The organism is Priestia sp. YIM B13491, from assembly GCF_042787605.1.
GTDB classification, from domain to species: Bacteria; Bacillota; Bacilli; order Bacillales; family Bacillaceae_H; genus Priestia; species Priestia megaterium_E.
In genome coordinates this window covers 806766-864088 of sequence record NZ_JBHZOR010000002.1, presented here as the reverse complement: position 1 = coordinate 864088, position 57323 = coordinate 806766, and the positions used below count along the sequence as shown (strand labels likewise).

The window sequence follows — 57323 nt, the reverse complement described above, 5'->3', positions numbered from 1 at the left end:
TATTCCTTTGTAATAGGTGTAATTATTGCTCTTTGTTTTGGATATAGAGATCCCGTTGCTTTGACCACAATCGGAGGAGGAGCCGTGACCTATATTGTGGGGCCGGTTTCTGGAACTGCGATTGGAGCCTCTTCTGATATTATCGCGTTAAGTATAGCTGTAGGATTAATTAAATCCATTTCAGTTATGATTTTAACACCGGTATTTGCTAAGAAAATCAAATTAAACAACCCTCGTACAGCAATGATCTATGGAGGAGTTATGGGGACGACGAGCGGTGTAGCAGCTGGTTTAGCCGCGACAGATGTAAAACTTGTACCTTACGGAGCCATGACAGCTACATTTTATACAGGTCTTGGTTGCTTACTCGTACCATCTATTCTTTTTTTACTGACAGAGATTATTTTTTAAGTGTACAAAGTGTTTTATGAATAAAAGACTGCTGTGCTCATTAAACTAAAGAAAAGGCCATACTAAATAAAAATGTTTAGTATGGCCTTTTCTTTATCATTTAGTTGAACGAAAGCTATTAACAACCATGCCGCTTATCAGCACGACAGCAATTGTTATAAACGGAATAAATGTTCCTAGAGATGTATGGTCTGCAAAGAATGAATGTAAGTTCTTTTCATGCCCAATCATATTTCCAGCAGTATAAGCTAAAATAGCTGCCCCACCATAAACGAGCAGGGGAAATCGCTCCATCAAATACAAAATGAGCTTGCTTCCCCAAACAATAATGGGGACGGATACGAGTAATCCGGTAACAACCAACATAATATTTCCATGAGCTGCGCCTGCTACAGCTATTACATTATCTAGTCCCATTACAATATCAGCAAATACAATCGTTCTTACAGCGGCGCCTAATGTCACACCTGCACGGATTGAAGATGCATCATCACCTTCTGATACAAGAAGCTTAAAGGCAATAATCACTAATAAAAAACCGCCGATGAGCTGCAAGTAAGGAATAGTTAGTAAATAAACAGCTAAAATAGTAAGTACAATGCGAACGATCACAGCTAAGCCAGTCCCTAAAAAAATAGCTTTATTTCGCTGATATTCAGGTAAGTTGCGGCTTGCTAAGGCAATAACAATAGCGTTGTCTCCACCTAATACAATATCGATACCGATAATAAGAAGAATGGAGGTTATTAATTCTAAATCCAATAGTCTTCCCTCCCAATATGTAAGGATAAGTAGCTCATATTGCTTTATCTGTGTTCATTTTTAACAAAAAGCGTTCATAGGGTAAAGAGATTATGTATATAACAAAGTAAGGTGTAAGGTGGCTATGAGTTGTCAGAGTATTTTTTATTTCCTTTCTTTCGTGTTTTGTCATAAAATAGATATACAAGGTTCACTCAAATAGTGTATGCTTGTATATCCCAAGTTAGAATGCTTTACAAAGTGAGAAAGTACATGTAATATTGCTTTAACACGGGGGTAAAATAGTCCCTTCATCGTTTAGGGGTAATGTTCGAAATGGCCGGATTACCTTCACAGATTTTTCCGAAGGGAGAGATGATAATGGAAATCGAACGCATTAATGAAAACACAGTAAAATTCTTTGTCACTTACGTAGATATTGAAGAACGTGGATTTGATCGCAATGAAATTTGGTTTAGCCGAGAGCGCAGTGAAGAGCTATTCTGGGAGATGATGGACGAAATTCATCAAGAAGAAGAGTTTGTAGCAGAAGGTCCTCTTTGGATTCAAGTACATGCGCTTGAGAAGGGGCTAGAGGTTATTGTAACAAGAGCACAAGTTTCAAAAGACGGTCAAAAGTTCGAAGTACCTGTTGGTGAAAATGATAAAATCGATATCCCTGTAGATGGAAAAATTGAAGCGTTGCTTGATCATCAAGCGAATCAAAATAAAAAAGCTGATTTTGAAGAAGAAATTATAGAAGACGAAGGGCTACAGTTCGTCGCACGCTTTCAAGACTTAGAACATTTAATTTCCTTAAGTCACCATTTAGAGTTAGATGATATCATCAACAGCATGTACGTGTTTGAAGGGAAATATTATTTATACGTTGAGTTTACAGATGATGAAGATTTTGTAGCTGAAATTGATAACATTTTAAGTATCATTTTAGAATATGCAAATGAATCAAATGTAACAGTTCATCGTTTAATGGAATATGGAAAAGAATTAATCAGTGAAAATGCACTTGAACAAGTAAAACAGTATTTTCCTTTACGATAATAGCAGCCGATTTCATGTATATGAAATCGGTCTTTGTTTTGTCTTCATTTTGGGAAAAGCTCTCTGCTTGTATGAAACGAACATAAGTGGAGAAAGAAGGAAACTCGTTTCTGAACGAGAAAAGTGTAGGGTTAAAATCCCTAGTTTGAGGATAATAACGGTACATGGATCCGGTGTTAATGACGAAAGATTGGTTTTAGGATAGGTGAAAACAAGTTGAAAAATAGATTACAGCTTTTAATTTTTGTTATTGGTATTATTTCTTTGCTTTATTTTACAAAAGGGTATTGGGACGGTAAATTTATTGGCGTGCTAAGTATCTTAATTACGATTAGTGTTGTTTTCATCGGTCTTGTTATTTCATTAGAAAACCGTCATCCAACTCAAACGCTAACGTGGCTCGTAGTATTAGGCGGTTTCCCGGTAATAGGGTTCTTTTTTTATTTGTTATTTGGACGCAATACGCGAAAACGGCGTTTATTTGCTAAAAAAGCAAAGCTGGATGAACAGGTGCTTTTAAAGATGGAAAGAGATTCCGATATATTAGAAAATCACTTTGAACAGTTGGACACCAGTAGAAAGCAAATGCTGAAGCTAGCCGTCAGGCTTGGCAAGAGTCCAATTTCTTTTTCATCAGATACACGCGCATTGACGAATGGAAAAGAGACGTTTCACGAAATTATGGAATCATTAAAGCATGCAAGGCATCATATCCACTTAGAGTATTACATCGTACGACATGATCACTTAGGAGAACAAATTAAAGATATTTTAATTCAGAAAGTACAAGAAGGAGTTTATGTACGTTTCTTGTATGATGCCGTGGGCAGTTTTCAGCTTTCACCGCATTATATTCACGAGTTAAGAAACGCTGGCGTAGAAATGATTCCATTCTTGCCGGTGAGACTTCCATTTCTCAATAATAAAATCAACTTCCGTAATCATCGTAAAATTGTAGTCATTGATGGAACAATTGGATTTGTAGGAGGTTTGAACATTGGTGATGAATATCTCGGGAAAAGTCGGCATTTTGGCTTTTGGAGAGATACCCATTTGATGGTGAGGGGTGAGGCAGTCCGTTCATTGCAGCTTATTTTCTTGCAAGATTGGTATTATATGACAGGTCAGACGATGCTTACTCAAACGTATCTATCGCCGGATTTAATTGACATTGATATGGAAAAGTGCGGCGGTGTTCAAATGATTGCCGGCGGACCAGACCGTGAGTGGGAAATTATTAAACACTTATTTTTTTCGATGATTACGTCTGCGAAAGAGTCCATTTGGATTGCTTCTCCTTACTTCATACCTGATGAAGATATTTTTACTTCTCTCAAAGTAGCTGCTCTAAGCGGTATAGATGTAAGGCTTCTTGTACCTCAGAAGCCCGATAAAAAAATTGTTTTTCATGCATCACGCTCTTATTTTCCTGAGCTGCTAGAAGCAGGTGTGAAAATTTACGAGTATAAAAAAGGATTTATGCATAGCAAAATTGTGATTGTTGATAGAGAAATTGCCTCTATTGGAACAGCTAACATGGATATGAGAAGCTTTCATTTGAATTTTGAAGTAAATGCTTTTTTATATCGCACAGCTAGTACCCAAAAACTCGTATATGAATATATGCAAGATTTAGAAGAAACGAGTGAGCTTCACTTTAAAGACTTTGAAAAGCGGCCATTTATACAGCGGCTATTTGAATCAACGGCTCGTTTGCTTTCACCGCTATTATAATCGCTGTAAACCACATTGCGTATGTTGCAATGTGGTTTTTTTCTGAAAGAAAAGGGTTTAGTAGAAAGGTGTCGAATACAAGGATATAGCTCGCTGCTATAGGAAGGAGAAATGTACGATTGTTAGTTGCCCAAACAGAAGAAGGTCTCATTTCACTAGCTCAGCGCTTTTCGCTTGAACAGCTTAAGCTGTGGAAAAAAGAAAAGCAGTTCTACTGTCCCTCTTGTCAATCCCCTGTACAGTTAAAGGTAGGTACAAAAAAAATCCCTCATTTTGCTCACCTGAAAAAAACGTGCGTCGCTCAGCATGAAGGTGAAACAGATTATCATCTCGATGGAAAACGAAAGCTGTTTCACTGGTTTAGTTCTCATGTTGAAGTCGAGTTAGAAAGTTATCTTCCTGACATTATGCAGCGTCCAGATCTTCTTGTAAATACGCCCTCGCAAAAATATGCAATCGAATTTCAATGTGCTTCCTTATCTTCCTCAGTGCTAACCAAACGTTCTATTCATTATGAGAAAGGAAATTATATGCCCCTTTGGATTATGGGAGCAAAAAGAATGAAGCGCTTATCCACTTACATGTATCAACTTTCTTTTCAAGAGTGGCAGTTTCTTACTCTTTCCGATTATACGCCCACACTTCTTTATTTTTCACCTTCTACTAATCAACTGTTGAAACTTGAACATCTTATTCCTTTTTCATCTCAGATTTGTTATGCACAGCTTGTCGTGCTTTCTCCTCACGAGCATACCTTTCATGATCTTTTTTCTACACATACACAACCTCAATTTTTCTCTTCATGGATAAAGAAAAAGAAGGCATGGAGAACGCATTATATCCTCTATCCTAATCAGAAGCTTCAGCCTTTTTTACACGCTCTTTATGAAAAAAATATTCCTCCCTCCCATATTCCAGCAGAAGCAGGCATGCCGCTGCCTTCTTTATACATGGTTGAAACGTCTGCTACTATATGGCAAACGTGGCTGCTTCTTGATTTAATGCAGCAGAAGCAAGTAGGGGATTTAGTTACAGAACAAGAGTTATGCCGGCTATGGCTCTACAGAATTCATAAGAGGCATATTATATTTCGGTCTTTAACCATGGCTCCTGTTGCTATGGAACAGCCCCTGTTTGAGTATATAGAGGTATTATGCCGGCTAGGAATGCTAACGTATATAACTTCTAGAGTATACAAAATCAGAAGGCCCTACACGATTCCAAAGCAAACATCTGATGCTTTTTTAGAAGATGGACAAATGATGAAAAGGTGGTTAAATCAAGCAAAAGAAGTGACATAATCACTGAAAATCAGTACGCTTAAGAAAGAATCCTTTTTTCAAAAGCGTACTGACTTTTGATTAATTCTTTTAAAACAACATACAATAACGAGAGAAATAAAAAGGATTCGCCTTAGAAAAAGCGAACAGTTATAGACAGGTAGAAAAAGATGGAGGGATGACCATGAGTGAACAATCAAAAGTAAAAAAGTTACCAAGTAGAAGCGAGATAAAAGTAGAAGATACGTGGAAACTAGAGGATATTTTTGCTTCAGATGACGCATGGGAAAAAGAATTTGAAGAAGTAAAAGCTATTATTCCGCAAATGGAAAAATTCAAAGGAAAACTTGGAGAGTCCGCTCAAACTTTATATGACGCTCTTCAAGAGCAAGACGAGCTCACAATGCGCGTTAGTAAACTTTATACATATGCTCATATGCGCTACGATCAAGATACCACTAACTCTTTTTATCAAGGGTTAAATGATCGCATCAAAACACTTTATACCCAAATTGCAAGTGCACTATCGTATGTAACACCAGAAATTTTGTCTATTGAAGAATCAAAAATTAAACAATACATGGCGGAACATAAAGAGCTAAAGTTATATGCTCATGCATTAGATGAAATTACTCGCGAGCGTCCGCATATTTTATCAGAAAGCGAAGAAGCGCTTCTTGCTCAGGCTTCTGAAGTGCTAGGATCTTCAAGCAACACGTTTGGAATGCTAAACAACGCAGATTTAGAATTCCCTTCCATTAAAGACGAAAATGGAGAAGAAGTAGAAATTACGCACGGACGCTATATTCGTTTTCTAGAAAGCAGCGATCGCCGCGTACGAGAAGAAGCGTTTAAAGCAGTGTACGAAACGTACGGTAAATTTAAAAATACGTTTGCAAGTACATTAAGCGGCACGGTGAAGAAAGATAATTTTAGCGCCCGCGTTCGTCACTATAATTCAGCTCGTCACTCAGCTCTTAGCACAAATAACATTCCAGAAGAAGTATACGATAACTTAGTTAAAACAGTGAACGATAATTTGCATTTATTGCATCGATATATTGATTTACGTAAGAAAGTATTGGGAATTGAAGAGCTTCATATGTATGATCTCTATACGCCTTTAGTAAAAGACGTAAAAATGGAAGTAACCTATGAAGAAGCAAAAGACTATATTTTAAAAGGTCTGAAACCACTAGGTGAAGACTACCTTAATGTGTTAAAAGAAGGATTTGAAAATCGTTGGGTAGACGTCCATGAGAACAAAGGCAAGCGAAGCGGTGCGTATTCTTCAGGAACGTACGGCACCAATCCTTATATCTTAATGAACTGGCAGGATAATGTAAATAACTTGTTTACACTAGCTCATGAATTTGGCCATTCTGTACACAGTTATTACACAAGAAAGACGCAGCCATATCCTTACGGAGATTATTCAATCTTCGTGGCAGAAGTAGCTTCAACGTGTAATGAAGCGCTTCTAAATGATTATTTACTAAAAACAATTGATGATGAAAAGCAGCGCTTGTACTTGCTTAACCATTATTTAGAAGGGTTCCGCGGTACGGTATTCCGTCAAACGATGTTTGCTGAATTTGAGCACGATGTGCATGTACGTGCTCAAAACGGAGAGCCGCTTACACCTGAATTATTAACAAAATTATATTATGACTTAAATAAAAAGTATTTTGGAGACAACTTAGTAATTGACGAAGAGATTGGATTAGAATGGGCTCGTATTCCGCATTTCTACTACAATTACTACGTTTATCAATATGCTACAGGATTCAGTGCAGCAGCGGCATTAAGCAAACAAATCCTTGAAGAAGGAGATGCAGCTGTTGAGCGCTATGTAGGTTTCTTAAAGTCAGGAAGCTCTGATTATCCAATTGAAGTGTTGAAAAAGGCAGGAGTAGACATGACAACATCTCAGCCTATTGAAGAAGCGCTAGCCGTATTTGAAGAGAAATTAACGGAAATGGAACGTTTATTAAATCAATAAAAGTAAAATGAAGCAGGAGCTGTATCCTGCTTCATTTTTTAAATCCTCGAAATTTGTTGTGATTATTAAGCAGTGTAAAAATAATAAGAATAGCTAAAAATAAGAGAGGGCCTGCTATAAGGAGAGGAACAAGCTGCATAAGAGATAAAATATAGAATAAAAAAGAAAACAAAAGAATAACAACCCCTAGAGTAATTCCAGCAATTTTCATAGTTAACACCTCTATTAAAAGCATAATTGGTTGTACTATATGAGTGAATCTGGCTGTTTATGAAGTTTTTTTATAAAAAAGTGAATAAAATTGAAAAAAGGGGTTGCCAAAAGTCGACATAATTTGCTATAGTATTAATCGTGAAGTTTATCACAAAACAAACATATACCCCTTTGTTTGACCGTGAAAAATTTCTCCCATCCCCTTGTTGTCTTAAGACAAACGAAAAGACTTGGCGAAAGCCAAGTCTTTTTTGTTTAGTTGATGCTTAGGATAAGCATCAACATGTAATGATTAACAGCTCTTTTCAGTACTTCTCCAAAAGGTTCCGTATTTGACAGGAACTCTCTCAACCACTTGCTGAAGCTGAAGTTTTTTCAATTCTTTTTCAGCCTCTTCTAATGATAAACCATACACAACTGCAACTTCTTTTGAAGCAACAAATTGAAAATAGCTTAAAAATGAACGAAGAGGCGGAAGACAAGCTGGATCTGGGTCAATTTCTAACATCTCTTTAATGATGTGTACATATGTTTCGTACGAATAGTATCCTGATATCTTAATGCCTTCTTCTTCAACTTTTTCGTTGAAGAACACAAGAGTTGGAATCTCATCGACATCCATTTCCGACGTGATTTTTAAATCACATTGAAAGGCCTTCGCAGCGTAATCTGAATGCAAATCCTTTACAAATTCATTAACATCTAGCCCCACATGTTTTGCACATTGTATTAAGACAGATTCTTCTGTAACATTTTGTTTTTCTAAAAATACTACTTCTTGAAGTCTTCTCAAAAAGCGAATGCCCTGTTTCTTTCCTTGCAGCCCGGCCGCTTTAATCGCAATTGATGCAGCGTAAGGAGTATCGATTGGGTTTTCAAGCCACAGATTGCCGTCACATGACATACCGGAGCGGCTTCCAGTCTTCTCCCACGATTTTGCAATATGTTCAAATCTCTGCTGTGCTCCAATATTTAATTGCTGTAAGTTTCCGCCAAGCACATGCTTGAGGGATAACAGCTGACCATATTCTATTTGTAACTTCTTTAGAATAGGCTCGAGTGCCCAGCATTCCGGGCAAAGAGGGTCAACAAATACATAGATTTCAAGCGGTTTTTTATTTGAACCTTGACAAAGCTGATGCAAGGATGGGTATTGGCTATTTAGATTACTCAATGTGAAAATCCTTTCTCATCTGTCTGTTCCGGTGAATTAATCATGTGTTGGGCAGTTAAAATAAGACGATGATAAAGTTCATCTCTCTCAGGGCCTTCTAAATTAATTTCGTCCATTGCTTCATGCATACACGTCAGCCAGGCTTTGGCTCTTGACGGTGTAATTTCAAAAGGAAGATGCCTAGCTCTCAGCATAGGGTGACCATGCTCTTCAGTGTATAACGAAGGCCCTCCTAAATATTGTGTCAGAAATTGCTTTTGCTTTCGTGCTGTTTCTGTTAAATCATCAGGAAAAATTGGCGCGAGCTCAGGATGTTGTCCAACGCGTGTATAAAAAGCATCAACAAGTTTTGAAATCGTATGTTCACCGCCTAATAATTCGTAAGGGGAGTGGATTTTTTCTCTCATGTTGATAACTCCTTTGTTATAAGAAATATACGTCTTAACTCTTTGGTGTTTTTTACTTTCCTTAATTTTAGCAGTGTCATTTCGTTAACTCAAACTATCCGCTTACTTCTTCTACTGGAAAAGAGATAAAGTGGAATTTTACATAAGAAAAGTCTATGATGCTGTGGCGAATCACTAATTATGAGAAACAAAGGAATACTTTCACAAACGTTTCCTTCTATTTATATAGTGTAACCTCGACAAACTACAGCCATTCCATGTTCGAGTGGTGAATGATTTAGCTCATTTACACAAGATAAGAAGACATAATTTTATTTGCATATTTTTGCGTTTCTTGAAAAGGGGGTACTCCGCCGTATTTATCAACATTACCTGGTCCAGCATTATAGGCCGCCAATGCTAATTTCACGTTTCCGTTGTATTTATCTAACATTTGTCGAAGATATTTGGCTCCTCCAAATACATTTTGCTTGGAGTCGTACGGATCTTCTACACCAAGAGCTTTAGCGGTTGCTGGCATTAGCTGCATAAGCCCGGCCGCTCCTACAGAACTTTTGGCAGATGGATTAAAGTTTGATTCTTGTTTAATAACAGAACGAATAAGTTTAGGATCCAGCTGGTAGCGTGCAGCTGCTTCTGTAATGATCGTTTGTACATCCTGAGAACTGGCCTTTGCCGTTTCGTTTTTTTGTACAGGTAAGGAAGCATTTGAAGCCGCTGCCTTATCTGAGGAAGAAACAGATGGCTCGGACTGCATTTGAACCGCCGTAGATGGAAACATCTGCGCTGCTTTCAAGTAAAGATTGGTACTCATTTGAGGCTCTTGATTGACGTAGTCTTGAAAAAGCTGAGCAAATACAGAGAGTAAAGTTGTACCAAGCATCACGTTAGCTGTTGGCATCTGGTTGTTAACTGAAAATGGCTGAGTTCCAGGAAATTGAACGGAAGACATGTAATTGTTAATATTCATGCTCATGAATTTATTCTCCATCCATTAACGTATACTTTCGCTTGTAAAACCGTCGAATTTTGTTTTCCGTTGGTTTCTTTTTAATATCAAGCTCCGTAAGCAATTGCTCAAAATATTTTGCTCCTTCATTGGCATCGGTTACTTCGTATTCAAGTTCATAATCCTCAGCACCTAGATAAAAGCTATGATCGAGTACAAGTAACCCGTTTTTATATGGAATTTCTGCTCGACTTGTACGCAAAGTGCCAAAATAAGTTAGCGCATGGCTATCGACTTGTAAATCAGTAATAAGCCGTTGAATTGTTGAAGGAATCTTGGCGCTGCCATCTCGCAATTCTTTAGCTTGTTCATTTGTTAATGCTTCATGTGTTTCTAAAAGACCTTCTTGATGAGGCTGTTTGAGCGTGAGAACGGACTTATCTTTTTTGCTTCGAATTCGCAGGGCAGCCCCGCAGTCTTTTAATGAGAAAGCAGGTGTATCAAAATAGTGGTTTTCTTGAGAAACAAACTGATCTTCAGTTAGTTGAAAGTGTGAGCAGAGACGATCAAACTCTTCTTTCGTTACTATATTTTTAAATTCAATTTCAATTTCTTGTTTCAATGAAATCATCCTTTTAATTTAGGTCTTTTGGTAAGGCACTTTACATCTTAATTTATCACACTTTTTGAGACAGTAAAACTACATTTCCTAACAGGAATATCCAGATGGGGAACTTGGAAAATGAAGAAATACGGATTGTTTAGGTTTTACCTTTATTAAACGTTCCTGGAATGTGTTAAAATAGTAACGAATTGTATAGTTGGAAGGAGTTTATTTATGCACAATCGAATTGACATCACTACCTGTGTGATGAAATCAAATGAATTACATTTAAAAGCAGACCCTATTGAGACGAAAATTGAACAATTGGAAGATACAAAACAAATGCTTGTTGACTCAGATAACATGTCATTTGTATATGTTGTAGATATTAATGATCAATTTATGTATGTTGGCCTTAGTGACAATATTTGGGCGAATTTAAAGCACGTCTTACATAAAGATATGAAAGTATTTTTAGAAATTAACAAGGAAGTAATTGAGCTATCAGCCGTTAAAGAAGAGCTATCTTATCTCATCAGTAACATCGAAGGAAATGTGAATTATGGAGACGAGATGGTAGCAAGAGTAGAGGAAGTTTTTTTAGATAAAGAAAATAAGTAATAGAGAGAAAAGAGGGGGGTGTTATTAATGATCAGGCATTGGGATTTATTTTTAGCACCGTATAAACAAGCCGTTGAAGAACTTAAGGTGAAGTTAAAAGGAATTCGTTCACAGTATGATATGAAGTCTACGCATTCACCTATTGAGTTCGTGACGGGACGAGTAAAGCCTGTCGCCAGTATTTTGGATAAAGCGACTCGAAAAGGAATTTCTCTCGATCGCTTAGAGGAAGAGATGCAGGACATTGCGGGACTCCGTATGATGTGTCAATTTACGGACGATATTAAAGCGGTCGTAGAGCTCCTGCGTCAGCGAACAGACTTTGAATTGATTGAAGAAAGAGATTATATTCTTCATAAAAAAGAAAGCGGCTATCGTTCATATCATGTGGTCGTATGTTATCCTGTTCAAACAATTAAAGGTGAAAAGAAAATTTTAGTGGAAATTCAAATTCGTACACTGGCTATGAATTTTTGGGCTACAATTGAGCATTCTTTAAATTATAAGTACAGCGGGAAATTTCCTGAGAATATCAAAAAGCGACTTCAGCGTGCTTCTGAAGCGGCTACTCAGCTCGATGAAGAAATGTCTCAAATACGAGGTGAGATTCAAGAAGCTCAGGCTATTTTCTCACGAAAAAAAGAATCGGCGGAAGAATCTTAGTTATGACTCAGCAACAGCTTTGTACATTGGATGGATAGGGGGAGAGAATTAGGTGGAGAAAATAAAATTTGCTATTACATCAAAAGGCAACCAAATATCAAATACGCTTATGCAAAAAATGAAAACGTATTTATTAGATTTTCATTTAGAATATGATGAAAACCAGCCTGATATTGTAGTGTCAGTAGGAGGGGATGGAACGCTTCTCTATGCGTTTCACCGCTATCGAAACCGACTTGACAAGACGGCTTTTATTGGGGTTCATACCGGCCATTTAGGTTTTTACGCAGATTGGACACCTGATGAGATTGAGAAGCTGGTGATTGCTATTGCAAAGACACCCTATCAGACTGTAGAGTATCCACTGCTCGAAGTGATTATTCGCTACACAAACGGTGGACGCGAAGCTCGATACTTAGCGCTGAATGAATGTACGGTAAAAAGTGTAGAAGGTTCTTTAGTAATGGATGTGGAAATTAAAGGGCAGAGATTTGAGACATTCCGAGGAGACGGTCTTTGCGTATCCACTCCCTCGGGAAGTACAGCTTACAACAAATCCCTGGGAGGCGCGATTTTACATCCTTCGCTTCAAGCTATTCAAATTGCTGAAATGGCTTCTATTAACAATCGAGTGTTCCGTACGATAGGTTCTCCATTGGTTCTTCCTGGACATCATACAGCGCTGTTAAAGCCTGTCAACGACGCAGACTTCCAAATTACCATTGATCATTTAACTCTTTTACATAAAGATGTAAAGTCGATTCAATTTCGGGTAGCAAGCGAAAAAATTCGATTTGCTCGCTTTCGTGCGTTTCCTTTCTGGCAGCGTGTCAGAGACTCTTTTGTATGTGATGATTAAAGGCAGGGAAGAGAATGAAACAAGTTTTTACGTTGAGTTGGACCGTAGATCATTCTTTCGAGGGTGTAGCGGTTCGTGAATTTTTAAAAGAACATGATATTTCCAAAGCTTCTCTGACGGACATTAAGTTCAGAGGAGGAGCAATTGAAGTAAATGGGAAGCATGCAACGGTTCGATATATTCTGCAAAAAGGTGACGAAATCAAGGTGGCGTTTCCACCAGAAAAAGCAAGTGAAAGTCTTCTTCCTAAAGCTATACCTTTGGATATTGTATACGAAGATGAGTATATATTAGTTTTGAATAAGCAGCAAAACATGCCAAGTATACCTTCTCGGGAACATCTAACGTGGTCACTAAGTAATGCTGTGCTCTATTATTATGAGAAAAATAACATTAACTCGACTGTTCATCTTGTAAATAGGTTGGACCGAGACACATCTGGGCTGCTTATTGTTGCTAAACATAGGCATGTTCATTACTTATTCTCTAAAGCACAAAAAGAACATGAAATTAAACGCGTGTACCGAGCTTTTGTTCATGGTAAGCTTGTTGGCAAAGAAACGATAGAGGCACCGATTGGCCGAAAAGAGTCAAGTATCATCGAACGGGAAGTAAGAGAAGATGGGCAATTTGCTATTACACACTATACGGCGCTTCGTCAGTATTCTTCTTTTACAGAAGTTGCTCTTTCGCTTGAGACGGGGAGAACTCACCAAATTCGTGTTCATATGGCTTATAAAGGATATCCACTGCTTGGAGATACCTTATATGGCGGAACGAATCATCTTATTTCTCGTCAAGCTCTTCACAGCTATGAACTCACTTTTTTTCATCCTTTTTTACAAAAAACTTTGTCTTTTACAGCACCTTTGCCGCCAGATATGCAGAAACTTCAAATCGTAAAAGAAAGTCGCTTTTTTTAATGAAAAGCGACTTTCTTTTTACACGAAGTGATTAAATTTTTCCTCTACATAAGGCATAGATGAAGGCACTGATATAATATTCCTTTCAGGATACTGAAACGCCGTTAAAGCCCCTCCAAAAACTGCGCCTGTATCAATATTAATGGTATTATGAATTTTTCTAGCTTTTACTACGGGTGTATGCCCATACACGATAAACGGTTTTCCGTTATAATGTTGGGCCCAATCCCGTCGGACAGGCATGCCGTTTAGATGCTTTTCACCCGTAATGTCTCCGTATAGCACAAAGGTTTTTACTTTTTTATCCGTTCTGCCGATGTATTCAGCTTTAAGACCGGCGTGAGCAATAATTAATTGGTTTTGATCAAGCTGCACATATAGAGGTGATTGTTCATAAAGCTCAATGAACTTTTTCTTAATGAATTTCTGTTCTCTTGAAGGTAAAGCTTCGTACTCAGCAACGGTCGTTTCTAACCCATGAGTAATTTGCACTTTGTTACCGCAAAAGAAGCGATATAGCTTATTGCAGTGATTGCCTGGACAGTAGTAAGCTTGCTGATGCTTTATTACGAGGGACCATACGAGCTCAATCACTTTTAGTGAATGAGGTCCTCGGTCTGTTAAATCACCTACGAATCCAAGGCGCCGTCCGTCAGAATGGACAGGAATCCCGTCTTGCCACTCATACCCAAGTTTTTCTGTTAACGCTTTTAATTCATCATAGCACCCATGGATATCCCCTATTATATCTACTTTCATCTTTTATCCACATCCTTAAAAGGTTTTTCCTTTGACGATATAAAATTACCCTTATATGGAGCAAACTATGTGTAGAACTTATATATTATTGGGAAAAGAGTAAAGAGCTGTGAGTTGAAAAAAAACAAAATTCATCATAAAGTTAAATGAGTTTTGTACGACAGGGAGGTTGAAGACATGACAGATTCAATTGAAAAAGAAGAAAAGGCATGGTTCGCCGAACATTTATTATCACTTTTAGAAAAAAATGAAATCGATGCATTTCGTGAAGAATTTTTACATATGCATACGTATGACCAAGCTCAATTTTTTGAAGAATTAGATGAGCCTTCTAGATTTGCGCTGTACGAGATGTTATCTCCGGAAGAAATGGCGGATATCTTTGAAAATGTAGAGATACGAGAAGAAGATTATCAAGAAATTCTCTCAGAGATGCATCCCAATTTTGCAGCAGACATGCTGTCAGAAATGTCGGCGGATGATGCTGTTGACGTATTAAATGAATTGGATAAAGAACAAGTGGCGAGCTATTTAACGATTATGGATGAAGAAGCAGCCGATGAAATTAAAGAGTTGCTTCATTACGAGGAATATACCGCTGGAAGTATTATGACGACTGAATTTGTGGCCATTCGTGAAAATCAAACCGTACATTCAGCCATGCACATTCTACGCAGGGAAGCTCCGGAAGCGGAAACGATTTATTATGTATTTGTTATTGATGAACAAAAGCATCTAGCAGGTGTTATTTCTCTTCGTGATTTAATTATAGCAGATGAAGATACGATGATAAGCGAAGTGATGAATGAACGAGTCGTATCCGTGTCAGTAGCAGAAGACCAAGAAGAAGTTGCCCGTATTATGCGCGATTACAACTTTCTTGCGCTTCCAGTTGTTGATTTTCAGCAGCATCTTCTCGGGATTATTACGGTTGATGATGTGATGGATGTTCTGGATGAAGAGGCATCGGATGACTATTCTAAATTAGCCGGTATTAGCGATGTAGATGATACGATCGACCACAATCCTTTAGTAGCGGCCAAAAAGAGACTGCCTTGGCTTATCATTTTGCTGTTTTTAGGAATGATGACAGCGAGTTTAATTGGACGTTTTGAAGATACGTTGAATCAAGTAGCTATTTTAGCTGTATTTATACCTTTGATTGGCGGTATGGCTGGTAATACAGGAACACAGGCACTAGCCGTTGCGGTTCGTGGATTGGCGACGGGAGAAATCGAAGAAGAAAGCAAATTTAAGCTGTTAATCCGAGAAGCAGCTACGGGAATGATTACGGGCGCATCATGTGGACTTTTAGTTGTATTAATTGTTTATATTTGGCAAGGTGATCTTATTTTAGGCGCTTTGGTAGGCGTCTCTGTATTTTCAACATTGATTGTGGCTACACTAGCAGGAGCGTTTATCCCGCTTCTCATGCACAGGTTCAAAATTGACCCTGCAGTCGCATCAGGACCATTTATTACAACGATCAATGATCTTATCAGTATTTTAATTTACTTCGGTCTAGCGACAACATTTATGAGTTATTTAAAATAATGAAGAGACTTTAGAATTCGACATGAGTAATCATGTCGGATTTTCATTATCAGTTCATATAGTTGACAGAGAACCTTCAAGCTTTTATGATTAACCTTTAATTTTGAATACTAACGTCTTCGTTTTATAAATAACGAAGGTAAAAGGAGGGGAATCTAATGGAACAGCACGCGTCCTTTACATCACTTGTTATCGTCATTAGTTTGGCCTTTTTAACGCCTATACTGTTGCATCGGTTTAAACTCAACATTATACCTGTAGTCGTAGCTGAAATTATTATGGGATTAATTATAGGGAAAAGTGGTTTTGACCTTGTGGAGCAGGATATGTGGCTTGAAACACTTTCCACTCTAGGCTTTATCTTTTTGATGTTTTTAAGTGGTTTAGAAATTGATTTTTCTGCTTTTGCTGGAGGAAATTCAAAAGACAAAAAGGCATCAGGAGCTAAGGTGCCAAATGCTTTTTCCATTTCTATACTAGTGTTTGCAGCTATCTTTGCGGTTTCACTATTTTTGTCCTATGTTTTTGTATGGACCGGTTTTATCGATAATGCCTTTTTGATGACGCTTATTATTTCTACCATTTCACTAGGAGTAGTAGTGCCGACCTTAAAAGATGCACAGATTATGAAAAAGCCGATTGGACAGACCATTTTATTGATTGCGGTTATTGCGGACTTAGTCACGATGATTTTACTAGCCGTATTTGCTTCCGTCTATGATAAATCAGGAAATAGCAATACATGGTTGATTTTAATTTTATTTGGAGTAGGAGTGATTTTATACTTCATAGGGAAGCAGTTTAAAAACCGATCGTTTCTTGAGACAATGTCTAAAGGTACAATTCAAATCGACACGCGTGCGGTATTTGCACTCATTATCATTCTAGTGGGCCTTTCGGAGTCAATTGGTGTTGAAAACATTTTAGGCGCTTTTTTAGCGGGATCACTCGTTTCTCTTCTTGCGCCTAACAAAAATTTAGTTCATAAATTAGATTCGTTTGGCTACGGATTTTTAATTCCTATCTTTTTTGTGATGGTAGGAGTGAAGCTTGATGTTTGGTCATTGTTCAGTGATAAAAAAGTGCTGATTTTAATGCCTTTATTATTCATTGCATTGTTGATATCCAAGCTAGTCCCAGCGTTAATCTTAAGAAAATGGTATGATATGAAAACCGTTTTGGCATCGGGTTTTCTTTTAACATCGACTTTATCACTCGTTATTGCAGCAGCAACGGTTGGTGAAAATATTGGTGTTATTGATTCACAAATGTCCGGTGCGCTGATTTTGGTGGCGATTATTACATGTATTATTACACCTATTATCTTTAGAAAGCTGTTTCCAAAGCCAGAAATCAGTGACAGAAAGCTGAAGATTAATATGCTCGGTGCAAATCAATTTACACTCCCGGTTATTCGAGAAATGGATCTTGATTTATATGATGTTACCATTTATCATCCTACGCAGGACAAAATTGAAAACCGTACGTCGGATTCCATTTTTAATATCGTCGACATCGATGGATATAGTAAGGAAACTTTAATGCGTATGGGGATTTTAGATGCGGATGTATTAGTTGTAACAACCGGGGAAGAAGAGAGAAATAGCGACATTGCTCTATTTGCAAAACAATATGGTACAGAACGGGTTATTGCCCGTGTAGAAAGTCCTGTATTAGATGAAAAGATGAAAGAAAATAACATTGAAGTTTTTTCTGTGCTGTTATCTACGACTGCATTGCTAAAAGCTTTAATCGAATCGCCAAATATTTTAAATATCTTAACGAATCAAGAAACAGCACTTTATCAAATTAATATGCGTAACCCTAAATACGAGGGGGTAGAGCTTCGCAAGTTCCCATTTACAGGAGATGTGATCTTTGTTCGAATCTTTAGAGGCAAAGATTCCATTGTACCTCATGGCGATACAGAGCTTGAATTTGATGATCGTTTGATTGTAACGGGGTCTCGTTCGTATGTGAATGAATTGCGTATGCTTCTTGAGTATAAAATTAGATAAAGGTATCTAGGTAGGTTTAGTTTTCTATATTATTGAATGAGAGAAAGAGGCTGGGACAAAATTATTTTAGCTGAAGTGATAAACGAACCATTGATCAAAATGTTTGATTAGTGGTTCGTTTTTTTTGTTGTTTTGAAAATAAGTTTCATCTGTTTAGCTCTTTCTAGCAGTTGATTCGAGGACAAGACGAAGACTCCTGCAGGAAAAACGGAACAGATGAAACCCCGCAGGAGCGCAAGCGACGAGGAGGCTCATCGGCCGCCCGCGAAAAGCGAAGTCTTGCACGGAAATCAACTGCGGTGTCACAAGCGGTTCAGCTCATGTGGCCCATTTGTGCGTCTTTAGATTGAATTAATTTCGTTATGTCTCAACCTCTTTTATTGTGTTTTCTCAAATGCTGGAAATAAAAGTACAGCCCTGCTTTTGGTGTTAAAAAGGCTACCGCAAAAAAATAAACAAGTTTTTCCGTGTTCAAGCATACATTTTTAAAAGAACGATAACAAGCAATTGGAGGTATGCTTCATGACTAACTCAAAATCTAAGTCAGAAGAAAACGAGCCGCTAATGTACATTGTCCAGCCAAACGCTACGCAAAATCAGCGTTCTATGCAATATTATTTTAGTTCAAAACAGCAAGACAATAAAGGAATAGAGAAAGAGCACGTGTTAAAAGAAGAGCCCAGCTTTTCTTCCATTCAAGAAGTCAAAGAGCCTGACGTAGAAAAAGTGGAAGAGATTAAGCAAGAAAAAGAGGAAGAGCGTTCAATTGTTCCCGTGGATATACCGCAATCAGAGACTAAAAAGCCAAATAAAATGTTTCAGTCTATGACGATTAAAGAAAAAGTTGAATTTCTATGCAGCTTCCCGCCTCATATGTCTCAGCCAATTTGTGAAATTACGTGTCAAAACCAAAAATATATAGGAACAATTTTAGAATTAAAAGAAGGAAGTTTATACGTGAGCGTTCCCCCTAATAAAGAGAAAACAGTATTGAAATTTCATGATATTCAGACCATATCTATCATTAAAATTTAAGCAACTCTAAAAGCTAACAGTGAAGAAGCACGTTAGCTTTTATTTTCATAAGTTTGTGAATGCACGGAGGAATGAAGATGACATGGATTTATCTAACATTATTTGTCTTTGCGACGTTTCGACTTACTCGTCTAATTGTTTTTGATAAAATTACAGCGTTTATTCGTAAACCGTTTCATAAAATCGTAGAAGATCAAGATGAACAAGGAAATACGGTAACTTATTTAGAGATAAAAGGGAAGGGACTGCAAAAGTGGATTGGAGAGCTGCTCAGCTGTTATTGGTGTACGGGCATATGGTGTGCGGTAGGGATTTATTTTAGTTATGTAGCGGTCCCGCATATTGCTATACCTGTCATTACAATCTTAGCTATTGCAGGATGTGCAGGAATTATAGAATCGTTTATGAAATAAATGGACGAGTTAAAAGACATATTGAACATCAATATGTCTTTTAATAATTAAGGGAAATTCAGCACTACTTTATTAAAAAAAGGAATGCCTTCTTGCCACTCTTCGCTGTAAAAAAAGCCTTCTAGAATAAATGAAGTCGTATCAGAGGACAGCGGAATGACTACTTGAAAAGAGTCAAATAGTAATTTGTCTTTTGGATTTAATACGGTTTGCTTAATAGGTTTGATCCAATATTCACCGTCATTTTGAATTTTTTCGTTCCATTTTGGATGAGCATAGCGCCATTCTAGAGAAGAAGAGGGGATACTGGAAACTTCAATGTCTTTTTCATCAATGATCTTCCCGCTTAATATAGCCGAAGCAGTGGGTTTCATTTTTAAGCAAAGCACCGGAGAGCGTAAAGTACTGCTCGTTTGATTTTGAATAATTACGTTGCCGAATATCATCAGTTCGCTTTCATCTTGTTCTGGCAGCAGTATAGAATGTTGAAAGAAACAGAGAATATCACTCTTTTCGAACCTTTCCACAGGTTTTTCCACAATTTTTTCGATTACTTTTTCCACAATCTTTTCTTCAATAATGGGCTGTTTTCTCGAGGCTTTTTCCCGAAATGCTTCTGCAATAATTTTTTGTTCAGAAAGCTCGTTTCTTAGTAAATCCAGCTCTTTTTCTAATCCTTCAATTTCTACTTCTTTTTCAGATGTAGAAAGCGTCTCAGCGTGCTTTTTCTTCCAAAACGATGTATTTTCTTTTTCTCGTTCTAAAGCTCGTTCATAGCTTTTTAATTGGTTTTGTACGTGCCGAATTTCCGATTTATAGTGAATGAGCTTTTGTTTTAATTGAGTTAAATCATCTTTAGGGGAAGGGGAGTTACGACTCATCTAGTAGTCTCCTTTCCTGCTGAGCTATGAATTAAGTTTGTAAACCTGAGCTGCCCACAGCAGTTTTATTTATATGTATGCACAAAGCTTGTAAACGATGAAAAAAGAGGAGAAATATTCTCCTCTGATGGTATCTAATTAATCAAAATCTGTTTCAAAAGAACTTTCGTAGCTGCTACTTTCCTCACAATCATCGTGATGGTGACGTCTTCCTGGGAAAATTGCTTCACATTGAGGTGGATATTCAACAGGTGCGCAACCGCTAGCTGCATCTATAATTTCAGGGCGAGGGTAGCAGAAGCTGCCTTCCACTTCGATTTTAACATCTTTTTCAATTTGTACACTGAAACATAACACGAGCTCAAAGCTTAACAGCTGTAAGTCACAGTGTGACAATCTGATAGAACCGCCGGATCCTTCAAAAGAATCAAGGTGAACAACTGGCTCTGTGCCTTCTGGAGCACAAAGGTAAAACGTTTGATGTGTCTTCCATGGAATATTACAAGAAGTAATTTCATGATGTTTGTGATGACCACCTAAATCCATTAACTTAATCTTGTAGAACCCACTGATCGACAATCTAACTTCATGAAGAATAACCACTTCTCCATCTGGTAACACGATTTTTCTAGCGCGGCGACCACTGTGTGGCACAAGTTCAATTACTTTATCCAGTGCATCTTCATCTGAAGGATCCACAGGTTTACCGTCACTATCTGTTAAAATAATTTCCACTTCTACGTCATGCCCTAAATCTTTAAGTGCTTCTTCTTCAAATAATGAAGTGTCATTCGTAAAGATTTGTGGTAAAACAACTTGACGTCTAACCCAGTCGTACACTTTAGGCACGCGGATACATAATGATTCAAAAAGTTCTCCCATTTTTAAACCTCCTAATTGTAATTGTCCTTCCTTTACGCTTTTCGTTACTAGGTATCGGACTACTATAGTGTATGAATGACCTGCTTTTATGTTCCTTAGTAAAAGCGGAATTTATCGGAATAAATTCTAGTTGGAGCGAGCATAAAAAATGAAGGAAATAATAAACTCAATTACAGCATATTCATGTTAATAAAAAGTGTTATTCATCTTTAACTGATTTTTTAGAAGTAGTGGGTTATTTATAATGGAGGAGTGAAGGGCATGAGTGAGGAAAAAACAAAACAATATATTGCTTCATTGAAGTCAGAACTGGCTTTTTATAAAGAAGAATATCAAAAATTCAAGCATCAAGAATTTGAACATGAAGATATTAAGGAAGAGCTAGCGGAATTAAAGCAAAAGCATGAAGAAGAAAAAAGGAAACTAGAGGAAAAAATAGATTGGCTTAAAGCATGTGTTAATGAACAAAAATCAAAAACCGAACAGTCCATTGTACAGTACAATCATGAAGCCCAAGGAACCATTCAAGAGCTGCAAAAACGGCTGCGTGAAGTGACAGAGCAAAAGGGAGGAGAAAGATCAAGAGTAAGAAAGCCAAAAAACAGCACGGATTTATTTTTGTCCATGCAGCGTAAAATGGACAAATAAGATAGAACGTCTTTCTTTAGTCCTGAATATAATGTTATAGATAGGATGCTGTGAAAAGGAGGGAAAACATGATGTATTATCATTATAATTATAATCCTAATCAATACCCTCAGCCCCTGCCTTATCATCCACAACCAATGACAAAACAATCGGTAAAGAAAGGGCAGTCTATTCCTAAGCCAGTCCAGTACCCTTCTCCAAAACAAGGTGGTTGCGGCTGTGGTTCAAAGTTACCAAAGCGATAAGCAATAGAAGCATTGTCACTCGGACAATGCTTTTTTACATAGAGTGTAGAGAGGTGTAAAGATGCCGGATTTTTTCGATGAATTTGAACGTTTTTTTGAACAGCATATGATGGGAGAACATCGAAAGAGAATGAAAGAAGTAGAAAAAGAAGAAAAACAGATGGAACAGCAAGAGAGGAAACTGCAGCAAAATGTAAAAAGACTTGATGAGCAAGATGCGGAAGATCCGTTTGGACAATGAAATTTAATGTACACAGTTGAAAAGCCTATACGAAATCATTTGAGTGAACATACAGTATAGAGAGTAAAACAGAGGGGGTGTAATATTATGGGCTGCGGATTTGGCTACGGTGGTTGTGGTTACGGTGGTGGCTACGGCGGTGGTTTTGCGTTAATCGTTGTATTATTCATTCTATTAATTATTGTTGGTTGTGTTTGTTTTTACAATTAATCCCTTCTATGAATAAGGCACCGAAAAGTGCGGGTGAAGTTTCACTCGCACTTTATTTTTTTATTAAATGTAAAGGGCACCATCTAGGCACATGGTGCATACGATGAAGTATAAATAAAGGAGGTCATGCAAAATGGATAATAATATGTTTAAAAATATAGAAAAGAAAACAGGCGTTAATATGAAGGATATCTTTGAACTTGCGAATTCTGTACAAAATGCTAATTTTAAAGATGAGCAAACGGTGCGTAATATTGTGAAGCGAGTAGCACAAATTGCGAATAAGCCAATTTCAAAACAAAAAGAAGAACAAATTGTTAAGGCAATTGCAAACAATAATCAATCCATTGATTTTGCGACCATCGCTAAAATGCTAAATGAGAAAAAATAATTTAATGTTTTATATAAAGCCCTGACACGTCAGGGCTTTTTTCCATTTATGCAATTTCATTTGTTTGAAATGCGTTAGAATCAAGACCAAACAGTTCCGGATGCTGTGCTAAGTAATTAATTTCTTTAATACGATGGGCGATAGGGGGGTGAGTTGAAGTAGCTTGATTCAACCACATAAAAAAACCTTTTTCCTGTGAGTGCGTATGAACAAATTCCTCCTGATTTACTTTTTTATTTAGACAATGACCAACCGCAAGTATAGTGAGTGCTTGAGTGGCAGCTTTTGCATCACCAATCGCAACGGAAGCTATGCGATCACACGTATATTCACAGGCCCTAGAGTAAGCTTTTCCTAAAAAAGGAACCCAAAGAGCAGGTAGAATAAGTGAGTGGTAGAGTGTATGCTTACGTTTGATATGAACTAATTCGTGGGCAATAATAAAAGAAAGTTCTTTTTCTTGATTATCTTCAATCATTTCAACAATGTCGGAGTATAAAACGACAAAGTGACGTCCAAAAAAACGTGTAGCAAACGCGTTTAACAAGCCGCCTGATTGAACAATATAAATATCGGGCAGCTCTAAATCCAGCTCTAAAGATAACTGTTTTGCCTGATGATAAGTGTGCGGGAACTGCTTCTCTGTCAATCTAACCCCATTATTGCGAATTTGAGCAATGGAGAAACCGTGGAGTATAAATGTAATTAAAAAACCGATTACAAGGTAGATAATACCAATGAGTGAAATAATTAAAAAGAAATAAGTTAATAAGCTGATAACCATACACAAAATGAAAAAAATCTTTTCATTTTCATGAATAAGCTTTGTGTTCAATAATGGAGCCCCCTAAAATATAGTAGTACAGTACATAACGTAGTGTAACGTATCCACGTATGAATATCTACCTCTTAGTGGAATATTTGGTTAATAATAGATGATGAGAATATTAGTTATGGACGCTAGCTTGAAGTAAGATAAAGAGGTTGAAACATAACTACAGGAATCCAATTTAAAGACGAACAATCTGGATACATGATCCGGCTTGCTCGACCGCTGTTGCTTTCTGCGGGGTCTCATCTGTCCCCGCAGGAGTCTTCGCCTTGCCCTTCAACCAACCGCTAGAAGCACCTGCGTTCACCATGATTATAAAAAAACGAACTATTTATCCGTTTTTGATAGATAGTTCGTTTTTTATTTTAATGAAACTACTTTTGTCCCAGCCTGTTTTTCTTTTACACTTTTTTTATAAACGACTTCAGGAATCTTGAAGGATAAGCGGTTTTACCCCTTCTAGTTTGCGGAACAGATAAATAAAGTGAATTCTGTGCACGCGTCATTGCTACATATAAAAGACGGCGTTCTTCTTGAAGCGGCACATCATCTCCGCCTCGATAAGCTTCGAGTGCATAATCATGAGGCAAACCGCCATCTACGCTGCTCAGTACGTATACATGCTTATATTCAAGACCCTTTGCTCGGTGAATTGTGGTTAGCTGAATACTTTCATTAAATTGCTTGCTTAAAGCTTTCATCTCTGTGTTCATGGCAATCATATGATCCACATGCTCTAAGAGTTCAGGTACGGTTTTGAATTTACGTGCTACAACTTTTAAATCCCGCACGTCATCCGAACCTTTTTCCATCATATTTCCTTCATTTCCGCGTTTTTTGACAAAATCATCGAATCCCATATCTTTAGAAATCGTCTCAAGTGCCAAAGAAGGAGACATTGATTTTAGCGACTTGAATAAAGGAATTACTTTCTTGAGTTTTTTTTGCTGAAAAGGTTTTAAATCTTGAAGATATTCAAGTGCATCAATAAATGTACCATCATGAAGAATACTTGCTGCTTTTAAGTCATTGACTGCTGTTTTCTTTAAAAAGAGTGCGTTTACTAAATCTTGTAGCGAACTTGCGTCATTTGGATTCACGCTCAAGCGTAGAAATGAAAGTAAACTTCGAACCATGCGTCTTTTATAAAACGAATCCGCATCTTGTTCGATTGAAAATGGCAGGTTTGACTGTGATAAACGTTCAAAGATGGCGCGTGAAGAAGCGTGAGTTCGGTACAAGACCGCAAATTCAGTTGGAGAAGCCCCTTGCTTAATCTTTTCTTTCATATCCGTTACAATCATCGTTGCTTCTTCTTCTTCGTCGTATGGAAAGAAGAATGTAGGTCGCAACTCATTATCAAACTGGGCAGCCATTTCTTTTTGTCGGCGCGCTGTATTTCGTGCAATGACTTTATTAGCAGAAGAAACGATGGCGTGAGCTGAACGATAATTTTGGTTTAACGTAATAACAGTTGTATTAGCAAAATCTTTTTCAAAGTTTAAAATGAACGAAGGATCGCTTCCGCGGAAAGCGTAAATTGATTGATCATCATCTCCTACGACACACAAGTTTTTAGAGTCTTCACTTAGCATTTTCATAATTTTATATTGAACTTTATTAATATCTTGAAATTCGTCAATTAAAAAATAGCGAAACCTTTTTTGGTAACGAGTGAGTAAATCGGGATTTTGTTTTAGCATTTCATAACATCCATACAGCATGTCATCAAAATCGAATAGCTGTTTTTGCTTTTTGACTTCTTCATAGCGACGATATAAAAAGTGCACGTCTTGTTCCCATTTGTCCTTTGGCCGCACATCTTGCACGCCAACAAGCGTGTTTTTCCAATAGCCGATTTGCTGAAGTGCCTGATCAAACGGAAAATCTTTTTCATCCACGTGGAGCTCTCTTGCTGCTTCTTTCACGATCTGTTCTTTTTGCCAATCCCATTTTAGCAGGCGGTCCATTTGCCACGCTTGAGGATTATGATGAACAATCATACGTAAGAAAATGCTGTGAAAAGTTCCAACTAGCATTTGACGAAGATGTAAGCCGGACATCTTTGGATATGTAGCCAATCGTTCTTTCATTTCTTTAGCTGATTTAGCCGTGAAAGTCACCAGCATAATGGATTTCGGATCAATTTTTTTTTCTTGTATCATATATGCGGTGCGAGCTGTTAATACACGGGTTTTTCCGCTTCCCGCACCAGCTAGAATAAGGAGCGGTCCTTCTGAATGTGTAACAGCTTTCCACTGGTTCGAATCTAATTCAATACCGCTCTCTTTAAATTCATTTAAATAAGGAGAGTCAGAGTGTTTAGGAACAGCTGGTTTTAAGCGAAAAGCAGGAACACTTGAAAAAGGTGCGGAAGACCTCCATGTTGCTTTCTCTTTTACAGTTGAACTTTTCTCGCCAATAGCTCGTCCTTTAGGAATACGAAATCCATTGGTTTCTCTGTATTCAGGCGGATTTTCTTTTATTTGTTGTACCGCTGTTGTTTCTGATAGTGTGTCTAAACACTCTTCTCTTTCATGGGGAACTTGAGCATGATAAAAGTAAGGAGAATGCTCAATCCCCAGATATAATTTAACTGGTTCTCCGCAGTGAGCACACGTTATTTCTCCGCGGAGACTAGCTTCATATAAATATTGAAATCGGTCTCTAGCCGTTATAGCAAGATTAAGTATTTGATTTTGATAAAGTGCACGTTGCAAAAAACATGGCCTCCTTTTTAAAACATGAATAATCAATAGTAAATAAGAGGGAGTTAAAGCAAGAAGCCGCTCTCGTTCTACATCGATATAGATGTGTGTATACGCACAGTCTTTGTTTTATAGTCAAAGTCTATCATATCAAAATCATCTTTTTTTAAAAAGAGCACGGATATTTTTGGAGGGATAGGATGTAAAAGAGGGTATATATTGAATAAGACATCACATATGTTCAAAACAGGCGGTATAGATACAAGGTGTCATCTGTTTTGAACAAGTCTAAAGTAGAGGATTAAAGTGAGCGGTTTCAATGTCGATACTTCTTGAGAAAAATACTGAGTTCTGCGAGTAAAAGGTATCTTGAAAAAGAGGAGGGTTCATATGGGATATATACTGCCCGTCACGCCTTATCAATCTATTCAATATGCAAATCGTCTTCAAAAAAATAATGCTTCTTTTTCAAATCGTATTTGGCCTATTGAGAAAAAAAGCTTTGACGAAGAGTTTGAATCGCGTTCTCACTCACTGGAATTGACGCCAAGTTCAGTACAAAAGCGAAAAAAACTTCAAGCAGCAGAGCGTGTATACAGCAAGCTAACAAATAAGGGCCTAGTGATTAATACACGTGTCTAATAGAAAAAATCGTGAACGCCGCAGAATGAATGCGCTCACGATTTTTTAACAAAGTAATGAACAAGTAAAAAACATCTTAGTAAGATTCAATAAAAAGAGTACTGCCCTGCTGCCATTCAGCATAAAGCACCTGTTTATAATCGGTAAATCCTTGTTTTTTTAACTGTGTCTTTAGCCAGTCTTCATCAAAGCCTGACTGAATCAAGTTTTTCAAAAGCAAACGTCCATCACTGACGAAGGCGATAGATAAAACGGGTTCAGAAGGAGGCAGCTGTAGATCGCTTCTTGTTGGCTTAGCATAATCAGATTTTGGCAATACGCTTAGTGATCCATCTGTTTCTAAAATCGCATATTCAACTTCACGAATGGAAAATATGTCTTTTGAACGAAGCATATGAAGAAGCTGATCGATATCCAATCGATTTTTGCTAAGTTCTTTGTAGGAAATTTTCCCTTTTCGAATAATAATAGATGGCCGTCCTTCTAAAAACAAACGCAGGCGAATATTTTTTTGAGTAATAACTTCGGTGACATAAATAAGCGCTCCCCAAAAGATAACAGCAAATAAAATTTTGCCTATTCCTACTTCTGAGTCATATAGCGCATTTCCTACTAACTCTCCTAATACAAGAGCAGAGATAAAATCAAAAGTGGTAAGCTGAGTGATCGTCGCTCTGCCTAAAAATTTAGTTAAAATAAACAAGCAGATAAATCCGATAAAGAGTTCTAATGCAATTCCGATAAGTTCATCCATATTTTCACCTAATTCACATGATTAGGTATTAGTATAAGCAAAGCAAAGGTTCTTATCCTTTAAAAAAGCAAAAACACCAGGTTCAATTCCTAGTGTTTTTTACTTAGTTTCTTTACCATCTCTACATGTGGAATTCCAGCATCCATAAATTCACCTGAAACCGTTACGTAGCCTAGCTTTTTATAAAATTCTTCCGCATGCGTTTGAGCATGCAGCTTAATTTTTTCAATCTCGTGCTCTGTTGCGAGCTCTTCTAACTTATCCATCAAAAGCTTTCCTACACCGTCTTTTCGATAAGAAGAAAGAACGCAGATTCGTTCGGCTTTTCCATAGTCCTCTACCATACGGAAGCGTCCTGCCCCAATTGGTGCAGTTCCTTTGTATACAACTAAATGCAGGGCTTCGGAATCGTATTCATCGATTTCTTGCTCTACATCAACCTGCTGTTCTTCTACAAATACTTTTTGACGTACGAAGTAAGCATCAGAATGATCTTGTTTGTTCGTTAGTACTTTGATGTTCACGTATCTTATCCCTTTCCAAGACGAAATGTTTCAAACACAGTCCATGTTTCATTTTCAAGCTGGTACATTAAATGAAAGCGATCCACTGTTTCTTCATGAGCGACATCTACAAGCTTCAACTGGCTATACACATCTAAGTGCTCATCATCTGAAAGACGTTGACCAATTGTAATATGTGGAATAAATGAATACTCAGTTGGCTGTTCGAGATTGCCTTCATGAAGTTTATTGTAAAGTGACGTCAGTTCTGGTTTTTGTTCCACTTTTAAGTAAATGACGTTATTGGCTGGTGAAAATGAGCTTACTTTCGTTACATTTAATGTAAATGGATTTGTTTCTTCGGCAATTTTACGCAAGTTAGCCGCAATTTCATCAATTTGGTCTTCTGTAGCTTCAAAGACTTCTTTTAATGTAAGATGAGGCGGAATTAATGAATAGTGAGAATCATAGCGCTTTCGATAAGAATTCGCTACATCTTGCAATTTTTTAGATGGAAAAAGTACAACGCCAAATTTCATAAAAAATCCCTCCAAAGTAAGATCATAAAATATGTATAAAGCGAGATTATTATAACAAATTTTCAAAAAATATGATATCTTTCTACTTCAACATATATTGAAGCGACCGCTTTACGTCTTTTTGCCAGTATTTCCACGTATGATTTCCATTAAATTCTTCGTAGAAAACAGAATATCCACGCTGCTTCATTTGTTCGTGCAACAGGCGGTTAGGCTCAATAAAATTCAATATACCGTCTTGTGTTGTTTTGACATCTGTTTCTTCAGTTCCAATAACATGATACAAATCCAGCAGTGAAGGAGAAGCAAATGAGTTGACCGTTTGTAATACAGCATCGTTCACGAAAGGAGAATGCATAATTACTTTCCCGAACGTGTGAGGATACGCAATGGCCGTCAGCAGTGAAACTGTAGCAGCAAGCGAATCACCAATTAGAACACGTGATTTTCCCATTTGATATGTAGGATATGTTTTATCCAAAAATGGCACAAGTTCATGTGCTAAAAAGCGAATGTAGGCATCTACTTGATTTCCTTCTGGATGATACTTATCGCGTCTGTCTTCTACGCTTTTATATGGAATTCCAACAAAAATAGTACGATCGATTTCCGACTCGTTCATTAAATCATCAATTAAACGAGGTGTTCGTCCGTACATAACATAATCTTTTCCGTCTTGGGCAATAAGTAAGGAATACTTATAGAGCGTAGAATAGTTTGACGGCAAATAGACTAGTAACGTGACATCTTCTTGCAGTGCGTCACTATAAAAAGAAATTTCTTCTAACTTCCGCTTACTTTCTGACATGAATAATCGACTCCTATGCATTTGAATGAAAGCGTTACCTTTATTGTAACACATTTTCTAATAACCGTTCTTTATTTTATTGTAACGAATTTTTAAGCGAATGACGAGAAAGAGGCATGCGTCATTAAAAAAGCGCTTCAGAATCGACTGAAGCGCTTTTGGTTACTCTAATTTTTTCATTTTTTTAAACATAGATTTTTCTGCTTGGCTGGCTTTTTCTAGCGGCTTCTTCGTATATTCTTCTTCTTTTTCATCAATCGAAACCAATTCTGTGTCATTTTTTACATAACTTCGGATATTGCGAGCACCGAAATAGCCGTTTACATCTTCTAAAATAGGCTTGTTTTCTTTTTGATCATAAAGAGTATATGAATTCTCTTCCTTAACGATAGCGTAGTGATTCCCTGCTAAAAGAGCCACGGCTTCTTTTTCGCTTTTTCCAAACGTAGACATGAGAAACAGAACGATTAAGACGATAAAGAAAAGGGCTGTTGCGCCAATGAAAAATAATAATAAGCCTCTGCTAAATTTACTTTGTTTTTCTTCCACAGTAGACAAACCTCCTGATTAGATAATTTCATTATAGCAAGTAAATGTAATGAGCGCCTAAAGAGATATGTGACGAGTTTATGAATTCAGGTAGATGAAACAAAAAAGGTTTTTAGCGCCTCTCATCGAATTTAATATAAAGAGAGACAACAACTTGAAAAGGAGAGAGAGACATGACAGCGAAAAAAATCCCAACGAGCAAAGAAGTAGCAAAGGCAACATTTGATTTGCTAGAAGAGCGTGGCGTAACAGTTTTGGATATTGCTGAAATTGTGTATGATTTACAGCTTCCTTATCATCCAGCTCTAACCATTCAGGAATGTGCTGAGAGCGTAGAAAGAGTACTGCAAAAGAGAGAAATTCAGCATGCGCTTCTAGTTGGAATCGAACTTGATAAGTTAGCTGAGCAAAATAAATTATCAGAACCTCTTCAAAGTATTGTAGAACAAGACGAAGGGTTGTTTGGTGTTGATGAAACGATTGCTTTAGGTGCCGTTTTAACCTATGGCAGTATCGCTGTTACGACCTTTGGCTATTTAGATAAAGTAAAAGTAGGCATTATTGAAAAGCTGGACTGTAAAAAAGAAAAAGGAGTTAATACCTTTTTAGATGATTTAGTAGCGAGCGTAGCTTCTAGTGCGGCAAGTCGTTTAGCTCACCGTCAGCGTGATGAACAAGAACAGCTGCAAGAAGGCAATCCGGCTACGTAATAAACTTCTTTTAGTATGTATATAAGCTGTGTAAATTAACACGTCGAAATGATTTAGTCTTTTATTTGAATAACGGAGACTAGGCACGTATCACCTACGTGTCTAGTCTCCGTTATTGGAACGATTTATGGCTGTAGTGAAGTAGTCATAAGGTAGCTTAAGTTTTTCAGCCCAAGACTTTCATAGAAAGCACGTGCTTTCTCGTTAAATGCCCATACGGTAAGCTGGAGGTCATTTGCTCCTTTTTGTACAGCCCACTGTTTCGTAGCAGAAAAAAGACTTTTTCCTACGCCATAATTTTGAAAGCCTTTCTTAACGCCAAAATATTGGATGTACGCTGTGTAGGAAAGAGGAGCTAATGTAGTGGGAGGGTTATATTTTAATTCAACAACAGACGCCCCAATAATTTGATTTCGATATTGAGCTACAAGAATATCAATGGTTGCATAATAAAGAGTAGCTTGATATTGTTCGGGAGATAAAACAGCCATTTGATTATCAAACATAGAAGGAAGCGCATTTGCGTGGAGTTCTAGTGATTCCCCTAATATTTTATTTACTTCTGTATAATCATCGAGTTTTGCAGTGCGATAGATAATCTCCATACACACTTCACCTACTTTTTAAAAGTTGTGCTTTATCATATGTAGCAACTTAGAAAATGTTAAATGAGAATTAAAACTCGAAAATTTTAAGCGAAGAACTGCACTAAACAGAGCATATATTCTATGCTCTGTTTGATGTTATAGTTGAAGAATATATAAGAGCGAAACGTTAAATTCTAGTTTCAGCAATGGCATCGCGTACTTTTTCAAGCGAGTGTTTAGAGGCATCTTTATTCGCAATCATTACATTAACGTACAAAGCATCAATGAGGCTTAGCTGTCCAATTCTCGAGGCAAGAGCTTCAGATCGATATTCTGTTTCTTCTGAACTCGTATAAAGAGAAACATCGACATTTTGGCTTAATGGAGATTTTGGAAAACCCGTAATACCGATCGTTTTGGCACCGTTCGCTTTTGCTGTATTTAAAATGTTCATCGTGTCTTTATTTGTTCCAGAATGAGAAATCACGACCGCTACATCCTGTTTTGTTAATTGAGAAGCGGACATAAGCTGGAAGTGGGAATCAATAAATGCAAACGTTTTAATTCCTGTTCGAACAAATTTATGAAAAGCATCCATAGCCACTACTGAAGAACCACCCGTGCCATAAAACTGAACTTTATCCGCCTTCATAAGAAGTTTGACGGCTTTTTCAATAGCGTTGCTTTCTAGTATTTGTAATGTATTTTCAAGCGTTCGCACATTGGAGCGAAAGATTTTTTCAGCAATCGTTTTTTCATTATCCGTTTCAGCAATTTCCTCGTGAATCTGCTGAATAGGCGTCATAATTTCAGCAGCCAGCGCTATTTTCATTGCTTGATAGCCCTTGAAGCCAATTCGTTTACAAAAGCGAAAGACTGTTGCATCAGCTACATTTAAATCGTCTGCCACTTCGTTAATGGTACTGTGAATAATTTGTTCCGGCTGTTCTAAAATATAATTTGCTATTTTTTTCTCTTTTTCACTGAATCTAGCATAGTGAGAACGAATTTTTCCTAAGCAATTTTGCGTCATAACTGATGTTCCTTTCCACGAATTTAGTAGTAAAAAGAGTATAGCACAAAAATATGAGTGAAAAAAATTTTCTTGTAAACGATTGCAAAATGAAAAATAATTCGTATAATGGAGGTAATGTGAAATTTTTTTTCAAAGGGAGTTTGTAAAATGAAAATTGGATTAATCGGTTTAGGAAAAATGGGATATAATTTATCATTAAATTTAATGGACAACCATCATGAAGTAGTAGCTTATGATGTAAATAAAGAAGCGGTAGAAAAACTTGCAAATGAAGGAGCAACTGGCGCCTTTACTGTTGAAGAGTTAGTTAATGAACTTGCTCCTTCACCTAAAGTTGTATGGATTATGGTTCCGGCTGGAGAAGTAACGGAAAATGTTATTACAGAACTAAAAGAACTTCTGTCAGAAGGAGATATTATAATAGATGGAGGAAACTCTAATTATAAAGAATCTGTTCGACGTGCTCAGGATCTTCAGGAAAAAGGTATTTACTTCTTTGATGTAGGGACAAGCGGCGGAATGGAAGGCGCAAGAAACGGAGCGTGTACAATGATCGGTGGAGATGCGGAAGTATTCCGTACAATTGAACCGGTTTTTAATGATATTTGCGTAGAAAATGGATTTATGTACGCAGGTAAAAGCGGAAGCGGTCACTTTTTAAAAATGGTTCACAATGGTGTAGAATATGGAATGATGCAATCCATTGCTGAAGGATTTGAAGTTCTGGAAAAAAGTCAGTTTGATTTCGACTATGAAGCCGTAGCACGCGTTTGGAATAACGGATCTGTTGTTCGTTCTTGGTTAATGGAACTAACGGAAAATGCGTTTTCAAAAGATCCTAAACTAGACAGTATTAAAGGAGTTATGCAGTCTTCTGGCGAAGGGAAATGGACCGTAGAGACTGCTCTTGATCTTCAAACGGCAACTCCTGTTATTGCTTTATCGTTAATGATGCGCTATCGTTCATTAGAGGAAGATACATTTACAGGAAAAGTTGTAGCAGCACTTCGAAATGAATTCGGCGGCCACGGTGTTGTAAATAAGTAAAGTAGTAAAGTAGGGGGACAGCAGCATGAGCAAAAAATATGCAATAGGTGTAGATATCGGAACAACGAGTACAAAGTCTGTATTGTTTTCAGTAGACGGTACAGTCATTGCAAATCATGGGATTGAGTATCCACTATACTCGCCGACGCCCGCGATGGCTGAGCAAGATCCTGAAGAAATTTTTCAAGCAGTTGTACGTACAATTCAAACGGTTGTAAAAACGAGCGATGTAAAACCTGATGATATTTTATGCGTTTCATTCAGCTCAGCTATGCACAGTGTTATTGCCGTTGATCAGCAGGGAAAACCGCTGACAAAATGTATCACGTGGGCGGATAATCGAAGTGCAGAATGGACGGAAAAAATTAAAAATGAATACAATGGTCATGAGATTTATTTGCGTACCGGTACGCCTATTCATCCGATGTCGCCGCTTTCTAAGCTAACATGGCTTTCTAATGAACAGCCTGAATTAGTGAAGGGAACACATAAGTTTATTTCGATTAAAGAATATGTATTCTTTAAGTTGTTTAACGAATATGTTATCGACTATTCGATTGCATCAGCAACGGGTTTGTTTAATCTGAAAAATCTTGCGTGGGATGAAGAAGCACTTAAAGTAGCAGGTGTTACAACCGATCAGTTATCCACTCCTGTTTCAACAATGCATCAGTTAAAAGGGTTAAACCCAGCGCTTGCAGTTGACATGCATTTACTTCCAGATACGCCCTTTATTGTAGGTGCAAGTGACGGTGTATTATCAAATTTAGGCGTAAATGCAATTGAACCAGGCGTTGTTGCTGTGACGATCGGGACAAGCGGAGCTATTCGAGCAGTGACTGACAAGCCAGTAGTTGATCCCAAAGGTCGTATTTTCTGTTATGCGTTAACAGAAGACCACTGGGTAATTGGCGGCCCTGTAAATAACGGAGGCATGATTTTTAGATGGGCTCGCGATCAGTTTGGAGCATCCGAAGTAGAAACAGCTAAACGCCTTGGAAAAGATCCGTATGAAGTATTAACGGATATTGCAGCTTTAGTGAAACCGGGAGCAGACGGCTTATTGTTTCACCCATACCTTTCAGGAGAGCGTGCGCCGCTTTGGGATGCAAATGCCAAAGGTTCATTCTTTGGCCTAGGTTTACATCATAAAAAAGAACATATGATTCGTGCTGTATTAGAGGGCGTTATTTTTAACTTGTATACGGTGTTATTGGCACTTGAAGAGTTAATTGGAGAGCCTACAAAAATTCAGGCAACAGGCGGATTTGCACGTTCCGCACTTTGGCGTCAAATGATGGCAGATATTTTTAACCAAGAAGTATCCGTGCCGGAAAGTTTTGAAAGTTCATGTCTAGGAGCAGTTATCCTTGGCTTATATAGCCTTGGCGAAGTTGACTCATTAAACGTTGTTTCTGATATGGTTGGAGCGACTAATCATCATTATCCAATCAAAGAAAACAGTGAAGTATATAAAGAGTTAACGGCTATCTATATTCGTTTGGCTCGCTTATTTAAAGAAGAATACGAAAGCATTACGGCTTTTCAAAAAAAATATGTACATTAAGTTCAAAAATCATCGCTTGAAGCTTTCAAGCGATGATTTTTTGTGTGTTAGGTTATCTAACAATCAAAAGAGTTGACATTACACAATATATAAAAGTTTCCTCAAATAATGTTACAATTTGTCCAGTGTATCCCCGTTTCGCATTAAATATAATAAGGGATAACGTTAGTATTTATCACATACTAGAAGGAATCGTCACAAACGCCTTTATATTTCAGAAAATTCAAACAAAATTTGTTTTTTGAAATGAACTTATTTTATGAAAAGGGGTTTTATGGATGAAAACACAAATTGAGCAAGATGGAATTGTGACGCTCACAGATGAGACGCACAATCAGCTGAGCGGCAGTGACCTTTGGAATGAGGATTTACGTCCGACTACGATGAAAGAGCATTCTTGGAAAGGAGTTAACTTTGCCACGCTTTGGATTGGGATGTGTCTGTGTATTCCAGCTTACACAATGGCGAGCGGAATGATGACGCTTGGAATGAACTGGTGGCAAGCAATTGGTACAATCTTTTTAGGAAATGTTATTGTTCTTATTCCTATCTTGCTTAATTCTCACGCTGGAACCAAGTTTGGCATTCCTTATCCAGTATTTGCCCGCCTGTGGTTTGGAGATAAAGGAGCACATATCCCAGCACTGGCTAGGGCCATTGTGGCTGCTGGGTGGTTTGGAATTAATACATGGATTGGAACGGAAGCAATTGATACACTTCTAAGCGCTTCGTTTTCGTCTTGGAATGGTTTAGCTGGTCATACAGCCATTGTATTTGCTCTTTTTTGGCTTTTAAATGTAGGAGTAGCATATAAAGGACCGCAAGCGATTAAAGTATTAGGAGCGATTGCTGCTCCGGTTATTGGTATTTCAGCTATTATTCTTTTTATATGGGCTTATACCAACTCGGGAGGGTGGGGGCCCATTTTATCTGCGCCTTCTAAATTTACATCAACCAGAGAATTTCTAGCCATATTTTTCCCTGCTTTAACCGGAGTCATTGCATTTTGGGCGACGCTCGCTTTGAACATTCCTGATTTTTGTCGATATGCTAGAAGTCAGAAATCTCAAATGGTTGCGCAAACCTTTTCCTTGCCGTTGACGATGAGTATTTTTTCATTTATTGGAATTGCTGTTACCTCAGCAACAATCGTTATATTTGGAGAAGCTATTTGGGATCCAGTGGCGTTAGTAGCTAAATTCCCTCCATTTATCATTTTCTTAGGAACAATCGTTATCGTGCTTTCTTCTTTAACGATTAATGTGGGAGCAAATATTGTCGCGCCAGCCCGTGCAATTGAGAATCTGAATCCAAAGAAAATCACGTTTGCGATGGGGGCGCTAGTGACCGGTATTTTTGCTATTTTACTTCAGCCATGGTACATCATGTCTAATTTCGGGAACTATATTTTCGGCTGGCTTGGAACATACGGAGCACTGCTTGGCCCTATAGACGGCATCGCCATTGCTGACTACTGGCTTGTAAGAAGGAGACAGATGGCATTAAAGGATCTATATGAGGTAAACGGTCGCTACAGTTATTCAACAGGTTTTAATAAAAACGGTATTTATGCATTAGTAATTGGCGTGGCCATACCCGTTTTAGGCTTACTAATTCCTGGACTGCGTTTTTTATGGGATAATGCCTGGACATTTGGTCTATTCATTTCTATCATTGTTTACACGTATCTCATGAGAGGAGATAAAAGTGTATTAGCGCCGGGGGAATATGAAGAAATAACGTTAAAAACAAGCGAAAAACCGATTATCGACAGTCAAACGGCTGATCCAACCATCACCAAATAAATAAGGTGAATCCAATCATTAACATGATTGGATTTTTTTATGTGTTAAAACCGTATGGAATAAAATTGATAAAATTTTTTTGAGTTTTTTTATTGATTTAAGAATTTTTTTTTCATATAATTTAAGTAATAAAAAAATGAAATCGTTTTCTAAATTAATTAATGTAAACGATTTCGATAATTGGAACTTATTTTTTAAAAAATTCACAGGGTGTAGAGCTTTTTTGCTACATAGAGAAAGCGTTTACTTAAAGGGAAGGTGGAAAGCAAGATGGATGCATACTTATTAGCTATTACAGTTGCCGCAATTGTTATTGTTATTGTAGGTGTTTCAGTTTTTAAATGGCATGCGTTTATTAGTTTAACGGTTGCGAGTTTGTTTTTGGCAATTGCTTCTGGGTTATCAATGGATAAAATTGTTGGCGCTTACGAAACGGGAGTGGGCGGTGTTTTAGGGCACTTAGTAGGAATTTTAGCGCTGGGAACGATTTTAGGTAAGCTGATGGCCGATTCAGGTGCCGGCATGCAGGTAGCGGATTATTTCGTAAGAATATTCGGTGTGAAAAGACTGCCATGGGCGATGCTAGTAGCAGGTTTCATTATTGGTATTCCTGTTTTCTTCGAAGTAGGAATTTTAATTCTACTGCCTTTAGTTATTTCGATTCATAAAACAACAAAACAAAATATATTATTGATTGCTCTGCCGGTTATTGCAGGATTATCAATTGTTCACGGTCTCGTTCCTCCTCATCCAGGAGCGATGGCAGCTATTAGTATTTACGGAGCAAATACGGGAAAAGTGCTTTTATACGCATTAATCATTTCAATTCCAGCTGCAGTTATCGCTGGACCAGTTTTTGCAAAATGGGTTCACAAACGAGTGATTCCAGAAGGAGAACCTGATCTAATTCGTATTACGACAACATCAAAAGATCTTCCTGGTACAGGCGTTTCATTTTTTGTCATTTTACTGCCCGTTCTATTAATGATCTTAGCAGCGATAGCACCTGTTATTAACGGATTGCCAAGCGGCGTAGTGAAGTTTGTAGAATTAATAGGAAGTCCATTAATTGCACTTTTAATTGCTTGTTTTGCAGCGTTTTACCTGCTTGGAAAACGTCAAGGTATGACAAAAGATGTGATTAAAAAACTAACGGAAGAATGTTTGCTTCCTGTAGGATCTATTGTCTTAATTATTGGTGCAGGGGGTGGCTTCAAACAAGTATTAATCGATAGCGGAGTAGGTACAACGATTGGTCAAATGTCTGAACATCTATCTCTATCACCACTTGTACTTGCATTTTTAATTGCTGGATTAATCCGTATTGCTACAGGTTCAGCAACAGTTGCATTAACAACAGCTGCTGGTATTGTCTCACCAATCATTGAGCATATGTCCGGTGTTAACTTAGAACTGCTTGTTATCGTTACGGGTGCGGGTTCACTAATGTTCTCTCATGTTAATGATGCTGGCTTCTGGATGGTGAAGGAGTATTTAGGATTAACAGTGAAAGAAACGTTCAAAACATGGACCGTTCTGGAAACGCTTCTATCCTTTATTGCTTTTGCAGGAGCACTTATTCTAAATGCATTAATTTAAAAATAAGACTCTTTTACTCTATGTAAAAGAGTCTTATTTTTTTATGAAAGAAAAGAATTTACAAGAAAAATAATCAAAATATTTTATTTATTCGTTAAATTATGGCAAAATAGAAATAGAAGAATAATAGCTTCTAAGAAGGGAATGACAGAGAGTGAGTAATCAACTAGTATTTTTCACAAACTTTTCAGAAGGAAAATTAGATTCAGACGTTTCTTGGTATTGTCCACCAGCTCAATTTCAAATTGATACAGAAACGAATCGATTAGTGATTAAAACAGACGCTAAAACGGATTTTTGGCAGCGTACTCATTATGGCTTTGAAGCGGACAATGGACACTTTCTTTACCGTGAAGTAGAAGGCGACTTTGAAATCATGACAAAGGTGCATACATATCCAGTTAATCGCTACGATCAAGCAGGTCTCATGATTCGTGTATCAAAAGATACGTGGATCAAAACGTCAGTTGAATACAATCCCGATGGTCCTAACCAATTAGGAGCAGTCGTAACCAACCAGGGCTTCTCAGATTGGTCCAGTCAAAATTTTACTCAAAACAAATCAGCGCTTTATTTTAAAATTCAGCGCAAAAACGATGATTACACCGTTTGTTATTCAAGTGATGGAGATTCTTGGACTCAGCTCCGACTCGCTCACTTATTGAACTCAACCAAAGAACCTGTTCAAGTTGGTATTTATGCTTGTAGTCCTCAAGGAGAAGGGTATGAAGCCCAATTTGATTTTATAAAAGTAGAAAAAATGTAAATAAAAACCACGATTTAGCCACAGCTAAATCGTGGTTTTTATTTAGAAAGCGCATTATCTAAAGGCTGTGTGGAAGAAGCGGATGTCGGTTGATTGTGTAAAGCAATCTTTTGTTTGAAGTAGCTGATGACAAAACCTGTAATCGCAATGGATATAACAGAGAAAATTCCTTTTGAAAGTCCAATTGAATACATGCTCGACAGCACGACAAGGAAATCAAATGAAAAATTCACTTTTCCAGGATCCCAACCGAATTTTCGCTGCGCGAATAACGCTAGAATATTAGCACCGCCGAGAGAAGCTCCGTTCATAAATAAAATGGATAAGCCAAGGCCGGCAATTAGTCCGCCCGTAACAGCACCCATCAGGCTGGGAAGTGTAAAAGAAGGAAGCAAGTGATCGAGTGAAGTGAGAAGCGATAGCAAAGACACTGATCCTATAGTTGTGGCGGTAAATTTCCATCCCATTTGAAAGAAGGAAAAGAGGTAAAAAGGAATATTAATGAGAAAAAAGATCACGGCAAACGATAAGGGAAGGGCATATGACAAGCTAAGAGACAGACCAGCTGTTCCCCCGGTCACTACGTGAGAGTGCCGCAAGATAAGAACACCAATACTTGCAATCGTACATCCAAGAATAATCCATAAAACTTTTTTCATAAATAAACCCCTTTGTTTGTTTTTTCGGAATTTTCATTTTCAATTATCTACTTTAATGATAGGATATTAAATAAAGAAAACACATGTATAAATGAAGGAAATAATACTTGTTCTGTTATCAACTTGAATAAAGATTTTATTTATTATATTCATTTTGAAAGGAAAGGTTTGTATGGATCAAATCGATGCACAACTATTGTCTATTTTGCAAAGGGACGGACGTATGACGATTAGTGATTTATCAAAAAAGCTGGCTCTTAGCCGTCCAAGCGTATCAGAAAGACTTCAGCGTCTTCAGGAACGAGGGGTGATCCAGCGTTTCAGCGCTACGGTGTCTCCGAAAGCTTTAGGAAGAGATACACAGCTGTTTATTCAAGTAAGTGAATTAAAAAGAAAACCGGAGGAATTTGAAGACTTTATTGAGCAAAATGAAGACGTGCTTGAATGTCATCGCGTAACGGGGCCGGTTTCTTACTTTATTAAAGCAGCCGTGTCTGGAATGGATGGACTTAGAATGCTAGTGGATGAACTGATTCCTTATGGAAATGTGAATACCTCAATTATTTTAAAGTCGCCTGTAGAAAACAGGATGATTACTCCTGTACAAAAACCGGCCCCATAAGAGGCCGGTTTTTCGTGTAAGGACATATTAATAAAATCCTTTAATAATATAAAAATGATTTTGTAAAATATCAGGTATTTCTTCTTCTGAAAGGTTCCTTTTCGTCTTTTTTTCGCCATCTGTTACAGTCAGCGTTTCACCGGAAAGGGTAATGCGCCCTGTAGGGGTTGCGATTGTAACAAGACGTTTGTGTACAAACGGAGAATCGGCTGACGTTTGATTGAACTCACACATGGGAGTAAAGTCAGTCAGTTTCTTAGGAAGCGTAGACACACGGTACAGCGTTTTCCATACATCATCTTCCCATCGCTGCAAATCGTACATATGCTCAGCAACGTTTGTCATACGATAAGAGCCGCTTACATCTCTTACTACTTCGCCATTTAAAGGCATTGGCTTGCGCACAGAATCTCCAAACCCAACGTCTACGATGTAAGGCTGATTTTTAATCGTCACAAGATTTGTAGCGTGACTTCCTTCAATGGTCCACGTGCCGTCGGGTTTTTTGACGGTAGCTGAAACGTAAGAGACTTCATATCCGCTTTCTTTTAACAGCCAGCCAAATAAACCGTTTAATTCGTAGCAAAATCCTCCCCGCAAATTTACAATTACTTTTTGAAAAATTCGTTCTAAATCAATTATAATAGGGGTTTGAGACAGAACATCTAAGTTCTCAAAAGGAACATGAAGCATGTGTTTGTTCTGTAAAGCAGCTAAGCTTTCATACGTTGGGCTATCCGGTTTCTTAGCTAAAAACCGACTAAAATAATAATTAATATTCATCAAATGCACCTCTTAGTAAATCATTTCTCTCTGTCTTTAGCAGAACGTTCATGTAACAGCGCTTTTTCGATTGTCTCTTTGGAAGCGAATCCTTGAAGTACACGGCTGTCAATTTTTAAAGTTGGTACTTTCATCCCGTCACGCTCCTTTATGGCATGTTTTTATTTTATCAAAAGTAAAGACGATCCTTCCAACTTGGGAACTGCGGAAAAATAGTTGACAAAATTGGATAACTCTTTCTATAATATAGTCAATACATATCACGAGCGATTAGTTCAGTGGGAGAATACATCCTTGACAGGGATGGGGTCGGGGGTTCGAATCCCTCATCGCTCATACCAAAGCCGTTTTCTTATTAATAAGAGAGCGGCTTTTCTCTTTTGTTTGACAAATCAATGCTACATTAAATCTTGAGCGCGTATAGAAGAATTAAAGTATAATGAAACATAGTGCATCAGGTCATGATAAAGATAATCACTAATTTAAAATAAATGAGGGTACAAAATGAATCAAAGAAGTTTTAGTCAATATGGTCTTAGCGATAAGGTAGCTAAGGCGCTTTCTAGCCTGCAATACAATCATCCCACGGAAGTACAAAGCAAGGTGCTTCCCATCGCGCTAGAAGAAAGAGATGTTGTCGTGAAGTCTCAAACAGGAAGTGGAAAAACGGCTTCCTTTGGCATTCCACTGTGTGAATTAGTTAACTGGGAAGAAAATAAGCCCCAGGCCTTAGTGTTAACACCTACACGAGAGCTGGCCGCGCAGGTAAAAGAAGATATTACAAATATCGGCCGTTTTAAGCGAATTAAAGCAGCAGCTGTCTACGGAAAATCACCGTTTGCTAAGCAAAAAGTAGAATTAAAGCAAAAAACACATATTGTTGTAGGTACGCCTGGACGAGTGCTTGATCATATAGAAAAAGAAACGCTTGCATTAGAGAAAATTCGTTATTTGGTTATTGATGAAGCAGATGAAATGCTAAATATGGGTTTTATTGACCAAGTAGAAGCAATCATTCAACATCTTCCTAGTGAGCGTGTAACGATGCTTTTCTCTGCTACGCTTCCTGAAGATATTGAAGAGCTTTCTCGCAAGTATATGAAAAAGCCGGTTGATGTTGAAATCAAAGCGAACGGATTAACGACAAGTACGATTGACCATTCTGTTATATCAGTAGAAAACGAACGTAAATTTGAACTGCTGAAAGACGTAACCACAGTAGAAAACCCAGACAGCTGCATCATTTTTTGCCGCACACAAGAGCAGGTAAATACGCTGTTAGATGATTTAGATGATCTTGGGTATCCTTGTGATAAAATTCACGGGGCAATGGTACAAGAAGACCGTTTTGAGGTTATGAATGATTTCAAAAAAGGTAAATTCCGCTATTTAGTGGCGACAGATGTAGCTGCGAGAGGAATTGATATTGATAATATCACACACGTTATTAACTACGACCTTCCGTTAGAAAAAGAAAGCTACGTTCACCGTACAGGAAGAACGGGACGTGCCGGTAAAAAAGGAAAGGCTATCACATTTGTAACGCCTTATGAAGAGAGAATGCTATCGGAAATTGAAGAATATATCGGTTTTTCAATTCCAACATCTACTCCTCCTTCTAAAGAAGAAGTACAGCAGGCAGCATCCGCTTTTACTGAAAAAATCAATGAGCGTCCAGAAGTTAAAAAGGATAAAAGCGAGTCATTAAATAAAGACATTATGAAGCTGTATTTTAACGGAGGAAAGAAAAAGAAAATTAGAGCGGTTGATTTTGTGGGAACAATTGCGAAGTTAGACGGAGTAACCGCGGACGATATTGGAATTATTACGATCCAAGAAAATGTCTCTTATGTAGAGATTTTGAATGGAAAAGGTCCAAAAGTGTTACAAGCAATGAAAAACAAAACGATTAAAGGAAAGAAATTAAAAGTTCATAAGGCAATTAAATAGCAGAAGGAAGTCCATCTTTTTAAAGATGGGCTTTATTTATAGAGACAATAAAGGAGTTGAGAGTATGAAGTACATAAAAGAAGCGTGTGTAGAAGGGTATGAGCAGGCAAAAAAAGCAGAAAAGCTAGGAGCAGACCGCATTGAATTATGTGACAATCTCAGTCAAGGAGGCACTACGCCAAGTTACGGCACCATTCAATATGTAAGCGAACATCTTGATACAGATATCAACGTAATTATTCGCCCAAGAAGCGGTGATTTTATATATTCCGAAGCAGAATTTCAAATTATGAAAAAAGACGTTAAAACATGTAAAGACCTTGGAGTAAACGGAGTAGTATTTGGCATTTTAACAGAAGAAGCTGAAATCGATTATGGACGCACTAAAGAGTTAATAGCAGAAGCTCATCCTTTAAGCGTTACGTTTCATATGGCATTTGATGAGATTAAAGATAAATACAAAGCTATTGATATACTTAGTGAATTGGGAGCAGACCGTATTTTGACCAAAGGAGGGAAAGGATCTGCTTTGGAAAATCTTCATATGATCCGGGAATTGATCACATATGCTAACGAACGTATTATTATTTTGCCTGGCGGAGGAATTCATGAAGGCAACGCAGAGGCGGTTATAAAAGAAACAAAAGCAGCTGAATTACACGGAACAAAAATTGTAGGAGATTTATCTCGTTAAATAAAAAGAGGCTGCTACAAAAGCATTTTAATCCAAGTGAAAAACGAACCATTAATCAATATGTTTGATTCGTGGTTCGTTTTTTTTGATGGTGAATATAGTTTCATCTGTTTCGTTCCTTTTAGCAGGTGATTGGAGGGCAAGGCGAAGACTCCTGTGGGAACAGCGGAACAGATGAGACCCCGCAGGAGCACAAGCGACGAGGAGGCTCAGCGGCAGCCCGCGGAAAGCGAAGCCTTGCACGGAAATCAACTGCGGTGTAATAAGCAGTCCAGCTCATCTATCTCATTTGTTCGTCTTAAGATTGAATTCATTTAGTTATGTCTCAATCTCTTTTATTTTGATGTATTTTCTTTTGCTGCTAAGCCGCTCGTCATTTTGGTACGCTGAAAGAAAAAAGAACCTACGACGAGTACAGCAATTAAAAGAGTTAAGAAGAACTGCGAACGTAATGAATCAATAAATGCCATGGCAATAAAAATACTAGTGATGGCAAGGATTGTAGCGTAAGTTAAGTAAGGAAATAACCACATTTTAATTTTTAATGCTTCGGGATTTTCTTTTTCATATTTTTTTCTCATTTTAATCTGTGAAAATGCAATAACAAGATATACAAGAAGCGCTACGCCGCCTGACGCATTCACTAAAAACAAAAAGATTTTGTCCGGTGAAATATAGTTAAAGATAACGCTAATGTACGAGATAACTGTACATGCTAATATCGCGCTAACCGGCACGCCTTTTTTATTTAATTTTGAAAAACTTTTTGGCGCATCGCCGTTTTGAGACATGGAAAACAGCATGCGAGAACTTGTATACAGACCAGAATTCAGACAGGAAAGAACGGCTGTTAAAATAATAAAGTTCATAATTTGAGCTGCGGCCGGTACATTCACTAATTCAAGAATAGATACAAATGGGCTTTTCATTAGGCTTGACGAATTCCACGGAAGAACCGTTACTAAAATAAAAATAGAGCCTAAATAGAAAAACAAAATGCGATAAATAACGGTATTGGTCGCGATGGTAATGGCTTTTTCAGGCTGAGACGATTCACCTGCTGCGGTTGCGACAATTTCTGTTCCCATAAAAGAGAACATGACAAGGGCAATTCCTAAAAATACAGAGCTAATTCCATTCGGTAAAAAGCCGCCTTTGTGCAAAAGGTTGGAAGTGCCGGGAGAATCAATTCCTGGAATGAATCCACAAATAATAGCTATACCTAAAAGTAAAAAAAGAACGATACTGACGACTTTAATGAGGGAAAACCAATATTCAAATTCTCCGAAAGATTTAACAGAGTACAGATTGGTCATCGTTAATAAAAAAGTAAGAGCCAGGCTTACTCCCCAAGACGGAAAAGACGGGAACCAGTATTGAATAATATTTGCACCTGCAATGGCTTCAACAGCAATAACGATAACCCAGAAAAACCAATAGAGCCAGCCAATCGTGTAGCCGGCCCAAGGGCCTAATGCTTCTTTTGCATAAGTAGAAAAAGAACCGCTGGAAGGATTGGCAGTAGACATTTCGCCAAGCATTCGCATGACTAAAATAACGAGCAAACCAGCAAATGCGTACGAAAAAATAGATCCCGGTCCAGCGGTGTTAATAAGTGATCCGCTTCCGATAAACAATCCTGCCCCGATAATTCCTCCAAGAGAAATCATGGTGATATGCCGGATCTTTAACTCTTTTTTTAACTGTGGCTGTGGATGGCTGTTCATTTGTAACCTCCTATATAACCTGAATTTTTAGTTAATATGGAGAATTATAGTATGTTGTAAGACGTATGGACAGGATGTTGTTAGAGGTTCTTTCATACAAAAAGCGGATATGAATGGTTGCATTCATATCCGGCTTACTCTGACACAGACATTCATTATGCGTATAAAGTACCTGATTAGCGTCTTTTTCCTTTTTTATAATAAGCAATGTAGATGAATTTCTTATGAATGGTAGCTGAAAATAAGCTGAATGATTGTTTCAAATAAGTTAAGCAAAAGAGGTATACATTCTATTAAAGGATAATGTGGAATGATATTCAAACTCTCTGCAAAGCTCTAAATGCGGGTTTTCCTTTCTGAAAACGGGTATATATAGTAGTAAGAAGTTTATTCTTTTGCTAAGTATAAAAGAAAGTTGTGCGATAGAAACAGGAGGTTATAAATAATGAAACATGTTGAAGTAGTAGAAAAAGGAGCAAACATTAACGAAGCAGTTAATCAATTTGCAGACAAAGGTTTTGAGAAAGATGAAGTATACGTGTTTACGTATGACAAGGAAAATTCTAAAAATTTAACAGAAGTAACGGACACAAATATTATTCGACTGTCTGAAGAAGGTCCTTTACATTCAGCAGCGAGTTTATTTTTAACCAGAGAAGATGAGCTTCGAACAAAAATGGCTTCACTAGGCTTATCAAAAGACGAAACAAAAAAATATGAAGAAGAGTTAAAGAAAGGCAGTGCGATTGTAGTGGCTGCTACAGGAGAAAGAAAAGACGTTTAATTTTAATAGAGACTATGGAAGAAGATCCGAATGCGTTTGATTCTTGATGAAGAATCAAACGCATTCGGATTTTTTTGTGGGGACGGTGTAACAGGTGAACCATACGAGCTTCTTTATCTCATTTGTTCGTCTTTAGATTTAATTGATTTCGTTATGTCTCACACTTTTTTTGTTTTTTCCAATATATGATTGATAAAACTAATGGTATTAGTTAAAATAAAAACTAATACCATTAGTTTTTATTTTGATAATAGGGGATGAGGAAATGAGAATAGTTCGTGAGAAAATGTTGTATCAACTGACGTTTTTGCCTCGCTTTTTTCCAGTGAATTGTTATTTAGTCGAAGAGAAAGACAGCCTTACATTAATCGATGCAGCTCTTCCTTACAGCGCGTCAGGTATTTTGAAAGCTGCAGATCAAATTGGAAAACCGATTACTCGAATTGTTTTTACACATACTCATGAAGATCACATCGGAGCGATTGATAATTTGAAAAAAAGGTTGCCGAATGCTTCTGTTTATATGTCGCAAAGAGATTATCGATTATTTTCAGGAGATTTCACACTCGATTCTGAAGAACCTCAAAACCCAATCCGTGGAGGAATACCAAAACTAGGAAAGGTTTCAACTAAAATTGATCATTTCATCGAAGAAGATTCTTATATAGGCTCACTTGCTCCTATTTTTACACCTGGACATACACCTGGATCTATGTCTTTTTTAGACCAGAGAACGAACGCATTAATTGCCGGAGATTCGTTCCAAGTGCGAGGAGGAATTGCAGTATCAGGTCAGTTAAAACCGCTGTTTCCGTTTCCTGCCTTTGGAACGTGGAGCAAAGAGCTAGCGCTTAAAAGTGCAGAAAAGCTACATGAACTAAACCCGTCACTTCTTGCTGTTGGACACGGAAGAATTCTTTCTCAGCCGCTAAAATTGATGGGAAAAGCAATACAACAAGCGAAAGTAAAAATAGAAAAAAGGAGATGAAGGGATGTCGCCACGACAAGGATTAGATTTCAAAAAGGTGATTCAAACAGGTGAAAATTTGGCCAATCGTGAAGGGTTTTATGCTGTTACAATTGCTTCATTAGCCAAAGAATTAAATGTTCGTCCACCGTCTTTATATAACCATATAAAAGGGTTAGAAGAGCTGCGCAAAGAACTGGCTTTAAGTGGACTGCAGCAGCTATATCATCTTTTAAAAAGTGCTGTTGAACATGCTTCTGCAGAAGACGCTGTTTATCGGCTAAGTAAAGCATACGTTTCATTTGTAAGAAAGTCTCCGGGAATATACGAAGCAACGGCAACGGTAGCACCAAGGATACAGGATGAAGAAGTACAAAAAGCATCTGATAACATTGTGTTTTTAGTGCTAGATGTGTTAAAACCGTATCATCTTCCGGAAAATGAAGCCCTTCATGCTGTTAGAAGTCTTCGCAGTATTTTACATGGGTTTTCTTCTTTGGAGCAGAAAGGGGGATTTGGAATGTCATTAAGCACTGATGAGACTCTAGACTTTTTAATCCGTACGTTTGCACTGGGGCTACACCGGTATAAACAGACCACATAAATTTCATTAATGCCACTAAGCCTAATGCTTTAGTTGAAATTGAAAAAAAAGAGAAAGAATGATAGATTACAAATAAAGACATTTATTCCTATTGTTTTAGGGTTGTTACTGATGAAGCAGGCAAAACCTAAGCTGCAAGGACAGAAAAAGGTAGTTTCTGTTTGTTGCTGTTTAGGTATTTTTTGTTTTTGTTTAAAATAACCAGCCCTTTTCATTTGTTTTATAAGGGAGAAATCTTCTGGGAATGGAGAGAAGCAAACATGCTTAATTCAAGAATGATCGTCATATTAAGAGAACTAATGTCCGTACAGTCTACACTATCAACCGTTACGAGTGAATATTTAGCAACAGTAAATCAAGTATCTTCTCGAACTATTCGAACGGATATAAAACAGCTAGATGACATTTTGTCTCAGTACGGAGCTAAAATTAAATCAGCTCGTGGGACAGGGTATGAACTTAGCGTTTTAGATGAAAAACAGTTCCATCACCTATTAAAAGAACTTTCGGCTAATCAATTATTTGATGCAACTTCTATTCCAACCGTTCCTGATGACCGCGTGCATTATTTAATCAAAAGGTTGCTGCTAGCAGACGAATATTTGAAGCTCGAAGATTTAGCAGACGAGTTGTATATTAGCAAGTCAACGGTTCAAAACGATTTAAGAGATGTTAAAAAACAGCTTTGTAAATATGATATTCTTTTAGAAAAACGTCCTAACTACGGCTTGAAAGCCAAAGGGGACGAAATGAAAATGAGATTCTGTATGTCTGAGTACATATTCAACCGAAAAGATAAAGAAATAGATATGGTATACAATAAAATATCTATCCTGCCCCAAGAATCAATCTTAACGATTAAAGCCCACATTTTAAATCAAATAAAACGATACAATATTATGGTTTCAGACATTGGATTAAACAATTTAATCATTCATTTAGCGATAGCTTGTAAGCGAATACAAGAAGAAAATTTTATCTCTTTGTATTCAGAAGATCTGCTTGAGATTATGGCGCATAAAGAATATGAAGTGGCAGCTGAAATTGTGCGAGAGATTGAAAATGCATTCAAGATTCGTTTTCCGAAGTCAGAAACGGCATATATCGCCATTCATTTGTTAGGTACAAAGATGCTCAACAATAGCAATCATGAAGAAAAAGAAGTGAAGCAGTTTATCGACACAAATATCTATGAATTAACTGCAGCTATATTAGAAGCAATTGAAAAAGAGCTTCATTTAGGAATTAGTGAAGATTCAGAGCTGATCCTTGGCATGAGCTTGCATTTGAAACCGGCTATCAATCGCTATAAATATGGAATGAATCTGCGGAACCCGATGCTTGAAGGAATTAAGAGTCATTACCCTCTGGCTTTTGAAGCTGGGATTATAGCTGGGAAGGTTTTGAAAAATTGCCTTGAAATCGACATGCATGAAACGGAAATTGGCTATTTAGCTTTACATATTGGAGGGGCTATTGAACGTCGAAAAATTATCAATCAGCCTAAGCGCTGTTTGATTGTATGCGCATCGGGAGTAGGGAGTGCCAAGCTATTATCATATAAGCTGCAGGCTACTTTTGGATTAAATCTGACTATTTTAGGAACAACGCAGTATTATAAGCTTCACCAAATGTCTCTGCACTCTTTAGATTTTATTGTTAGTACCATTCCAATTCCAGATCATCTTCCTGTTCCTGTAGTACAAGTAAGTACGATTCTAGGAAACAGTGACTTTAAAAAAATTGATTGTTTAATGAAGAACAAACAGCAGCCTTCCTTAGAATACACAAAAAAAGAATTAGTATATTTACAGCAAGAATTTCAAACGAGAGAAGAAGTGCTTCATTTTTTAGGAGAGAAATTAACTCATCTAGGACTAGTTCCTTCTCAATTTATAGAATCTGTTTTTGAAAGAGAAGCTGCATCACCAACAAGTTTTGGCAATCTCGTTGCGATTCCTCATCCTATGGTTCCTCAAACGGATACGACGTTTTGGGCCATTTGCACGTTGAAAAAACCGATTATGTGGGAAGGAAACCTCGTACAATTTATTTGTCTTTTAAGTGTAAAAGCGAATAATCAAGGTGATTTGCAGAAGATGTACAGTTTGTTAGTCCGGGTTGTGGATGATAAGCAGGTCGTGCAGCGCTTAATAAAGTGTAAGGATTATGAGGAATTTATCGAGGTGTTTATGAAAAATATTAGATAAAAAAAGAAGTCTGAGAGAAGGGCTTCTTTTTTATCTGAATGTTCAAACATAATTTTTCCGTTAGTAGCGGAAAAAGGTTGTGTATAAATGTAAGCGCTTTTATTTTAAGATAAAACTATCAACAAAACAGATAGCAAAATAAAAAAACGGGGGAATGACAAATGAATATTCTATTATGTTGTGCAGCGGGAATGTCTACAAGTTTACTAGTAACAAAAATGGAAAAGAGCGCTCAGGAGCAAAGCACGGAGTATAAAATTTGGGCGGTTCCTGGTGACTCTGTTCGCAACCATATTGATCAGGCGGATGTACTTTTATTAGGACCTCAAGTGCGCTACTTATTGCCGCAGCTTAAGAAGCTAGGTGAAGAAAAAGGAGTGCCAGTTGACGTTATAAATCCTGTTCACTACGGAACGTGTAATGGAGAACAAGTGTTAAAATTTGCAGTTCAACTAGTTTCAAAATAGGAGTGTGGACTACATGAGCAAATTTAATAGTATGCTTGAAAGCAAAGTAATGCCTATCGCGGGGAAAATGGCGGGTCAACGCCATTTACAAGCACTTCGAGACGGTATTGTTCTGACAATGCCGCTCATTATTATCGGTTCAGTATTTTTAATACTGTCGAATTTACCGATACCAGGTTACAACGACTTTATGGCAGGGATTTTCGGAAAAGAATGGGCAACGAAAATGGCCTACCCAGTTGGAGCTACATTCGATATTATGGCGCTGCTTGCTTGTTTCGGAATAGCCTATCGGTTAGCTGAAAAATACGGAGTAGATGCTTTGTCCGCAGGGGCTATTTCACTTGCTGCTTTTTTACTTGCTACTCCGTATAAAGTGTCCTTTCTCCCAAGTGGAGCCAAAGAAGCTATTTTAGTAGACGGCGGAATTCCAACCGCTTTAATGGGAAGTAAAGGACTCTTTGTAGCAATGATTGTCGCGATTCTCTCTACGGAAATTTACAGGTGGTTTATTCAAAAAGACTTTGTCATCAAGATGCCTGATGGAGTTCCTCCCGCTGTTGGAAAATCGTTTGCTGCTCTTATTCCTGGCTTTACGGTAATAGCATTTATTTGGATTTTACGTTTGTTAGTAGAACAAACTCATTTTGGAAGTCTGCATAATATCGTTGGAGAATTGCTTGGAAAGCCTTTAGGTGTGCTAGGCGGCAGTTTAGGGGGTACGCTAGTTGCCGAGCTTGTTATTATGCTCATGTGGTCTTGTGGACTTCATGGAGCAAATATTGTCGGTGGAATTATGGCTCCCATTTGGTATGGAGCTATGGATGAAAATCGAATTGCATTTGCTAATCATGAAGCATTACCAAATATTTTTACACAGCAGTTCTTTGATATTTGGATCAATATCGGAGGCAGCGGAGCAACGTTAGCTCTAGTTGTAGCTATGATTTTAAAAGCACGCAGTCAACAAATGAAGCAGCTTGGTAAGTTAGGGATAGGACCAGCTCTTTTTAATATCAATGAGCCGATCATCTTTGGACTTCCGATGGTGATGAATCCAATGATGCTTATTCCGTTTATTATTACCCCTCTTGTAACGGTAGTAGCAACCTATATTGCGATGTCGACAGGACTGGTAGCAAAACCAGCAGGTATTGCGGTTCCTTGGACTATGCCTCCAATTATTTCTGGCTATTTGGCAACAGGAGGGAAATTATCGGGTGCAGTTATGCAAGCTATTAATATCGGAATCTCTGTTTGCATCTACTATCCTTTCTTTAGAATGTGGGATAAACAAAAATTCACTGAAGAAAATGGTATACAGCCTGCAGCTGAAGAGGTACCAAGTGATACAAAGAAAGATATTGTGTGAGGAGGGATAAAGGATGGAAAGCATTCAAGAATATATCTTTAAATTAATCTTACACGGTGGAAACGGCAGAAGTTCAGCAATGGAAGCGATAGCGGCTGCTAAAAGAGGAGATTTTTTAGAAGCACGTGAAAAGCTTACACAAGCTGCAGAAGAATTAAATGCCGCTCATCATATCCAAACGTCGTTAATTCAAGGTGAAATTAGAGGAGAAAGCACAGAAATTTCTCTGCTCATGATTCATGCTCAAGATCATTTAATGAATGCGATGACGGTAAAAGAAATGGCTACTGAATTTGTAGATTTATATGAAGCAATCAAAATTTCCGGGGGGATTACACTATGACAAAAGGTATTAAGATTGTAACGATTGGCGGCGGTTCAAGCTATACGCCTGAACTAATAGAAGGATTTATTAAACGATATGATGAACTTCCAGTTCGAGAACTGTGGCTAGTAGACGTCGAAGAAGGAAAAGAAAAGCTAGAGATTGTTGGGAATTTAGCGAAGCGAATGGTGAAAAAATCAGGTTTTCCAATTAGTGTTCATTTAACGTTAGATCGAAGAGAAGCATTAAAAGATGCGGATTTCGTAACGACTCAATTTCGTGTTGGCTTGTTAGACGCCCGAGCAAAAGATGAAAGAATACCGCTTAAATACGGGGTGCTTGGTCAAGAGACAAACGGACCGGGCGGGTTATTTAAAGGACTTCGTACAATTCCGGTTATTTTAGATATCTGCCGTGACATTGAAGAGTTATGTCCAGAAGCTTGGCTGATTAACTTCACAAATCCTGCAGGTATGGTAACAGAAGCTGTGCTCCGCTATAGTAACATTAAAAAGATTGTAGGACTTTGTAATGTACCAATTGGAATGGAAATGGGCATTGCTAAGCTACTTGATGTAGATCACTCTCGCATTCGAATTGATTTTGCTGGTTTAAATCACATGGTCTACGGATTAGATGTGTATGTAGATGGCGTAAGCGTCAAAGATCAAGTTATTGATTTACTAAGTGATCCAACTAACAGCAGCTTTGTGAAAAATGTAGCGGGACTTGGATGGGAGCCAGAATTTACAAAAGCCCTAAATGCGTTAACTTGTCCATATCACATGTACTATTATAAAACGCGTGAAATGGTAGAAAAAGAGCTCGTTAATTATGAAAAAGGTGAAACCAGAGCAGAAGTCGTAAAACAGTTAGAAAAAGAGCTGTTCGAACTGTATAAAGATCCTAATCTAGACATTAAACCGCCTCAATTAGAACAGCGCGGCGGAGCCTATTATAGTGATGCAGCCGTTCGATTGATTACATCCATTTACACGGATAAAGGCGATATTCAGCCTGTAAACACTATTAATAATGGTGCCATAGCAAGCATTCCTGCTGATTCTGCCGTAGAAGTAAGCTGTATCATTACAAAAGATGGACCGAAGCCAATTTCAGTCGGCGACCTTCCTGTACCTGTCAGAGGTCTTGTTCAAACAATTAAGTCATTTGAACGGATTGCAGCTGAAGCAGCAGTGACCGGAGATTATGATAAAGCTATTTTAGCATTAACCATTAATCCGCTTGTGGCTTCTGATAAACTAGCTAAGCAAATTGTAGATGAGATGCTAGAAGCTCATAAAGATTACTTGCCTCAATTTTTTAAACCTGTTCAAGCATAAATTCAAGCTGTGTGAATACAGTACGTATTCGCACAGCTTTTTTTCTATTTGTAAAGCTAGATTTCTAGCAGCATCAGTGTAACAATATAAGATAGAAACAGACAGCAAAGGGTGGCTAGAAATGATTCATTTATTAATTATGATGGTAGAACGAGTCGGAGTTATTGTCATCTTAGGTTTTTTGCTGGCACATACAAAAGTTTTTCGGCAATTTCTCCGCAAACAGCAAGGGTATAAAGGAAAAGCAGTACTTATTTTTATTTTTTCTCTTTTTAGCATTATTAGTAACTACACGGGAATTGAAATTCAAGGAACAATTATTCGCAATGAAGACTTATTATTAAAAGTAGATCCATCAAGCTCGATTGCAAATACACGAATTATGGGTGTGGAAATGGGCGGTCTGCTTGGCGGTCCTTTTGTTGGTTTAGGAGTAGGACTACTTGCTGGCGTTCATCGCTTTATGTTAGGAGGGAGTACGGCGTTTAGCTGTGCAGTTTCATCCGTTTTAGCAGGGGTGTTAACTGGATATATCGGCTATGCCTACCGGAAAAAACATCGAACGATTACACCGCGCTTTGCTGCACTTGTAGGCATAGCGATGGAAACGCTTCAGATGCTGATTATTTTATTATTTGCTAAACCGTTTGATTCGGCATGGACGCTAGTGAGTATTATTGCTATTCCAATGATTATTGTAAATGGCACAGGAAGCTATATTTTCTTATCTATTATTCAGTCCATTTTACGGCAAGAGGAACAAATGAGAGCGCTTCAGACACACAAAGTATTATTAATCGCGGATCAAACTCTTCCACATTTTCGTCAGGGTCTTACTAGTGAATCATGTGAAAATGTTGCAAATATTATTCATCGCTTCACAGGTACGGATGCTGTTTCCCTAACTGATACGCACAAAATTTTAGCTCATGTAGGGGAAGGAATTGATCATCACGTTCCTTCGCATAGTTTGATTACCGGGCTGTCTCACGAAGTGCTGAAGACAGGAAAAATTATGAAAGCAAAATCGAGAGAACAAATTGATTGTCAGCATAAAGACTGTCCGCTTCATGCCGCCATTGTGATGCCGCTTACTTCTCACGGTACTACCATTGGAACACTAAAAATGTACTTTAAAGATGCGAGCGGGTTAAGCCGAGTGGAGGAAGAGCTGGCAGAAGGATTAGCTAAACTTTTTTCAACTCAGCTAGAGCTCGGCGAAGCAGAGCTTCGAAGTAAATTGCTAAAAGATGCGGAGATTAAAGCTTTACAGGCTCAGGTGAATCCTCATTTTTTATTTAATGCCATTAATACGATATCGGCGCTGTGCAGACAGGACGTAGAAAAAGCCAGAAAGCTGCTTTTGCAGCTAAGCATTTATTTTCGTTCCAATTTGCAAGGTGCAAGGCAGCTGTTGATTCCGTTATCAAAAGAGCTTGATCATGTTCACGCGTACTTATCGCTGGAACAAGCCAGGTTCCCTAATAAATACGAAATTGACATGTATATTGAAGAAGGGCTAGATGATGTCTTGCTTCCGCCATTTATTCTTCAAGTGCTTGTGGAAAATGCCATTCGGCACGCCTTTCCGCGTAAACAAAAGCACTGTCGCGTAGAAGTTCATATTAAGACAAAAGATAAATATGTATACGTAAAGGTAAAAGACAATGGACAAGGTATAGACACACAAAGATTACAAATGCTTGGCAATCAGCCCGTTTTTTCAGAAAAAGGAACGGGGACGGCTCTTTACAATATTAAACAACGTTTGCACGGATTATTTGGAAAAGAAACAACGCTGGAGTTTGACGTAACAGAAGGAACAGCGGTTTCGTTTGTTATACCAATGGAATTAAAAAGCGAGGGTATGTAATATGCTGCGAGTACTAATAGTAGATGATGAAATGTTAGCACGAGATGAATTAAAATATTTATTACATCGAACGAAAGAAGTAGGCTTCATTGAAGAAGCTGAAAGTATCGAAGAAGCGTTGGATAAAATGATGGATGAAAAGCCGGATTTATTATTTTTAGATATACAACTGTCAGATGACAGCGGTTTTGATATTGCTAAAAGGCTTAAAAAAATGAAAAATCCGCCAGCTATTATATTTGCAACTGCGTACGATCAGTACGCTTTACAAGCCTTTGAAGTAGATGCAATTGATTACATTTTGAAGCCTTTTGATGAAGAAAGAGTGGTGCAGGCCATTCATAAATATAAAAAAATGCGTGTTCCTCATCCCGCTTTGAAAGAAGAAGAATTGATAGGAGAGTCTTCTTCTCAAACTGGAAAGTTAGCGATTTCTGTAGACGATTCGATTGTGTTAGTAAATATAGAGGACATCTTGTTTGTAGGGTTAATAGAAGGAGAAGTCACCATTCAGACTATAACCGAATCCTATCATACTGCTGATACGCTGGCTATGCTAGAAAAAAAGCTCCCTTCTCAGTCGTTTAGTCGTGTGCACCGCGGTTATATCGTCAACGTACATCATATTTCCGAGGTACAGCCATGGTTTAATTCTACGTATAATTTAGTGATGAAAAACGATGAGCGAGTTCCTGTCAGCCGTACATATGCTAAAGAATTGAAGAAGCGTTTAGGAATTTAAGGAGAAAGCAGCTTGCGTATGCATTTTAGCAGGCTGTTTTTTGCATTTCAAGGCTCGATTTTTGTAAGTGAGCACAAATATTCGACTCTTTGATTTGAAAACGCTTTCTAATGTGTTTTCATTTTATATAATGAAGTCAACAAACAGAGAGAGGTGAAAGAAATGAGTGCTAAAAAAGTGTATGGCTTTTTAACACAAGCATTTATTTTTTCCGTAATTATGTTGATTTCAGATTTTATTGCAGAGCATTTGCCTTTTCCAATGCCTGCTTCAGTCATTGGACTTGTGCTGTTATTTCTTGCACTATGCTTGAAGATTATTAAACTAGAGCAAGTTGAATCACTGGGAACGGCTTTAACTTCTTTGATCGGATTTTTATTTGTACCAGCAGGTATTTCTGTTATGAATTCATTAGGTGTTATGCAGCAGTACGGCATTCAAATTTGTTTAGTTATCATCGTGGCAACGATTATTTTGTTAGGCGTTACAGGCTTATTTTCACAGCTTATACTTGGCATGACAAAAGATAATAAAGCAAAAGAAGAAATAAAAGATGTAGCTATGAGTGAAAAAACAAAAAAACAGGACATTGCTTAATATCAATTATAAAGAGACAAGGTGGTTGGAAAGATGAATCCGTATTTTGGAATCGTGGTTTCTTTAGCTGCGTACGGTATTGGAACGTATTTATTTAAAAAGTCAAAAGGGTTTTTCTTATTTACTCCTTTATTTGTGGCAATGGTACTTGGGATTGCTTTTTTGAAAATTGGTCACTTTTCTTATGAGGAGTACAGTAGCGGCGGAAAAATTATCAGCTTCTTTTTAGAAC

Annotated in this window: 62 protein-coding genes and 1 tRNA gene (2 of these 63 cut by a window edge); 43 read left to right on the top strand and 20 right to left on the bottom strand. The window is 37.7% G+C overall.

Translation table 11 applies throughout. The features are described from left to right. Positions 1-411, top strand: partial view of a malonate transporter subunit MadM gene (madM, locus tag ACFX4E_RS10385; protein ID WP_028407477.1) — the 3' portion only. Its footprint begins 351 nt before the window's first position; the window shows 411 of its 762 coding nt (coding positions 352-762); the start codon falls outside the window, past its left edge; it ends in the stop codon at positions 409-411. 96 nt (positions 412-507) lie between these two features. Here madM and ACFX4E_RS10380 read toward each other — a convergent pair whose 3' ends face one another. After that, positions 508-1173: a TerC family protein gene (locus ACFX4E_RS10380; protein ID WP_028407478.1), complete on the bottom strand. Its 666-nt coding sequence runs from the start codon at positions 1171-1173 to the stop codon at positions 508-510. A gap of 360 nt (positions 1174-1533) precedes the next feature. Between ACFX4E_RS10380 and mecA the strand changes: the two genes are divergently transcribed. The 4 genes from mecA (at position 1534) to pepF (ending at position 7230) form a co-directional block, all read left to right on the top strand. Further along, complete coding sequence (gene mecA, locus ACFX4E_RS10375; RefSeq protein ID WP_013055427.1) at positions 1534-2214, top strand: adaptor protein MecA; 681 nt, start codon at positions 1534-1536, stop codon at positions 2212-2214. Positions 2215-2430: 216 nt separating this feature from the next. Continuing rightward, on the top strand, positions 2431-3948 hold the full coding sequence (gene cls / locus ACFX4E_RS10370) for a cardiolipin synthase (protein WP_377237327.1): 1518 nt from the start codon (positions 2431-2433) through the stop codon (positions 3946-3948). Between the two features lie 119 nt (positions 3949-4067). Further along, positions 4068-5249, top strand: coding sequence for a competence protein CoiA (locus ACFX4E_RS10365; RefSeq protein ID WP_377258351.1), 1182 nt, complete (start codon positions 4068-4070; stop codon positions 5247-5249). Positions 5250-5412: 163 nt separating this feature from the next. Continuing rightward, positions 5413-7230: an oligoendopeptidase F gene (gene pepF / locus ACFX4E_RS10360; RefSeq protein WP_377237328.1), complete on the top strand. Its 1818-nt coding sequence runs from the start codon at positions 5413-5415 to the stop codon at positions 7228-7230. 505 nt (positions 7231-7735) lie between these two features. On the opposite strand, the gene ACFX4E_RS10355 is transcribed toward pepF, so the two are convergent. The 4 genes from ACFX4E_RS10355 to ACFX4E_RS10340 all read right to left on the bottom strand — a co-directional run bounded on the left by ACFX4E_RS10355 (position 7736) and on the right by ACFX4E_RS10340 (position 10595). Next, positions 7736-8587: a ClpXP adapter SpxH family protein gene (locus tag ACFX4E_RS10355; RefSeq protein WP_028412354.1), complete on the bottom strand. Its 852-nt coding sequence runs from the start codon at positions 8585-8587 to the stop codon at positions 7736-7738. A gap of 26 nt (positions 8588-8613) precedes the next feature. Continuing rightward, positions 8614-9024 carry a globin domain-containing protein gene (locus ACFX4E_RS10350; protein WP_013055433.1) on the bottom strand — a complete coding sequence of 137 codons (411 nt, stop codon included), beginning with the start codon at positions 9022-9024 and terminating at the stop codon, positions 8614-8616. 286 nt (positions 9025-9310) lie between these two features. Then, positions 9311-10000, bottom strand: a complete 690-nt coding sequence (locus ACFX4E_RS10345) for a lytic transglycosylase domain-containing protein (protein WP_377258348.1) — start codon at positions 9998-10000, stop codon at positions 9311-9313. A gap of 4 nt (positions 10001-10004) precedes the next feature. Beyond that, positions 10005-10595: a CYTH domain-containing protein gene (locus ACFX4E_RS10340; RefSeq protein WP_377237329.1), complete on the bottom strand. Its 591-nt coding sequence runs from the start codon at positions 10593-10595 to the stop codon at positions 10005-10007. 216 nt (positions 10596-10811) lie between these two features. Here ACFX4E_RS10340 and ACFX4E_RS10335 point away from each other — a divergent pair, with 216 nt between their 5' ends. From ACFX4E_RS10335 to ACFX4E_RS10320, 4 genes are all read left to right on the top strand, one after another. After that, positions 10812-11198 (top strand): UPF0738 family protein, encoded by a 387-nt coding sequence (locus ACFX4E_RS10335; protein ID WP_028407485.1) that lies wholly within the window; start codon positions 10812-10814, stop codon positions 11196-11198. A 27-nt stretch (positions 11199-11225) separates the two neighbouring features. After that, on the top strand, positions 11226-11861 hold the full coding sequence (gene yjbM / locus ACFX4E_RS10330; RefSeq protein WP_028407486.1) for a GTP diphosphokinase: 636 nt from the start codon (positions 11226-11228) through the stop codon (positions 11859-11861). A 61-nt stretch (positions 11862-11922) separates the two neighbouring features. Beyond that, positions 11923-12720 carry an NAD kinase gene (locus tag ACFX4E_RS10325; protein WP_025749877.1) on the top strand — a complete coding sequence of 266 codons (798 nt, stop codon included), beginning with the start codon at positions 11923-11925 and terminating at the stop codon, positions 12718-12720. Between the two features lie 14 nt (positions 12721-12734). Further along, complete coding sequence (locus ACFX4E_RS10320) at positions 12735-13643, top strand: RluA family pseudouridine synthase (protein ID WP_377237330.1); 909 nt, start codon at positions 12735-12737, stop codon at positions 13641-13643. A gap of 18 nt (positions 13644-13661) precedes the next feature. On the opposite strand, the gene prpE is transcribed toward ACFX4E_RS10320, so the two are convergent. Continuing rightward, complete coding sequence (prpE, locus tag ACFX4E_RS10315) at positions 13662-14402, bottom strand: bis(5'-nucleosyl)-tetraphosphatase PrpE (protein ID WP_025749875.1); 741 nt, start codon at positions 14400-14402, stop codon at positions 13662-13664. A 177-nt stretch (positions 14403-14579) separates the two neighbouring features. On the opposite strand from prpE, the gene mgtE reads away from it, so the two are divergent. The 5 genes from mgtE (at position 14580) to ACFX4E_RS10290 (ending at position 19422) form a co-directional block, all read left to right on the top strand. Further along, on the top strand, positions 14580-15956 hold the full coding sequence (gene mgtE, locus ACFX4E_RS10310; RefSeq protein ID WP_014461563.1) for a magnesium transporter: 1377 nt from the start codon (positions 14580-14582) through the stop codon (positions 15954-15956). 158 nt (positions 15957-16114) lie between these two features. Next, positions 16115-17974, top strand: a complete 1860-nt coding sequence (locus tag ACFX4E_RS10305) for a monovalent cation:proton antiporter family protein (protein WP_028407487.1) — start codon at positions 16115-16117, stop codon at positions 17972-17974. A gap of 170 nt (positions 17975-18144) precedes the next feature. Beyond that, a complete protein-coding gene (locus tag ACFX4E_RS10300) occupies positions 18145-18324 on the top strand; it encodes a hypothetical protein (RefSeq protein WP_098332495.1) in 180 nt (59 codons plus the stop codon). A 172-nt stretch (positions 18325-18496) separates the two neighbouring features. Then, entirely contained in the window at positions 18497-19009 is a 513-nt protein-coding gene (locus ACFX4E_RS10295) for a CotO family spore coat protein (RefSeq protein WP_028407488.1), read from the top strand. Between the two features lie 77 nt (positions 19010-19086). Then, positions 19087-19422, top strand: coding sequence for a DUF1360 domain-containing protein (locus ACFX4E_RS10290; protein WP_098248680.1), 336 nt, complete (start codon positions 19087-19089; stop codon positions 19420-19422). Positions 19423-19469: 47 nt separating this feature from the next. Here the strand turns inward: ACFX4E_RS10290 and ACFX4E_RS10285 are convergent, their stop codons facing one another. Then, positions 19470-20303 (bottom strand): hypothetical protein, encoded by an 834-nt coding sequence (locus ACFX4E_RS10285; protein WP_028407490.1) that lies wholly within the window; start codon positions 20301-20303, stop codon positions 19470-19472. Between the two features lie 138 nt (positions 20304-20441). Continuing rightward, positions 20442-21185 carry a BMQ_0737 family morphogenetic spore coat protein gene (locus ACFX4E_RS10280; RefSeq protein ID WP_377237331.1) on the bottom strand — a complete coding sequence of 248 codons (744 nt, stop codon included), beginning with the start codon at positions 21183-21185 and terminating at the stop codon, positions 20442-20444. A 261-nt stretch (positions 21186-21446) separates the two neighbouring features. Between ACFX4E_RS10280 and ACFX4E_RS10275 the strand changes: the two genes are divergently transcribed. From ACFX4E_RS10275 to spoVIF, 5 genes are all read left to right on the top strand, one after another. Continuing rightward, on the top strand, positions 21447-21833 hold the full coding sequence (locus ACFX4E_RS10275; protein ID WP_025749868.1) for a hypothetical protein: 387 nt from the start codon (positions 21447-21449) through the stop codon (positions 21831-21833). 68 nt (positions 21834-21901) lie between these two features. Further along, entirely contained in the window at positions 21902-22078 is a 177-nt protein-coding gene (locus ACFX4E_RS10270; protein WP_164797097.1) for a hypothetical protein, read from the top strand. Positions 22079-22139: 61 nt separating this feature from the next. Continuing rightward, on the top strand, positions 22140-22319 hold the full coding sequence (locus ACFX4E_RS10265; protein ID WP_028407491.1) for a hypothetical protein: 180 nt from the start codon (positions 22140-22142) through the stop codon (positions 22317-22319). An 87-nt stretch (positions 22320-22406) separates the two neighbouring features. Then, positions 22407-22529, top strand: coding sequence for a YjcZ family sporulation protein (locus ACFX4E_RS10260; protein ID WP_013055448.1), 123 nt, complete (start codon positions 22407-22409; stop codon positions 22527-22529). A gap of 133 nt (positions 22530-22662) precedes the next feature. After that, complete coding sequence (gene spoVIF, locus ACFX4E_RS10255; protein ID WP_013055449.1) at positions 22663-22920, top strand: sporulation-specific transcription regulator SpoVIF; 258 nt, start codon at positions 22663-22665, stop codon at positions 22918-22920. 46 nt (positions 22921-22966) lie between these two features. Here the strand turns inward: spoVIF and ACFX4E_RS10250 are convergent, their stop codons facing one another. Then, positions 22967-23755, bottom strand: coding sequence for a M48 family metallopeptidase (locus tag ACFX4E_RS10250; RefSeq protein WP_377258345.1), 789 nt, complete (start codon positions 23753-23755; stop codon positions 22967-22969). Between the two features lie 398 nt (positions 23756-24153). Continuing rightward, the gene (locus ACFX4E_RS10245) at positions 24154-26472 is read right to left on the bottom strand and encodes an ATP-dependent helicase (protein WP_098248678.1); all 2319 of its coding nucleotides are present in this window, start codon (positions 26470-26472) and stop codon (positions 24154-24156) included. Positions 26473-26850: 378 nt separating this feature from the next. Here ACFX4E_RS10245 and ACFX4E_RS10240 point away from each other — a divergent pair, with 378 nt between their 5' ends. Continuing rightward, positions 26851-27102, top strand: a complete 252-nt coding sequence (locus ACFX4E_RS10240) for a hypothetical protein (protein WP_028407494.1) — start codon at positions 26851-26853, stop codon at positions 27100-27102. Positions 27103-27178: 76 nt separating this feature from the next. Here the strand turns inward: ACFX4E_RS10240 and ACFX4E_RS10235 are convergent, their stop codons facing one another. The 5 genes from ACFX4E_RS10235 to ACFX4E_RS10215 form a co-directional block, all read right to left on the bottom strand. Further along, positions 27179-27856 carry a DUF421 domain-containing protein gene (locus ACFX4E_RS10235; RefSeq protein ID WP_013081784.1) on the bottom strand — a complete coding sequence of 226 codons (678 nt, stop codon included), beginning with the start codon at positions 27854-27856 and terminating at the stop codon, positions 27179-27181. Between the two features lie 89 nt (positions 27857-27945). Further along, the gene (locus tag ACFX4E_RS10230; RefSeq protein ID WP_098248677.1) at positions 27946-28380 is read right to left on the bottom strand and encodes a GNAT family N-acetyltransferase; all 435 of its coding nucleotides are present in this window, start codon (positions 28378-28380) and stop codon (positions 27946-27948) included. A gap of 5 nt (positions 28381-28385) precedes the next feature. Then, the gene (locus ACFX4E_RS10225) at positions 28386-28898 is read right to left on the bottom strand and encodes a YjcG family protein (RefSeq protein ID WP_013055455.1); all 513 of its coding nucleotides are present in this window, start codon (positions 28896-28898) and stop codon (positions 28386-28388) included. Between the two features lie 82 nt (positions 28899-28980). Continuing rightward, a complete protein-coding gene (locus tag ACFX4E_RS10220) occupies positions 28981-29706 on the bottom strand; it encodes an alpha/beta hydrolase (protein WP_028407496.1) in 726 nt (241 codons plus the stop codon). Between the two features lie 162 nt (positions 29707-29868). Then, complete coding sequence (locus tag ACFX4E_RS10215; RefSeq protein WP_098248676.1) at positions 29869-30255, bottom strand: hypothetical protein; 387 nt, start codon at positions 30253-30255, stop codon at positions 29869-29871. 173 nt (positions 30256-30428) lie between these two features. Here ACFX4E_RS10215 and ACFX4E_RS10210 point away from each other — a divergent pair, with 173 nt between their 5' ends. After that, complete coding sequence (locus ACFX4E_RS10210; RefSeq protein ID WP_013055458.1) at positions 30429-30965, top strand: phosphatidylglycerophosphatase A family protein; 537 nt, start codon at positions 30429-30431, stop codon at positions 30963-30965. Positions 30966-31090: 125 nt separating this feature from the next. On the opposite strand, the gene ACFX4E_RS10205 is transcribed toward ACFX4E_RS10210, so the two are convergent. Next, entirely contained in the window at positions 31091-31570 is a 480-nt protein-coding gene (locus tag ACFX4E_RS10205; RefSeq protein ID WP_025749861.1) for a GNAT family N-acetyltransferase, read from the bottom strand. A gap of 169 nt (positions 31571-31739) precedes the next feature. Continuing rightward, positions 31740-32585 (bottom strand): MurR/RpiR family transcriptional regulator, encoded by an 846-nt coding sequence (locus ACFX4E_RS10200; RefSeq protein WP_013055460.1) that lies wholly within the window; start codon positions 32583-32585, stop codon positions 31740-31742. Positions 32586-32735: 150 nt separating this feature from the next. Between ACFX4E_RS10200 and gnd the strand changes: the two genes are divergently transcribed. From gnd to ACFX4E_RS10175, 5 genes are all read left to right on the top strand, one after another. After that, a complete protein-coding gene (gene gnd / locus ACFX4E_RS10195) occupies positions 32736-33635 on the top strand; it encodes a phosphogluconate dehydrogenase (NAD(+)-dependent, decarboxylating) (RefSeq protein WP_028407498.1) in 900 nt (299 codons plus the stop codon). Between the two features lie 25 nt (positions 33636-33660). Next, on the top strand, positions 33661-35202 hold the full coding sequence (gene gntK / locus ACFX4E_RS10190; RefSeq protein ID WP_028407499.1) for a gluconokinase: 1542 nt from the start codon (positions 33661-33663) through the stop codon (positions 35200-35202). 278 nt (positions 35203-35480) lie between these two features. Further along, entirely contained in the window at positions 35481-37007 is a 1527-nt protein-coding gene (locus ACFX4E_RS10185; protein WP_028407500.1) for an NCS1 family nucleobase:cation symporter-1, read from the top strand. Positions 37008-37277: 270 nt separating this feature from the next. Next, positions 37278-38606: a GntT/GntP/DsdX family permease gene (locus ACFX4E_RS10180; protein WP_028407501.1), complete on the top strand. Its 1329-nt coding sequence runs from the start codon at positions 37278-37280 to the stop codon at positions 38604-38606. Between the two features lie 154 nt (positions 38607-38760). Further along, positions 38761-39372 carry a DUF1349 domain-containing protein gene (locus tag ACFX4E_RS10175; protein ID WP_028407502.1) on the top strand — a complete coding sequence of 204 codons (612 nt, stop codon included), beginning with the start codon at positions 38761-38763 and terminating at the stop codon, positions 39370-39372. Between the two features lie 38 nt (positions 39373-39410). On the opposite strand, the gene ACFX4E_RS10170 is transcribed toward ACFX4E_RS10175, so the two are convergent. Next, on the bottom strand, positions 39411-40031 hold the full coding sequence (locus tag ACFX4E_RS10170) for a YitT family protein (RefSeq protein ID WP_028407503.1): 621 nt from the start codon (positions 40029-40031) through the stop codon (positions 39411-39413). A gap of 172 nt (positions 40032-40203) precedes the next feature. Between ACFX4E_RS10170 and ACFX4E_RS10165 the strand changes: the two genes are divergently transcribed. Next, a complete protein-coding gene (locus ACFX4E_RS10165) occupies positions 40204-40653 on the top strand; it encodes an Lrp/AsnC family transcriptional regulator (protein ID WP_013055467.1) in 450 nt (149 codons plus the stop codon). Positions 40654-40680: 27 nt separating this feature from the next. Here ACFX4E_RS10165 and ACFX4E_RS10160 read toward each other — a convergent pair whose 3' ends face one another. Next, on the bottom strand, positions 40681-41436 hold the full coding sequence (locus ACFX4E_RS10160) for an arylamine N-acetyltransferase family protein (protein ID WP_098248675.1): 756 nt from the start codon (positions 41434-41436) through the stop codon (positions 40681-40683). A gap of 264 nt (positions 41437-41700) precedes the next feature. On the opposite strand from ACFX4E_RS10160, the gene ACFX4E_RS10155 reads away from it, so the two are divergent. The 4 genes from ACFX4E_RS10155 to ACFX4E_RS10140 all read left to right on the top strand — a co-directional run bounded on the left by ACFX4E_RS10155 (position 41701) and on the right by ACFX4E_RS10140 (position 44343). After that, positions 41701-41772 (top strand) — tRNA-Val (locus tag ACFX4E_RS10155). Positions 41773-41940: 168 nt separating this feature from the next. Beyond that, entirely contained in the window at positions 41941-43386 is a 1446-nt protein-coding gene (locus ACFX4E_RS10150) for a DEAD/DEAH box helicase (RefSeq protein ID WP_028407505.1), read from the top strand. A 64-nt stretch (positions 43387-43450) separates the two neighbouring features. Continuing rightward, positions 43451-44080, top strand: a complete 630-nt coding sequence (locus tag ACFX4E_RS10145) for a copper homeostasis protein CutC (protein ID WP_098790839.1) — start codon at positions 43451-43453, stop codon at positions 44078-44080. Positions 44081-44208: 128 nt separating this feature from the next. Next, positions 44209-44343 (top strand): hypothetical protein, encoded by a 135-nt coding sequence (locus ACFX4E_RS10140; protein ID WP_014461531.1) that lies wholly within the window; start codon positions 44209-44211, stop codon positions 44341-44343. 72 nt (positions 44344-44415) lie between these two features. On the opposite strand, the gene ACFX4E_RS10135 is transcribed toward ACFX4E_RS10140, so the two are convergent. Beyond that, entirely contained in the window at positions 44416-45807 is a 1392-nt protein-coding gene (locus ACFX4E_RS10135) for an amino acid permease (RefSeq protein WP_098333824.1), read from the bottom strand. 445 nt (positions 45808-46252) lie between these two features. Between ACFX4E_RS10135 and ACFX4E_RS10130 the strand changes: the two genes are divergently transcribed. The 12 genes from ACFX4E_RS10130 to lrgB form a co-directional block, all read left to right on the top strand. Then, positions 46253-46591 carry a YflT domain-containing protein gene (locus tag ACFX4E_RS10130; protein ID WP_013081802.1) on the top strand — a complete coding sequence of 113 codons (339 nt, stop codon included), beginning with the start codon at positions 46253-46255 and terminating at the stop codon, positions 46589-46591. Between the two features lie 265 nt (positions 46592-46856). Continuing rightward, positions 46857-47579, top strand: a complete 723-nt coding sequence (locus tag ACFX4E_RS10125) for an MBL fold metallo-hydrolase (RefSeq protein ID WP_028407508.1) — start codon at positions 46857-46859, stop codon at positions 47577-47579. A gap of 4 nt (positions 47580-47583) precedes the next feature. Further along, on the top strand, positions 47584-48162 hold the full coding sequence (locus tag ACFX4E_RS10120) for a TetR/AcrR family transcriptional regulator (RefSeq protein WP_028407509.1): 579 nt from the start codon (positions 47584-47586) through the stop codon (positions 48160-48162). A gap of 260 nt (positions 48163-48422) precedes the next feature. Beyond that, positions 48423-50372 (top strand): BglG family transcription antiterminator, encoded by a 1950-nt coding sequence (locus ACFX4E_RS10115; RefSeq protein ID WP_377258341.1) that lies wholly within the window; start codon positions 48423-48425, stop codon positions 50370-50372. Positions 50373-50533: 161 nt separating this feature from the next. Then, positions 50534-50839 carry a PTS sugar transporter subunit IIB gene (locus ACFX4E_RS10110; protein WP_013055477.1) on the top strand — a complete coding sequence of 102 codons (306 nt, stop codon included), beginning with the start codon at positions 50534-50536 and terminating at the stop codon, positions 50837-50839. A gap of 13 nt (positions 50840-50852) precedes the next feature. Then, positions 50853-52211, top strand: coding sequence for a PTS cellobiose transporter subunit IIC (gene celB / locus ACFX4E_RS10105; RefSeq protein WP_028407511.1), 1359 nt, complete (start codon positions 50853-50855; stop codon positions 52209-52211). A 13-nt stretch (positions 52212-52224) separates the two neighbouring features. Beyond that, the gene (locus ACFX4E_RS10100; protein ID WP_028407512.1) at positions 52225-52554 is read left to right on the top strand and encodes a PTS lactose/cellobiose transporter subunit IIA; all 330 of its coding nucleotides are present in this window, start codon (positions 52225-52227) and stop codon (positions 52552-52554) included. After that, complete coding sequence (locus ACFX4E_RS10095; protein WP_377258338.1) at positions 52551-53879, top strand: 6-phospho-beta-glucosidase; 1329 nt, start codon at positions 52551-52553, stop codon at positions 53877-53879. Before ACFX4E_RS10100 ends, ACFX4E_RS10095 begins: the two co-directional genes overlap by 4 nt. 121 nt (positions 53880-54000) lie before the next feature. Then, positions 54001-55752 carry a sensor histidine kinase gene (locus ACFX4E_RS10090; protein WP_217598971.1) on the top strand — a complete coding sequence of 584 codons (1752 nt, stop codon included), beginning with the start codon at positions 54001-54003 and terminating at the stop codon, positions 55750-55752. A gap of 1 nt (position 55753) precedes the next feature. Continuing rightward, on the top strand, positions 55754-56494 hold the full coding sequence (locus ACFX4E_RS10085) for a LytR/AlgR family response regulator transcription factor (RefSeq protein WP_377258335.1): 741 nt from the start codon (positions 55754-55756) through the stop codon (positions 56492-56494). Between the two features lie 162 nt (positions 56495-56656). Beyond that, the gene (gene lrgA / locus ACFX4E_RS10080) at positions 56657-57091 is read left to right on the top strand and encodes an antiholin-like murein hydrolase modulator LrgA (protein WP_098332487.1); all 435 of its coding nucleotides are present in this window, start codon (positions 56657-56659) and stop codon (positions 57089-57091) included. Between the two features lie 33 nt (positions 57092-57124). Next, on the top strand, positions 57125-57323 hold the 5' end (the start) of the coding sequence (gene lrgB / locus ACFX4E_RS10075) for an antiholin-like protein LrgB (RefSeq protein WP_050689329.1). It continues 482 nt past the right edge of the window; the window shows 199 of its 681 coding nt (coding positions 1-199); it begins with the start codon at positions 57125-57127; its stop codon lies off the right edge, out of view.

What these genes read in the sequence shown, in the direction of transcription:
- ACFX4E_RS10260 (WP_013055448.1), top strand. Translation starts at nt 22,407, where the DNA reads ATGGGCTGCGGATTTGGCTACGGTGGTTGTGGTTACGGTGGTGGCTAC.
- mecA (WP_013055427.1), top strand. Translation starts at nt 1,534, where the DNA reads ATGGAAATCGAACGCATTAATGAAAACACAGTAAAATTCTTTGTCACT.
- ACFX4E_RS10135 (WP_098333824.1), bottom strand. Translation starts at nt 45,807, where the DNA reads ATGAACAGCCATCCACAGCCACAGTTAAAAAAAGAGTTAAAGATCCGG.
- ACFX4E_RS10285 (WP_028407490.1), bottom strand. Translation starts at nt 20,303, where the DNA reads ATGAGTCGTAACTCCCCTTCCCCTAAAGATGATTTAACTCAATTAAAA.
- ACFX4E_RS10295 (WP_028407488.1), top strand. Translation starts at nt 18,497, where the DNA reads ATGACTAACTCAAAATCTAAGTCAGAAGAAAACGAGCCGCTAATGTAC.
- ACFX4E_RS10280 (WP_377237331.1), bottom strand. Translation starts at nt 21,185, where the DNA reads ATGGGAGAACTTTTTGAATCATTATGTATCCGCGTGCCTAAAGTGTAC.
- spoVIF (WP_013055449.1), top strand. Translation starts at nt 22,663, where the DNA reads ATGGATAATAATATGTTTAAAAATATAGAAAAGAAAACAGGCGTTAAT.
- celB (WP_028407511.1), top strand. Translation starts at nt 50,853, where the DNA reads ATGAGCAAATTTAATAGTATGCTTGAAAGCAAAGTAATGCCTATCGCG.
- ACFX4E_RS10085 (WP_377258335.1), top strand. Translation starts at nt 55,754, where the DNA reads ATGCTGCGAGTACTAATAGTAGATGATGAAATGTTAGCACGAGATGAA.
- ACFX4E_RS10305 (WP_028407487.1), top strand. Translation starts at nt 16,115, where the DNA reads ATGGAACAGCACGCGTCCTTTACATCACTTGTTATCGTCATTAGTTTG.
- yjbM (WP_028407486.1), top strand. Translation starts at nt 11,226, where the DNA reads ATGATCAGGCATTGGGATTTATTTTTAGCACCGTATAAACAAGCCGTT.
- ACFX4E_RS10275 (WP_025749868.1), top strand. Translation starts at nt 21,447, where the DNA reads ATGAGTGAGGAAAAAACAAAACAATATATTGCTTCATTGAAGTCAGAA.
- ACFX4E_RS10165 (WP_013055467.1), top strand. Translation starts at nt 40,204, where the DNA reads ATGGATCAAATCGATGCACAACTATTGTCTATTTTGCAAAGGGACGGA.
- ACFX4E_RS10120 (WP_028407509.1), top strand. Translation starts at nt 47,584, where the DNA reads ATGTCGCCACGACAAGGATTAGATTTCAAAAAGGTGATTCAAACAGGT.
- ACFX4E_RS10200 (WP_013055460.1), bottom strand. Translation starts at nt 32,585, where the DNA reads ATGACGCAAAATTGCTTAGGAAAAATTCGTTCTCACTATGCTAGATTC.
- ACFX4E_RS10125 (WP_028407508.1), top strand. Translation starts at nt 46,857, where the DNA reads ATGAGAATAGTTCGTGAGAAAATGTTGTATCAACTGACGTTTTTGCCT.
- ACFX4E_RS10150 (WP_028407505.1), top strand. Translation starts at nt 41,941, where the DNA reads ATGAATCAAAGAAGTTTTAGTCAATATGGTCTTAGCGATAAGGTAGCT.
- ACFX4E_RS10235 (WP_013081784.1), bottom strand. Translation starts at nt 27,856, where the DNA reads ATGGATGAACTTATCGGAATTGCATTAGAACTCTTTATCGGATTTATC.
- gnd (WP_028407498.1), top strand. Translation starts at nt 32,736, where the DNA reads ATGAAAATTGGATTAATCGGTTTAGGAAAAATGGGATATAATTTATCA.
- ACFX4E_RS10145 (WP_098790839.1), top strand. Translation starts at nt 43,451, where the DNA reads ATGAAGTACATAAAAGAAGCGTGTGTAGAAGGGTATGAGCAGGCAAAA.
- ACFX4E_RS10160 (WP_098248675.1), bottom strand. Translation starts at nt 41,436, where the DNA reads ATGAATATTAATTATTATTTTAGTCGGTTTTTAGCTAAGAAACCGGAT.
- ACFX4E_RS10335 (WP_028407485.1), top strand. Translation starts at nt 10,812, where the DNA reads ATGCACAATCGAATTGACATCACTACCTGTGTGATGAAATCAAATGAA.
- ACFX4E_RS10130 (WP_013081802.1), top strand. Translation starts at nt 46,253, where the DNA reads ATGAAACATGTTGAAGTAGTAGAAAAAGGAGCAAACATTAACGAAGCA.
- ACFX4E_RS10170 (WP_028407503.1), bottom strand. Translation starts at nt 40,031, where the DNA reads ATGAAAAAAGTTTTATGGATTATTCTTGGATGTACGATTGCAAGTATT.
- ACFX4E_RS10220 (WP_028407496.1), bottom strand. Translation starts at nt 29,706, where the DNA reads ATGTCAGAAAGTAAGCGGAAGTTAGAAGAAATTTCTTTTTATAGTGAC.
- ACFX4E_RS10320 (WP_377237330.1), top strand. Translation starts at nt 12,735, where the DNA reads ATGAAACAAGTTTTTACGTTGAGTTGGACCGTAGATCATTCTTTCGAG.
- ACFX4E_RS10095 (WP_377258338.1), top strand. Translation starts at nt 52,551, where the DNA reads ATGACAAAAGGTATTAAGATTGTAACGATTGGCGGCGGTTCAAGCTAT.
- ACFX4E_RS10225 (WP_013055455.1), bottom strand. Translation starts at nt 28,898, where the DNA reads ATGAAATTTGGCGTTGTACTTTTTCCATCTAAAAAATTGCAAGATGTA.
- prpE (WP_025749875.1), bottom strand. Translation starts at nt 14,402, where the DNA reads ATGAAAGTAGATATAATAGGGGATATCCATGGGTGCTATGATGAATTA.
- ACFX4E_RS10265 (WP_028407491.1), top strand. Translation starts at nt 22,140, where the DNA reads ATGCCGGATTTTTTCGATGAATTTGAACGTTTTTTTGAACAGCATATG.
- ACFX4E_RS10110 (WP_013055477.1), top strand. Translation starts at nt 50,534, where the DNA reads ATGAATATTCTATTATGTTGTGCAGCGGGAATGTCTACAAGTTTACTA.
- mgtE (WP_014461563.1), top strand. Translation starts at nt 14,580, where the DNA reads ATGACAGATTCAATTGAAAAAGAAGAAAAGGCATGGTTCGCCGAACAT.
- ACFX4E_RS10180 (WP_028407501.1), top strand. Translation starts at nt 37,278, where the DNA reads ATGGATGCATACTTATTAGCTATTACAGTTGCCGCAATTGTTATTGTT.
- ACFX4E_RS10115 (WP_377258341.1), top strand. Translation starts at nt 48,423, where the DNA reads ATGCTTAATTCAAGAATGATCGTCATATTAAGAGAACTAATGTCCGTA.
- pepF (WP_377237328.1), top strand. Translation starts at nt 5,413, where the DNA reads ATGAGTGAACAATCAAAAGTAAAAAAGTTACCAAGTAGAAGCGAGATA.
- ACFX4E_RS10205 (WP_025749861.1), bottom strand. Translation starts at nt 31,570, where the DNA reads ATGGAGATTATCTATCGCACTGCAAAACTCGATGATTATACAGAAGTA.
- ACFX4E_RS10210 (WP_013055458.1), top strand. Translation starts at nt 30,429, where the DNA reads ATGACAGCGAAAAAAATCCCAACGAGCAAAGAAGTAGCAAAGGCAACA.
- ACFX4E_RS10185 (WP_028407500.1), top strand. Translation starts at nt 35,481, where the DNA reads ATGAAAACACAAATTGAGCAAGATGGAATTGTGACGCTCACAGATGAG.
- ACFX4E_RS10270 (WP_164797097.1), top strand. Translation starts at nt 21,902, where the DNA reads ATGATGTATTATCATTATAATTATAATCCTAATCAATACCCTCAGCCC.
- lrgA (WP_098332487.1), top strand. Translation starts at nt 56,657, where the DNA reads ATGAGTGCTAAAAAAGTGTATGGCTTTTTAACACAAGCATTTATTTTT.
- ACFX4E_RS10100 (WP_028407512.1), top strand. Translation starts at nt 52,225, where the DNA reads ATGGAAAGCATTCAAGAATATATCTTTAAATTAATCTTACACGGTGGA.
- ACFX4E_RS10240 (WP_028407494.1), top strand. Translation starts at nt 26,851, where the DNA reads ATGGGATATATACTGCCCGTCACGCCTTATCAATCTATTCAATATGCA.
- ACFX4E_RS10090 (WP_217598971.1), top strand. Translation starts at nt 54,001, where the DNA reads ATGATTCATTTATTAATTATGATGGTAGAACGAGTCGGAGTTATTGTC.
- ACFX4E_RS10350 (WP_013055433.1), bottom strand. Translation starts at nt 9,024, where the DNA reads ATGAGAGAAAAAATCCACTCCCCTTACGAATTATTAGGCGGTGAACAT.
- gntK (WP_028407499.1), top strand. Translation starts at nt 33,661, where the DNA reads ATGAGCAAAAAATATGCAATAGGTGTAGATATCGGAACAACGAGTACA.
- ACFX4E_RS10345 (WP_377258348.1), bottom strand. Translation starts at nt 10,000, where the DNA reads ATGAGCATGAATATTAACAATTACATGTCTTCCGTTCAATTTCCTGGA.
- ACFX4E_RS10290 (WP_098248680.1), top strand. Translation starts at nt 19,087, where the DNA reads ATGACATGGATTTATCTAACATTATTTGTCTTTGCGACGTTTCGACTT.